At 60.0% G+C, this 56,681-nt stretch carries 54 protein-coding genes (2 of these 54 cut by a window edge); 24 read left to right on the forward strand and 30 right to left on the reverse strand.

Going from position 1 to position 56,681, the window contains the following annotated elements; all coding sequences use genetic code 11:
• The 4 genes from JTP94_RS20270 to JTP94_RS20285 all read left to right on the forward strand — a co-directional run.
• On the forward strand, nt 1-207 hold the 3' portion of the coding sequence (locus JTP94_RS20270; protein ID WP_204852235.1) for a glycosyltransferase family 1 protein. The gene continues 1,119 nt to the left of window position 1, outside the view; only the last 207 of its 1,326 coding nucleotides appear in the window; the start codon falls outside the window, past its left edge; its stop codon occupies nt 205-207.
• Nucleotides 208-225: 18 nt separating this feature from the next.
• Nucleotides 226-1,281, forward strand: a complete 1,056-nt coding sequence (locus JTP94_RS20275) for a hypothetical protein (protein WP_204852236.1) — start codon at nt 226-228, stop codon at nt 1,279-1,281.
• Nucleotides 1,282-1,551: 270 nt separating this feature from the next.
• Nucleotides 1,552-2,283, forward strand: coding sequence for a response regulator (locus tag JTP94_RS20280; protein WP_204852354.1), 732 nt, complete (start codon nt 1,552-1,554; stop codon nt 2,281-2,283).
• Nucleotides 2,280-3,545 carry an ATP-binding protein gene (locus JTP94_RS20285; RefSeq protein ID WP_204852237.1) on the forward strand — a complete coding sequence of 422 codons (1,266 nt, stop codon included), beginning with the start codon at nt 2,280-2,282 and terminating at the stop codon, nt 3,543-3,545. The genes JTP94_RS20280 and JTP94_RS20285 overlap by 4 nt, the downstream gene beginning before the upstream one ends.
• A 398-nt stretch (nt 3,546-3,943) precedes the next feature.
• On the opposite strand, the gene JTP94_RS20290 is transcribed toward JTP94_RS20285, so the two are convergent.
• From JTP94_RS20290 to JTP94_RS20325, 8 genes are all read right to left on the reverse strand, one after another.
• Complete coding sequence (locus JTP94_RS20290; protein WP_204852238.1) at nt 3,944-5,899, reverse strand: MacB family efflux pump subunit; 1,956 nt, start codon at nt 5,897-5,899, stop codon at nt 3,944-3,946.
• Nucleotides 5,900-5,902: 3 nt separating this feature from the next.
• Entirely contained in the window at nt 5,903-7,219 is a 1,317-nt protein-coding gene (locus JTP94_RS20295; RefSeq protein WP_246755057.1) for an efflux RND transporter periplasmic adaptor subunit, read from the reverse strand.
• Nucleotides 7,220-7,223: 4 nt separating this feature from the next.
• The gene (locus JTP94_RS20300) at nt 7,224-8,684 is read right to left on the reverse strand and encodes an efflux transporter outer membrane subunit (protein ID WP_246755059.1); all 1,461 of its coding nucleotides are present in this window, start codon (nt 8,682-8,684) and stop codon (nt 7,224-7,226) included.
• A gap of 327 nt (nt 8,685-9,011) precedes the next feature.
• On the reverse strand, nt 9,012-9,641 hold the full coding sequence (locus tag JTP94_RS20305) for a hypothetical protein (protein ID WP_204852239.1): 630 nt from the start codon (nt 9,639-9,641) through the stop codon (nt 9,012-9,014).
• Nucleotides 9,642-9,949: 308 nt separating this feature from the next.
• Nucleotides 9,950-10,111 (reverse strand): hypothetical protein, encoded by a 162-nt coding sequence (locus tag JTP94_RS20310; protein WP_204852240.1) that lies wholly within the window; start codon nt 10,109-10,111, stop codon nt 9,950-9,952.
• A gap of 82 nt (nt 10,112-10,193) precedes the next feature.
• On the reverse strand, nt 10,194-11,045 hold the full coding sequence (locus JTP94_RS20315; RefSeq protein WP_204852241.1) for an AraC family transcriptional regulator: 852 nt from the start codon (nt 11,043-11,045) through the stop codon (nt 10,194-10,196).
• Between the two features lie 64 nt (nt 11,046-11,109).
• Nucleotides 11,110-11,337: a DUF1127 domain-containing protein gene (locus JTP94_RS20320; RefSeq protein WP_204852242.1), complete on the reverse strand. Its 228-nt coding sequence runs from the start codon at nt 11,335-11,337 to the stop codon at nt 11,110-11,112.
• 154 nt (nt 11,338-11,491) lie between these two features.
• The gene (locus JTP94_RS20325; RefSeq protein WP_204852243.1) at nt 11,492-12,403 is read right to left on the reverse strand and encodes a dihydrodipicolinate synthase family protein; all 912 of its coding nucleotides are present in this window, start codon (nt 12,401-12,403) and stop codon (nt 11,492-11,494) included.
• Between the two features lie 150 nt (nt 12,404-12,553).
• On the opposite strand from JTP94_RS20325, the gene JTP94_RS20330 reads away from it, so the two are divergent.
• Complete coding sequence (locus JTP94_RS20330; RefSeq protein ID WP_204852244.1) at nt 12,554-13,258, forward strand: GntR family transcriptional regulator; 705 nt, start codon at nt 12,554-12,556, stop codon at nt 13,256-13,258.
• 135 nt (nt 13,259-13,393) lie between these two features.
• Nucleotides 13,394-14,536 (forward strand): Xaa-Pro peptidase family protein, encoded by a 1,143-nt coding sequence (locus tag JTP94_RS20335; protein ID WP_204852245.1) that lies wholly within the window; start codon nt 13,394-13,396, stop codon nt 14,534-14,536.
• Between the two features lie 70 nt (nt 14,537-14,606).
• Here JTP94_RS20335 and JTP94_RS20340 read toward each other — a convergent pair whose 3' ends face one another.
• The 7 genes from JTP94_RS20340 to JTP94_RS20370 all read right to left on the reverse strand — a co-directional run bounded on the left by JTP94_RS20340 (nt 14,607) and on the right by JTP94_RS20370 (nt 21,881).
• A complete protein-coding gene (locus JTP94_RS20340) occupies nt 14,607-15,656 on the reverse strand; it encodes a DUF2278 family protein (RefSeq protein WP_204852246.1) in 1,050 nt (349 codons plus the stop codon).
• A gap of 140 nt (nt 15,657-15,796) precedes the next feature.
• Entirely contained in the window at nt 15,797-16,855 is a 1,059-nt protein-coding gene (locus JTP94_RS20345; RefSeq protein ID WP_204852247.1) for an ABC transporter ATP-binding protein, read from the reverse strand.
• A 4-nt stretch (nt 16,856-16,859) separates the two neighbouring features.
• Nucleotides 16,860-17,690 carry a carbohydrate ABC transporter permease gene (locus JTP94_RS20350; RefSeq protein WP_034510592.1) on the reverse strand — a complete coding sequence of 277 codons (831 nt, stop codon included), beginning with the start codon at nt 17,688-17,690 and terminating at the stop codon, nt 16,860-16,862.
• A gap of 3 nt (nt 17,691-17,693) precedes the next feature.
• The gene (locus tag JTP94_RS20355; protein WP_204852248.1) at nt 17,694-18,629 is read right to left on the reverse strand and encodes a carbohydrate ABC transporter permease; all 936 of its coding nucleotides are present in this window, start codon (nt 18,627-18,629) and stop codon (nt 17,694-17,696) included.
• Nucleotides 18,630-18,719: 90 nt separating this feature from the next.
• Nucleotides 18,720-19,979, reverse strand: a complete 1,260-nt coding sequence (locus JTP94_RS20360) for a sugar ABC transporter substrate-binding protein (protein ID WP_204852249.1) — start codon at nt 19,977-19,979, stop codon at nt 18,720-18,722.
• A 43-nt stretch (nt 19,980-20,022) separates the two neighbouring features.
• Nucleotides 20,023-21,189: a PLP-dependent transferase gene (locus tag JTP94_RS20365; RefSeq protein ID WP_204852250.1), complete on the reverse strand. Its 1,167-nt coding sequence runs from the start codon at nt 21,187-21,189 to the stop codon at nt 20,023-20,025.
• On the reverse strand, nt 21,186-21,881 hold the full coding sequence (locus JTP94_RS20370) for a FadR/GntR family transcriptional regulator (protein WP_204852251.1): 696 nt from the start codon (nt 21,879-21,881) through the stop codon (nt 21,186-21,188). Before JTP94_RS20370 ends, JTP94_RS20365 begins: the two co-directional genes overlap by 4 nt.
• Nucleotides 21,882-22,082: 201 nt before the next feature.
• On the opposite strand from JTP94_RS20370, the gene JTP94_RS20375 reads away from it, so the two are divergent.
• Together JTP94_RS20375 and JTP94_RS20380 are read left to right on the forward strand one after the other, a co-directional pair.
• Nucleotides 22,083-22,337 (forward strand): hypothetical protein, encoded by a 255-nt coding sequence (locus JTP94_RS20375; protein ID WP_204852252.1) that lies wholly within the window; start codon nt 22,083-22,085, stop codon nt 22,335-22,337.
• Between the two features lie 414 nt (nt 22,338-22,751).
• Complete coding sequence (locus JTP94_RS20380; RefSeq protein WP_204852253.1) at nt 22,752-22,892, forward strand: hypothetical protein; 141 nt, start codon at nt 22,752-22,754, stop codon at nt 22,890-22,892.
• Between the two features lie 21 nt (nt 22,893-22,913).
• Here the strand turns inward: JTP94_RS20380 and JTP94_RS20385 are convergent, their stop codons facing one another.
• The 3 genes from JTP94_RS20385 to JTP94_RS20395 form a co-directional block, all read right to left on the reverse strand.
• A complete protein-coding gene (locus JTP94_RS20385) occupies nt 22,914-24,140 on the reverse strand; it encodes an amidohydrolase family protein (RefSeq protein WP_204852254.1) in 1,227 nt (408 codons plus the stop codon).
• 39 nt (nt 24,141-24,179) lie between these two features.
• Nucleotides 24,180-25,382, reverse strand: a complete 1,203-nt coding sequence (locus JTP94_RS20390) for an amidohydrolase family protein (protein WP_204852255.1) — start codon at nt 25,380-25,382, stop codon at nt 24,180-24,182.
• A 61-nt stretch (nt 25,383-25,443) separates the two neighbouring features.
• A complete protein-coding gene (locus JTP94_RS20395) occupies nt 25,444-26,157 on the reverse strand; it encodes a GntR family transcriptional regulator (RefSeq protein ID WP_204852256.1) in 714 nt (237 codons plus the stop codon).
• A 268-nt stretch (nt 26,158-26,425) separates the two neighbouring features.
• Here JTP94_RS20395 and JTP94_RS20400 point away from each other — a divergent pair, with 268 nt between their 5' ends.
• From JTP94_RS20400 to JTP94_RS20420, 5 genes are all read left to right on the forward strand, one after another.
• Complete coding sequence (locus tag JTP94_RS20400; protein ID WP_204852257.1) at nt 26,426-27,514, forward strand: ABC transporter ATP-binding protein; 1,089 nt, start codon at nt 26,426-26,428, stop codon at nt 27,512-27,514.
• Between the two features lie 29 nt (nt 27,515-27,543).
• Nucleotides 27,544-28,842, forward strand: coding sequence for a PotD/PotF family extracellular solute-binding protein (locus tag JTP94_RS20405; protein WP_204852258.1), 1,299 nt, complete (start codon nt 27,544-27,546; stop codon nt 28,840-28,842).
• A gap of 67 nt (nt 28,843-28,909) precedes the next feature.
• The gene (locus JTP94_RS20410) at nt 28,910-29,821 is read left to right on the forward strand and encodes an ABC transporter permease (RefSeq protein ID WP_204852259.1); all 912 of its coding nucleotides are present in this window, start codon (nt 28,910-28,912) and stop codon (nt 29,819-29,821) included.
• Between the two features lies 1 nt (nt 29,822).
• A complete protein-coding gene (locus JTP94_RS20415) occupies nt 29,823-30,644 on the forward strand; it encodes an ABC transporter permease (RefSeq protein ID WP_204852260.1) in 822 nt (273 codons plus the stop codon).
• Between the two features lie 4 nt (nt 30,645-30,648).
• A complete protein-coding gene (locus tag JTP94_RS20420; RefSeq protein WP_204852261.1) occupies nt 30,649-31,392 on the forward strand; it encodes an aspartate/glutamate racemase family protein in 744 nt (247 codons plus the stop codon).
• 39 nt (nt 31,393-31,431) lie between these two features.
• Here the strand turns inward: JTP94_RS20420 and JTP94_RS20425 are convergent, their stop codons facing one another.
• Nucleotides 31,432-32,106 (reverse strand): transcriptional regulator, encoded by a 675-nt coding sequence (locus tag JTP94_RS20425; RefSeq protein ID WP_246755060.1) that lies wholly within the window; start codon nt 32,104-32,106, stop codon nt 31,432-31,434.
• A gap of 132 nt (nt 32,107-32,238) precedes the next feature.
• Between JTP94_RS20425 and JTP94_RS20430 the strand changes: the two genes are divergently transcribed.
• Complete coding sequence (locus JTP94_RS20430) at nt 32,239-33,375, forward strand: aminotransferase class I/II-fold pyridoxal phosphate-dependent enzyme (protein ID WP_204852262.1); 1,137 nt, start codon at nt 32,239-32,241, stop codon at nt 33,373-33,375.
• 123 nt (nt 33,376-33,498) lie between these two features.
• Here the strand turns inward: JTP94_RS20430 and JTP94_RS20435 are convergent, their stop codons facing one another.
• Nucleotides 33,499-34,200, reverse strand: a complete 702-nt coding sequence (locus JTP94_RS20435; RefSeq protein ID WP_281434813.1) for a FadR/GntR family transcriptional regulator — start codon at nt 34,198-34,200, stop codon at nt 33,499-33,501.
• 236 nt (nt 34,201-34,436) lie between these two features.
• Here JTP94_RS20435 and JTP94_RS20440 point away from each other — a divergent pair, with 236 nt between their 5' ends.
• Entirely contained in the window at nt 34,437-35,732 is a 1,296-nt protein-coding gene (locus tag JTP94_RS20440; RefSeq protein WP_409456620.1) for a DUF763 domain-containing protein, read from the forward strand.
• 51 nt (nt 35,733-35,783) lie between these two features.
• On the opposite strand, the gene JTP94_RS20445 is transcribed toward JTP94_RS20440, so the two are convergent.
• Entirely contained in the window at nt 35,784-38,120 is a 2,337-nt protein-coding gene (locus JTP94_RS20445) for a glucose/quinate/shikimate family membrane-bound PQQ-dependent dehydrogenase (protein WP_204852265.1), read from the reverse strand.
• Between the two features lie 358 nt (nt 38,121-38,478).
• Here JTP94_RS20445 and JTP94_RS20450 point away from each other — a divergent pair, with 358 nt between their 5' ends.
• Nucleotides 38,479-38,667: a hypothetical protein gene (locus tag JTP94_RS20450; RefSeq protein WP_204852266.1), complete on the forward strand. Its 189-nt coding sequence runs from the start codon at nt 38,479-38,481 to the stop codon at nt 38,665-38,667.
• Nucleotides 38,668-38,707: 40 nt separating this feature from the next.
• Here JTP94_RS20450 and JTP94_RS20455 read toward each other — a convergent pair whose 3' ends face one another.
• The 3 genes from JTP94_RS20455 to JTP94_RS20465 form a co-directional block, all read right to left on the reverse strand.
• The gene (locus JTP94_RS20455) at nt 38,708-39,436 is read right to left on the reverse strand and encodes an esterase family protein (RefSeq protein ID WP_204852267.1); all 729 of its coding nucleotides are present in this window, start codon (nt 39,434-39,436) and stop codon (nt 38,708-38,710) included.
• Nucleotides 39,433-40,392 (reverse strand): acetylxylan esterase, encoded by a 960-nt coding sequence (locus tag JTP94_RS20460; RefSeq protein WP_204852268.1) that lies wholly within the window; start codon nt 40,390-40,392, stop codon nt 39,433-39,435. Before JTP94_RS20460 ends, JTP94_RS20455 begins: the two co-directional genes overlap by 4 nt.
• A 99-nt stretch (nt 40,393-40,491) precedes the next feature.
• A complete protein-coding gene (locus JTP94_RS20465) occupies nt 40,492-41,697 on the reverse strand; it encodes an ROK family protein (RefSeq protein ID WP_204852269.1) in 1,206 nt (401 codons plus the stop codon).
• 269 nt (nt 41,698-41,966) lie between these two features.
• On the opposite strand from JTP94_RS20465, the gene JTP94_RS20470 reads away from it, so the two are divergent.
• From JTP94_RS20470 to JTP94_RS20490, 5 genes are all read left to right on the forward strand, one after another.
• Nucleotides 41,967-43,238: an ABC transporter substrate-binding protein gene (locus JTP94_RS20470; protein WP_204852270.1), complete on the forward strand. Its 1,272-nt coding sequence runs from the start codon at nt 41,967-41,969 to the stop codon at nt 43,236-43,238.
• A gap of 64 nt (nt 43,239-43,302) precedes the next feature.
• The gene (locus tag JTP94_RS20475; RefSeq protein WP_037197516.1) at nt 43,303-44,187 is read left to right on the forward strand and encodes a carbohydrate ABC transporter permease; all 885 of its coding nucleotides are present in this window, start codon (nt 43,303-43,305) and stop codon (nt 44,185-44,187) included.
• A complete protein-coding gene (locus JTP94_RS20480; protein ID WP_204852271.1) occupies nt 44,187-45,038 on the forward strand; it encodes a carbohydrate ABC transporter permease in 852 nt (283 codons plus the stop codon). Before JTP94_RS20475 ends, JTP94_RS20480 begins: the two co-directional genes overlap by 1 nt.
• Before the next feature lie 64 nt (nt 45,039-45,102).
• The gene (locus tag JTP94_RS20485; RefSeq protein ID WP_204852272.1) at nt 45,103-46,248 is read left to right on the forward strand and encodes an ABC transporter ATP-binding protein; all 1,146 of its coding nucleotides are present in this window, start codon (nt 45,103-45,105) and stop codon (nt 46,246-46,248) included.
• 20 nt (nt 46,249-46,268) lie between these two features.
• Complete coding sequence (locus tag JTP94_RS20490) at nt 46,269-48,410, forward strand: beta-galactosidase (RefSeq protein WP_204852273.1); 2,142 nt, start codon at nt 46,269-46,271, stop codon at nt 48,408-48,410.
• A 40-nt stretch (nt 48,411-48,450) separates the two neighbouring features.
• Here JTP94_RS20490 and JTP94_RS20495 read toward each other — a convergent pair whose 3' ends face one another.
• A complete protein-coding gene (locus tag JTP94_RS20495) occupies nt 48,451-48,612 on the reverse strand; it encodes a hypothetical protein (RefSeq protein WP_204852359.1) in 162 nt (53 codons plus the stop codon).
• A 180-nt stretch (nt 48,613-48,792) separates the two neighbouring features.
• Between JTP94_RS20495 and JTP94_RS20500 the strand changes: the two genes are divergently transcribed.
• From JTP94_RS20500 to JTP94_RS20510, 3 genes are all read left to right on the forward strand, one after another.
• The gene (locus JTP94_RS20500; protein WP_204852274.1) at nt 48,793-49,098 is read left to right on the forward strand and encodes a hypothetical protein; all 306 of its coding nucleotides are present in this window, start codon (nt 48,793-48,795) and stop codon (nt 49,096-49,098) included.
• Between the two features lie 145 nt (nt 49,099-49,243).
• Nucleotides 49,244-49,543, forward strand: coding sequence for a putative quinol monooxygenase (locus tag JTP94_RS20505; protein WP_204852275.1), 300 nt, complete (start codon nt 49,244-49,246; stop codon nt 49,541-49,543).
• Between the two features lie 365 nt (nt 49,544-49,908).
• Entirely contained in the window at nt 49,909-51,708 is a 1,800-nt protein-coding gene (locus JTP94_RS20510; protein ID WP_204852276.1) for a GGDEF domain-containing protein, read from the forward strand.
• Between the two features lie 38 nt (nt 51,709-51,746).
• Here JTP94_RS20510 and JTP94_RS20515 read toward each other — a convergent pair whose 3' ends face one another.
• From JTP94_RS20515 to JTP94_RS20535, 5 genes are all read right to left on the reverse strand, one after another.
• Complete coding sequence (locus JTP94_RS20515; protein ID WP_204852277.1) at nt 51,747-52,709, reverse strand: spore coat protein U domain-containing protein; 963 nt, start codon at nt 52,707-52,709, stop codon at nt 51,747-51,749.
• 15 nt (nt 52,710-52,724) lie between these two features.
• Nucleotides 52,725-55,139 (reverse strand): fimbria/pilus outer membrane usher protein, encoded by a 2,415-nt coding sequence (locus JTP94_RS20520; protein ID WP_204852278.1) that lies wholly within the window; start codon nt 55,137-55,139, stop codon nt 52,725-52,727.
• Nucleotides 55,111-55,830 (reverse strand): molecular chaperone, encoded by a 720-nt coding sequence (locus tag JTP94_RS20525; protein ID WP_204852279.1) that lies wholly within the window; start codon nt 55,828-55,830, stop codon nt 55,111-55,113. The genes JTP94_RS20520 and JTP94_RS20525 overlap by 29 nt, the downstream gene beginning before the upstream one ends.
• Before the next feature lie 27 nt (nt 55,831-55,857).
• Entirely contained in the window at nt 55,858-56,355 is a 498-nt protein-coding gene (locus JTP94_RS20530; protein WP_034510654.1) for a spore coat U domain-containing protein, read from the reverse strand.
• Between the two features lie 325 nt (nt 56,356-56,680).
• Nucleotide 56,681 carries a 1-nt sliver of a hypothetical protein gene (locus JTP94_RS20535; RefSeq protein ID WP_246755062.1) on the reverse strand. It continues 905 nt past the right edge of the window, so just 1 of its 906 coding nucleotides falls inside the window; its start codon lies beyond the right edge, outside the window; the stop codon is cut by the window's right edge — 1 of its three bases falls inside, at nt 56,681.

Below are 56,681 nucleotides of genomic sequence, written 5' to 3' on the forward strand. Positions count from 1 at the left end.
TCGATCCCGGAGATTGCCGGGAAGGCGGCTCTGCTTGTCGATCCCTACAGCACCGACGATATGCGCAAGGCCATCTTCAAGCTGGATCAGGACGACGGGCTATGTTCGTCTTTGGCAGAGGCAGGCCCAAGACAGGCTGCGCGCTTTTCGACGGACCGATACAATCAGAAGGTGAGCGCTCTGTATGACACTCTGTTCAATGGATAATAATGGGAGGGTTATGCGATGACGATCCTCTTCGCTTTCGGCATGCCGGGGGTCATGTCCTCCTGGGGAGTGGCCGCCGTTCATGCTTTGGCGCGCGAGGCATTCGGCGAATACACGATCATTGCCACGGATGCGATCGAGGACCTCAAGCAGCATGTCCAGGGCCGCTCAAGCCTCCATGCGGTACTCGTCTCGCAGTTCCCCGAGCCCAAGTTGTCGGAGCTGATCATGAGGGTGAACGCTCCCTTCCTGCTGTTCCTTGAAGATCCCATAGACGCGATCTCTTATCTCGCACGTGCCAGCGAGCAGCGAGATCTTGGCTTGATCAGGGCCGTTTCGGCTAGCCTTGCCTGTCTGGAGCCGCTCACGAATGCATCTGCAGCGCTAGTCATGCGCCGTAACGATGTTGGCCAAGGAAGCAGCATCGATCTATTGCTGAAGAAAATGGACCAGCATTTAAGCACCGAGCTTACACTGGAGCAGATCGCAAACGCCCTGAGGCATGTCGGCATGGCGCATCTCGAGGTTTCGCCGACCGCCGGAATGCCGAAACTGGAGGAGGCGGCGGCAGCGGTGATTGCGGGATATATGCAACCGAGGGAGGACGTGCCTGAGCTCAGTGAGGCGCTGCGTGAAACGGCAAAGAAAGTTCTTTACCCGTTGGAACTCGGTCACGCCGACGTTTCCGGCCCTGTCATCTCTTGGCCACGGGAGACGTTCCTGTCGGGTGACAGATTGGGGCAGGGCCTGGATGATAGCCTGGATCTGACCGGAGGCGCGCGTTGCCTGATCTATGGCCCCTATCTTCATCTGCCGACTGGCCGCTGGAACGCCAAATTCTTCTTCGATGTCGATGAGGATTGCCACGGCCAGATTTTCACCGTGGAAATCCATGCTGCGGAATTGCTTGGCAAGCTGCGCGTCTGCCCGCAGGGTACCGGTTCTTTCGAAGCTGCAGTGCCCGTCGAAGTCACCAATCCGCGAGCCCCTATCGAAATTCGGGTCATGATGGACAGCGGCGCCATCGAAGGGCGGCTTTCGGCCTGGAGTGTCGAATGGCTGCGCGCAGCGTGATGCCTTGAGCCCAGGATCTCGCCGATCCAGCGGCGCATTGCCGTGGCTATCGGCCGATCGTACTTTTCCGAACCGTGATATGCTGTGCGGGTGATCTCACCGGAGGTGTTTTCCCCCGTCATGAATGCGATTTTGTTGCTAAACATTTCTATTGTCGGGAATTTTGTAAACCAACATTTCCGACGCAAGAAATTCCGTATTGGCGCCGCAAAACCCGTCTTTTCATGGAGTTGATAGTTCGTATAAGAGTTGAGAAACGGAATGAAGCCTATGACTGTTACCGCCGCACCGGATATTTTAATCGTCGATGACGACCATGAGATTCGCTCGCTGCTGAGCCGGTATCTCGAGGAGCAGGGTTTTCGCGTGTCGACGGCAAGCGACCTTCGCGGCTGCAATGATTCCCTCAATCGGCGCTCCCCCGATCTGCTTGTTCTGGATGTCATGCTGCCGGACGGATCAGGTCTCGATCTCTGCCGCGACCTGCGCAACAGGCGCCCGCGCGTCCCAGTTATTCTGCTGACGGCCTTAAAGGAGGATATAGACCGGATTCTTGGCCTCGAGATCGGCGCTGACGATTATCTCGGCAAGCCGTTCAATCCGCGTGAGCTGGCCGCCCGTATTCGTGCCGTTCTGCGTCGTACGAACGAGGACATGTCTTCCGAGCCTGAACAAAGGCGGTATCTTTTCGCTGATATGACCCTTGATCCGCAGCTCCGCCGGGTGACCAGGGACAATGGCGAGGTGATCCCGCTGACCGGCGCCGAATTCGATCTGCTCAAGACCTTCCTCGAGCGGGCGGGGCGGCTCTTGTCTCGTGATCAGCTGCTCGACCTGACGCAGGGGCGTGATCGCGATCCTGCCGACCGTTCGATCGATGTCCTGATGAGCCGGCTGCGCCGGAAGCTCGGCGAAACCGCTGAGGAGCCGGTCTTCCGAACGATCCGCAATGGCGGCTATCAGCTCGTCGTACCGGTGACGGCAGTCAAGGGCGATCCATGAAATCCCTCGGTGCGCGTCTGGCGCTGCTCCTGCTGACGGCAATCGTTCTGGTCGTCATTTCATCGTCCTTCGTGGCAAGCCTTGTCATGCGGGGACCACGGCCGGACATGATGATCGAGCCAGAGGCACGGCAACTCGTCGTTCTGGCCGCCTTCGCGGAGAAGGACCGGGCCACAGCCGCCGCGGCGGGGTTGATTGTCGCTCCCACCCCTGCCGACGGTCCGCGCGATGAAGAATTGTCCCGCTTTCTCGTGGAGGCGCTGCTTCGGATTTCCAGCATGCGCGAGGCGATCATATCGCGCCAATCGACCGGCGAGATGATTGCGTCACTGAAGCTCTCCGACGGCACCTGGCTCGTCACGCCGATGCCGCAACACGGTCCACCTCCAGGAGGCTGGAAGATTCTTGTCGGGTGGCTTGGCCTGATCATCATCGGAAGCGTGCTGGTTTCCATCTTCGCGGCTTCGAAGATCATGAAACCGCTTCGCCTGCTGGAGCGGGCCGTGGCCGAAGTCAACCCGGATGGCACGCTCCCACATATACCGGAAACCGGTCCGGGCGAAATTCGGGTCACCGCACAGGCGCTCAATGGTCTGTCGGCCCGAGTGAAGGCCTCCACGGAAAGCCGGATGCGGCTCGTGGCGGCTGCCGGGCATGATCTGAGGACGCCGATGACGCGGATGCGTCTGCGGGCAGAGTTCATCCAGGACGATGAAGAGCGGCGCAAATGGCTCGCCGATCTCGAGGAGCTCGACAGGATCGCTGACAGTGCGATTGGACTGGTGAGGGAAGAGATTTCCAAGGACAGCCTGGAGCGCGTCAGGCTCGATACAGCCGTAGAGGAGATCGTCGAGGAGCTTCAGGCGATCAACATGAATGTCAAAAGCGGCGAGCTGGAGCCTGCGCTGATCTCTGCGGGGCCGCTGGCAGTTACCAGGGCATTGCGGAATCTGCTCATCAATGCCGCCACGCACGGCCAATCGGCAACGGTCACTGTAACGCATCTCGGCAACAGGGCGGTGGTCAGAATTATCGATACCGGTCCCGGCATCCCCGAGGAGCGGCTCAATCAGGTGTTCGAGCCCTTCTTCCGCATCGACATAGCAAGGCAAAGATCCTTCCCCGGCGCCGGTCTCGGCATGGCCATCGCCCACGAGATCGTTACCCGCTTCGACGGCGAGATCACCGTGCGAAACCGGCACCCCACCGGGCTTGAGCAGGTCGTGTCGTTTAAGAGCGCCGAGGCTAAATCTGCGAATTGAGCCATGTCGGTTCGCCCAAATTTTCGTGGTGGGCGCAAACTCGGTCGCATTTTCGAAGCGAATGCCGGATTCCGACTGGCGCTTCGGTCAAAAACAAGATTTACTTGCGTAAGACTTTCGAAAATTTCAATGGACGATAGTATTATAATAAGGTTACAGAACTTACCAAATAAAGCCGGTCCATTAGCAAAGCCGAGACACTAAATTTCTCGAAAATGCCTCCTTTCAGCAACATTCAGAAATGTTCGGGCCGCGGACTGATGTAGTATCACAGTCGATCACAAGCTTGGCTCGAGCAGGCTTTGATCGCCCCGCATACCGGCTTCGCCATGACGCCCCCAACACGAATGGCGAAGCCGGATTATCTCCGGCGGCACCCCTACCATTTCCCTTAATAATCAGTCTCTTGAAAGCGCTGCGACCGGATCGAGCCGCGAGGCGTTGCGTGCCGGCAGATAACCGAAGGTTAGGCCGATGGCGCACGAACACGTGAAGGCGAGGATGATCGAACTCGCCGAAAAGACCAGCGTGAAATTGGATCCGAAATGATTGAAGGCGGCGCCGAAGCCGAGCGCTGTGGCAATGCCGAAAGCACCGCCGAGCAGGCAGACCAGCACCGCCTCGATCAGGAACTGCTGCAGGATGTCCTGGCGCCTTGCGCCCACGGCCATGCGCACGCCGATCTCCGCGATACGCTCGGATACCGAGACGAGCATGATGTTCATGACGCCGATGCCGCCGACAAGCAGCGAGATGACGGCGATCGCCGAGACGAGGAGGGTCATCGTCCTGGTCGTGCTGGTGATCGTCTGGCGGATATCGTCGGTATTGAGGATGAAGAAATCCTTGGTGCCGTGGCGGCGCTCCAGGAACTGCGTCACGGCCGCTTCCGCCGTGGAGCTTTCCGTGTCATCCGCGACGCGTACGGTGACGCTGCGCAGCGACATGTCGCCGAGGAAGCGCGCCTGCACGCCGGTATAGGGCAGATAGACGGAAAGATTGTCGCTGGAGCCGAAGCCGCCTTGTTGTGACGCGATGACGCCGATGACGCGGACCGGCACCTTACCCACGAAGATCGTCTGTCCGATCGGGTTGATACCTTTGTCGGTAAACAGCGTCGTTGCGGTGTTCTGATCGATCACAGCGTCCTGCGCCATGCGCCTGATACCGTCAGCATCAAACAGACGGCCGGCGACCAGTTTTGATCCCTTCACTGAAAAATAGGCGTCGCCAACCCCGTTGATCAGCGCATTTGCTTCCGTTGAGTCGAACCGCACGGTGCTGCTCGTCGAGACAGTCGGTGTGACGGCTGCGACATAAGTGAGCTCCGCCAGCGCGTCGGCGTCCGCAACGACCAGGGTCTTTATGCGCCCCGACCGCATATCGCCAAAGCTCTTGCCGGGGAAAACTTCCAGCGTGTTGGTACCGAGGCTGTTGATATTAGCCAGGACCTTGCGCTGCGATCCCTCGCCAAGCGCGATGACGCTGACGACCGAGGCGATGCCGATGATGATGCCGAGCATCGTGAGGAAGGTGCGCAGCCGGTGGGCCTTAAGCGCAAGCATCGCCATGAGAAAGGCTTCAGCCAGTCGGCCAGCCATTTCGCGCCACCTGGATCTGCCAAAACCGGCTTTGGCGGCCACGCTGCGAAGCCGGGGAATTTCCTCCCGCGTGCGCCGATCGGCAACGATCCGGCCATCGGAGATCTCGATGATGCGATCGGCGCGGGCAGCCACATTCATGTCGTGGGTGACGATGACGACCGTATGACCCTCGGCATGCAGCTCGCCAAGGATGCGCAGTACCTCTTCGCCGCTTTGTCGGTCCAGCGCCCCGGTCGGCTCGTCGGCGAGAATGACATTGCCGTTGTTCATCAGCGCGCGCGCTATCGAGACGCGCTGCTGCTGGCCACCGGAAAGCTGGCCGGGCCGATGTCCTGCCCTTTCGGCCATGCCCAGGCGCTCGAGAAGTGCAGCGGCGCGCGCGCGTCTCGTCTCGCCCGGTTGCCCGGCATAGATTGCCGGCACTTCGATATTGCCGATCGCAGTCAACTCGGGGAGCAGATGGTAGCGCTGGAAGATGAAGCCGAAATGCTCCCGCCGCAGCCTGGAGAGCGCGTCGCTGTCGAGACGATGTGTCTGCGCGCCGGCGATCGCATAGGTGCCGCCGGTCGGGCGATCGAGCAGGCCGATGATGTTCATCAATGTCGATTTGCCGGAACCGGAAGGGCCGACAATGGCCACCATCTCACCTTCCTCGATGGAGAGATCGATGTCCTGCAACACGGCGATGGTGCGCTCGCCCGACTGGTATTCCCGTCGCACGCCCTGCAATTCTATGATCGGGAAAGCCATGGCTCAGAATCCCATCGGCGGCGGCGGCCCACCACTATTGCTGCTTTTCGTCGTCGCGGCGATGGCCTCGCCGATCACGACACTCTCGCCCTCCGACAGGCCGGACTGGATCTCGGCCGTGACATTGTTGTTGAGGCCGACCGTGACTTTTCTGGAATTTTGTTTGCCATTTTGATCGACGACCTGAACGCTGTAGGAACCGCCGGCCAGCCTGGTGCCGAGCGCGGAGGAGGGAATGGTCAGCACGCTCCTGGCCTGGCCGAGGACGATGTGCACTTCGGCGGACATATAGGTGCGGAAATGATTGTCATGGTTCGGTACGGCGAAGACCCCGTTGTAGTAGATCGCCGAGGACGACGAGGATGACGTCGTGCTGCTGCTAGACGATGTCGTGGTGGAAGAGGAGGTGACGCTGCTGTCGCTGGTGATCGATTCCGGCGCCGGTTCGATCGATTGCAGCACGGCGTCGTAGCGGGTGCCGGGATCGCCGAGGATGGTGAAATAGACCGGCTGCCCCACCTTGACCTTGACGACATCCGCTTCCGATATCTCTGTGCGAACGATCATCGTATCGAGTTGCCCGAGAATGACGATGGTCGGCGCCGATTGCGCCGCATTCACCGTCTGGCCCTGCTGATTGACGATCGCAAGCACGGTGCCGTCCATCGGCGCGGTGATGCGCGTATAGGAGAGGTTGGCCTGCGCCGTTTCCACCGCCACCTCCGCCGAGGTAATCTGCGCATCGAGAGCGGCGATCTGCGCTGTGATCTTTCTAACGCTGGCTTCCGCGCTGTCGAGATCGGCCTTGGAGCCGGCCTGGTTGCGGAAGACGGTCTGCTGGCGGATGAGGGTCAGTTCCGCATTGGCAAGGTCGGCCTCGCTCTCCTGGCGCTGCGCCCGGACGTTGGCAAGCGAGGCCTGCGCGGTCCTGAGGTCGTTGCTCTGCGTCGTCGAGTCGATCTCGGCGATCAATGTGTCCTTCTTCACGGCATCGCCGAGCTTCACATCGAGCGCGGTGATCCGCCCCGAGACCTGCGCGCCGACCGCGACCAGCTTGACGGGCTTGAACGTGCCGGAGGCAAGCACGGCTTCCTCGACATCGCCGCGTGTCACCGGCGCTGTAATGGCGGATGATGTCTGCCGGTCGAAAAAGCCGTACCAGAAGAGGATGAGGCCGGCGGCGGCGAGCAGGAGCAAAGTCGCAAATGCCAGCCGCATCGGTTTGAAGCCCCGGCGTGGCAGGGATTTCGCGGGTACTGCTTCTGCGGCGCGTTTCGGATTGATGGTCGCCGGTGCTTCGCGATCTAGGGTGTTCAACATATGATTATTTGGCCATGGTCAAATGTGGACCGGTGTCGGTATCGACCACCGCGGGTTTGGAGACGTCGACATCACCGTCCCAGCCACCGCCGAGCGCCTTGTTGAGCGAGATATAGTCGGTGGCGATCGATGCGCGGCTCTGAATGACGGCTTCCTCGGCGCTGTAGAGCGAGCGTTCGGCGTCGAGCACGTCGAGAAAGTCCGTGACGCCGGCCTTATTGAGTGTGCGCGACAAATCCGAAGCACGGTTGTAGGAGCTGCTGGAGGAGACGAGCTTGCCGTATTTCAATCGTTCCTGGGTGAGCGATATCACGGCATTTTCGACGTCTTCCATGGCCGAAAGCACGGCTGATTGATAGGCGATGAAATATTGATCGCGCTCGGCCTCGGCGACGTCGACCGCCGCCTTGAGCTGGCCACCCTGGAAGATCGGCACAGTCAGCGACGGCCCGAGCGACCATCCGATGGAGGATTTCTTGGCGAGGTCGCCGATGCTGGCGGCGGACGAGGAGATGTCGCCCGTCAGCGAGATGGATGGATAGCGATTGGCCTCGGCCTGGCCGATCTTGGCGGTATATTGCGCAAGCTGCCGTTCGGCCAGCCGGACGTCCGGTCGTGAGACGAGGATATCGGCGGGAATGCCCGTCGAGACGCTCATCTTGGGGCTGGGAATGGGAGCGCTGGCCTTGAGCCTCTCCTCAAGTGCCGCCGGCGGCTTGCCCAGCAGTACGCCGAGACGATGAACAGCTTCGGCGTAGGAGATTTCGTAGGCCGGAATATCGGCCTCGGTGCTGCTCGCCAGGGCGTCTGCCTTCGCGGTATCGACGCCAGTGGCGCTGCCCGCCAGATATTCGGCATGGGTGAGGGCAGCACTCTTGCGCTGCGAGACGGCGGTGCGCTTGGCCAGATCGCGCAGCGCCTGGTATTCGCGTGCCTGGACATAATAGGAAGCGACATCGCCGATCAGGGTCAGCATTGTGTCGCGCAACTCCTCGTCGGCTGCATCGACGCCATATTTTGCCGCTTCGGCTGCGCGCTTGTTGCCACCGAAGAGATCGAGCTCCCAACTGGCGTCGAAACCTCCCTCATATAGTGTGGAAAAGGTCGCATCGGTCGTGCCACCTGCCGCGGCTGATGTGCGCGTGCGGTTTGCCGATGCGGTTCCCTCGGCTGTCGGCAGCAAAGCGCCTCTCTGCTCGCGGTAGGTGGCGCGCGCTTCGCGGATCTTCGCCTTGGCCGTTGCGACGTCGAGATTGCCGGCGATCGCCTCCTCGATCAGCGCATCAAGCGTTGGGTCCTTGAGCTGCTTCCACCATTGGGACAATTGCGGGGCCTTCGCAGGCTTGGTCACGGCCTTGCTACCCCAATGTGACGGCATGGCAAGGCCAGGTGTGCGGTAGTCCGGGCCGACGACGCAGCTTGTCAACGTCACGGCAAGTGCGGCGGCAACGGCAATATTCGACAACCCTTTGTTTGAAGGCGAACATATCGGCAAGATTTCTATCCCTGTTTATGGATCATGTGCGCCGGCCTTGGTTGTGGCTCGGACAGGAGGCGGAGCTTTTGAGGAGGCAATCGGCTTTCCTTCTGCGGGAAGGGACGATGAAGCTCACGCGTCATTGGTCCGGGAACGCCGGGCGGGGCGTTCCCGGACCATTCGGCCCTTTGATGGGCCGCTCCTTCCAATCGACGAGGGCGTCCGGGGGGAATCTCGATCGGTTGGAGGCGGAGAGGAAATGGTCTGTTGTGACTATGCAGTCGGATGTTCCCTGGTCGAATCCTCGATCGTTGATCAGCGGAATGCGTGAGGGCCTGGAACGAGGGATCGTTCCGCATCCTCAAGCTTTGCAAGTTGATCGGCGGTCAGGATGTTGCGCAGGGCGACGGCCTTGTCCTTGAGGACGGTCGCCTTGGCGGCGCGATCCAGCGCGTGATCGGCGACGAGTTCGCCAAAGAGCTCCTTCTGCTTGTCGGCATCGTGATCGGGCTGTGACGCGGCAGCGTCATCCGGGAGCGGCGGGCCGGGTGGCCGATGCTTCGGAAAAGCCAGAAAATCCGACAGCGCGCTGGTGTAGTCCCGCCAGGCATCGAGCTGGGCGCTGCGAATGCCGATCAGCGTTTCCATGGCCGACAGCTTGCCAGCAAGCTCAAGAGCCGGATCCGGCCCATGATGGAAGCCGCCAGGCGGCTCGTGCGGCGGCATGGGCATGCCATCGCCAAAGCCCATCATCGGCCCTTCGGGATGCGGGCCTGGGTAGGGCCAACCGCCCGGCTGCATGCGGCCCGGCATGGGTTGTGCCGCCTCGATGCCGGCGGGCTTCTGCGCGTCGGGCGTGGCGGCCGGCTCGGCGGCGAGCGCCGAAACGGCAATGCCGCCGATGGCTGTTATCAACAAAGTTGCGACTATATGTCGTTGCCTCATGATCAGTGCCTTCATTACGATTTACTGATGCTGAGGCTAGCGAGGCCGTATGAATGCAATACGTCCCGATATTTCCGAATGTTTCTTGGCGAAGGAATGTTGCGAACGAAGTTTGCTAGGAGCCCCGTGGCAACAATTCTTTACAACTTTCCTGCGGAGGACACGCAATGGGCGAAATCTGCGGTCCCTCGCACCCTGGCGCCTATATTTTCCTCCAATTCATCATGGAAAGAGCCGCACCTTGGGCGCGGCTCTTTCCATGATAATGGCTTGATGAAAGCGCGGTTCGAGGCGCTTCGGTCGTGTCTCTATTCCTTGCTGCTCGACGCTGACGATGTCGATTGATCGGCCTCCCTCAGCGCGGTAGCGCACTCCTCGCAGCAGACCTCGACCGACTTGCCGCCGAGGTTGACCGTGATGGTCTCCGCACCCAGTTCGCAGTCGCAGGCGGCGCATGTGGTTCTCTTCATGTCATAACCCTTTCCTGAATGATCCCCCGATCGGGGCAGAGTCATGAGAGCACCGTTGGCCGCATCGGCGCTGTCGGAATCTTTAGCGACTGACGTAGCGCTTCGGTTTCAATTGCGCCGAGCGCTGGAATTCGGCCGGTGTCAGGCCATAGGTCTGCTTGAAGGCGGCGCTGAAATGGCTGTGGCTGGAGAAACCGAGATCGAGGCCGAGCATGGTCAGGTCGTCGTACTGGCCAAGAAGATCGAGCGCGCGGGCCAGCCGCAGCTGCAATTGATAGCGATAGAGCGGCATGGCTTCGACCTGCTGGAAGACCTGCGTCAGGTAGACCGGCGAGACTCCCACCTCCTTGGCGATTTCGGCGAGCGTCCATCGACGGGCAAGATCGGAGGACAGGACGAGCTTCGCCCGATCGACAAGCTTCTGCCGGCCGAAGCTCGCGCCGGCCGCATGCGACGTGCGCTCGCCGAGCGAGCGGCGCACCAGCGTCAGTGCCAAGGTCTCGCCCTCCAGGCTTTCAGCTATGTTACGGCTCAGCCCGTGGCGAAGAAGGGCGACGAGCGCCTGCGCGCGCGGGTCGACGCGACGGCGCTGCCGACGGAAGACGACGCCTTCGCCGGCCTGCACCTGTTCCTTCGGCGCAAGCTCCTGGAGTACAGCCTCGTCGATCGCCAGATCGAGACAGGAATCGCCACCCTCGACCGGGTGACTGATCCTGTAGTCCTGTCCGCCGTTGAAGAAGATGACCTGATTGGCCTCGGCGACAACGTCATTCTGGCCGACATGCCGCTTGAAGACGCCGCGATAGGGGTAGACGAGGCTTGTCTTGTGAGCGCATTCCTCGTCGCTCTTGTGGCGGCATTCGCCATCGCAGATGACATCGCGGATCATGACGGTTTTCGTCTTCAGCAGCAGAGCTGTCAAAATTTGTGACATGCCGCAATCCCCATCGAGCCGTGCGGCTCCGCTGCCCGACCCTAGCACATCTCGCGCCGGCTTTTTAGTAGCGGCTGTAAACATGAACGTCGCTTCCCGCTTGGCCGCGTGAAAGCCCGATATCTTTCAGCTGGTCGTCCGAAAGCTCCAGAAGTGCGTTTCGATTGCGCCGTTCAGCCATCTTGTGCATCAGCAACCGCGCGACGGCTGCGATAACGGAAAGGGGCCCGCGCCGAGGCTTGAGGCCTACGCGAATTCGCGCGGATGAAATTGTGATGCTGAGGCTTTGCATGGTGATCCTCCACCGTTGGTTTCGATGGAGGCAGTCAACCACTCCCGCGGCGTCCGCGCTGTCAGATAATTTAGCGATCGAACAGGGCCGATCATTTCACCGCAGGGAGGGAAGGCAGCCGGCAACCGCTGTCGCGGGTCGCCGGCGTTCACAATCAGGCGGCGGCGCGAACCTTCGACGGCCGGGTGGCTGCTGCCTTTTCGACCATCGCGGTAACCTCGGCGCGACGGGCTCCGGAAAGCGGCAGGCGCGGCATGCGGACGCGCTCCGAACCACGGCCCATGATCTGTTCGGCAAGCTTGATGGACTGCACGAGATCATGCTCGGCATCGAGATGCAGGAGCGGCATGAACCAGCGATAGATCTTGCGCGCTTCCTCCCAATCGCCACGCTCGGCGGCGGCAACCAGCTGCACCGATTCCTGCGGGAAGGCGCTTGTCAGGCCGGAGACCCAACCCTTGGCGCCGAGCATCAGGCCCTCAAGGGCAACATCGTCCAAACCTGCAAATATATCAAAGCGATCGCCGAAAGCATTAATGAGATCTGTGAAGCGCCGCGGATCCGGCGCGCTTTCCTTGACCGCCTTGATGTTCGGCACGTCGGCAAGCGCCTGCAGCACATCGGCACCGATATTGACGCGGTAGGCGGGCGGATTGTTGTAGAGCATGATCGGCAGCGAGGTCGCTTGTGCGACGGCGCGGAAATGCGCGATCAGCTCTTCAGGCTTCGGCACATAGACCATAGCCGGCAGCACCATCAGGCCGTCGGCGCCGAGCTTTTCGGCATCGCGGGCATAGGCGACGGCGCGGCGGGTATCGAGTTCGGAGACGCCCGTGACCACAGGCACGCGGCCGTTGACCACCTCGACAGCGGCCTTGAGGATGGTGCGCTTTTCTTCCGGGTCGAGCGAGTTGTTTTCGCCGCATGTCCCCATGACGATCAAGCCGTTGACGCCGTCATTGACGAGCGCGTCCTGAACGCGCTGCGTGTCCGGGATATCAACGGAAAGATCTTCCTTGAACTGCGTCGTTACGGCGGGAAATACGCCCTTCCATCCTGTCGTCATCGTTCGATCCTCATTGGAGATGAAATGCGTTATATACAAACTGTCGACAAAGCTCAAGAAGCATGGCATCAAAGTTCCATGAATGATGCTCGGCCTTGCCGAGGCATGTGAAAAGGCAATATTGGAGCCTTGGCTGCAAGGGGTATCCGAATGCAAAGCGATGCGGAAAATGTGCGAGTGCGGGGATCCGGCACGCAGAGCGTCTATGTGACGCTGCGGCGGGAGATATTGTCCATGGCTCTCGAACCAGGCAGTCCACTCGATGAGGTGCGGCTTTCGGAGCGTTTCGGCATGTCGAGGACGCCGGTGCGCGAGGCGCTGCTTCGCCTTGCCGCCGACGGACTGGTAACGACGCTTCCGAACAGGAATACCATCGTTGCCACGATCGATTTCGCCGGCCTTCCCACCTATTTCGAGGCGCTCACGCTGATGTATCGGGTGACGACGCGTGGCGCGGCTGAGAGACGGGATGCGGCCATAATGCGGACCATCCGCGCCCATCAGAAGGATTTCGCCGACGCCGTGCTCGCGCGCGATGCCTTTGCGATGATCGAGGCGAACCGTGAGTTTCACGTCGCCATCGCCGAGCTCGCCGGCAACCCCTACTACACGACATTCTTCGCGCGGTTGCTCGACGAGGGGCGACGCATCCTGCGGCTCTATTATTCCACCTTCGACGACCGCCTGCCGCGTCAATATGTCGATGAGCATGAAGAGATGATCGCCGCGATCGAGACTGGCGATGTCGAGCAGGCCGATAGGCTCGCAATCGATCACGCCGCCCAAATCGTCCGTCAGATCCAGGATTATGTCGCCCGTGACATGGATAGGCCGGTGGCTGTCAAACTGGGCTGAAAGCTGGCCACGCAAGCGGCCGGCAATGACTGCATTTTTTCTGTCGACATTTTGCCTACAGGGTCGCTAGTGTCGATGCTATTTCGTATGGCGCCAAAACGCATTCGCCTGGGATCATTGAGGAGAGTTGAAGACATGTCGTGGCAGCATCCCGTACCCCGGATCACCCAGGAGGAAAGGCAGGAGCGCCTTTCAAGGCTTCGCCAGCGGCTCGATGCGGAAGGCCTGGCCGGCATGCTGATTGGGCCGAGCGAGAGCCTGCGCTATTTCACCGGGCTCGTTTGGCATGCGAGCGAACGGTTCCTCGGAGCGCTGGTCACGCCGACCGAGCTTTATTACATCGTTCCCGGCTTCGAGCGCAGTCGCGTCGAAACCCTGCCGCGCCTGCCTGCCGAAATTCTCGAATGGCAGGAGGAGGAAAGCAGTGCTGGGCTGATCGCAAGCCTGCTCGGCGATGCCGGTGTTCTGGCGCTCGATGACAGCATGCCGCTCTTTTTCTATCATGCATTGGCGGCCAAGCTCGGAACTGAAAGGCTGACGAACGGCGGGCCGATCATCAACGGCCTTCGCCGGATCAAATCGCCTGCGGAGATCGCGCTCATTCACTATGCGATGAACCTGACGCTCGATGTCCACCGGCAGGCGCATGCCTTGCTCAAGCCGGGAATCCGCGCGTCCGAAGTGGTGGAATTCATCGACCGGCGGCATCGGGAGGCAGGCGCGCATGGCGGATCGACCTTCTGCATCGTATCCTTCGGCGAAACGACGTCGCTCCCGCATGGCGCCAATGGCGACCAGACGCTCGGCGAAGACGATGTCATTCTCGTGGACACCGGCTGCCGCATCGATGGCTATCACTCCGACCTGACGCGAACCTACAAGCTGAAGACAGGCGACAGCGCCTTCGAACAGGCCTGGGCGATCGAGCGCGAAGCGCAGCAGGCCGTCTTCGACGCGGCAAAGCTGGGCGCCGCTTGCTCAAGTCTGGATGATGCGGCTCGTGCCGTTCTTGCGAAACATTCCCTGGGTCCGGACTATAGGCTGCCAGGACTGCCGCACCGCGCCGGCCACGGCCTCGGGCTGGAGATCCATGAGGAGCCCTATATCGTGCGCGGCAATGCGACACCGCTTGCCGCCGGCATGTGCTTCTCGAACGAGCCGATGATCGTTTTTCCGCAGAAATTTGGTATCCGGCTCGAGGACCATATCCACATGACGGCGGATGGTCCGCGTTGGTTCACCCAGCCGTCGAAGGGGCCGACCGAACCATTTTCCTGATGACAGACATCCCCCGGCGCTCCGCAGGGAAATAGCGCCGGGAAATGCCTGAGGAACGGATCAGCCGGGCTCACGCCTGGAACGGAATAGTGCGTCCCGGCTGCTTTGCCTGATCCTTGGTGTAGGAGACGCCGTGGACCTTGATGCCCTGCGCATTAAGCAGGGTGATAATCCCGCCCTTGTTGGAAAGGGCAACGGGAGAGTGGATCTCGACAACCTGCGTCGCGCCGGCAGCAATCGAACCTGCGAGCGGCATTGCGTTCTTCTGCTTGTCCTTGATTTGCCAGCCGGTGAGATCGACAGGCACATCGGCGGTATTCAGCAGCGTGACGGTTTCGCGTTCGGGCGTCTTAACGTCGTTGACATAGGCGGCGATGATGCGCACCAGCCCGTCCGGTACATCGAAGGTCGGAATGGCGTCACGATCGACCGGCGCATGCGGCAGGTTCGGATGATCCTGGCTCGGCGCGACGATGACGGATCCGTCCGTGTCGTCCGAATGCCATGCCTGCGTCTGGAACTTCATGAAGATCGCGACCCATTGCTGCTCGCGAGGAAACTCCAGTATCAGGCCGCCATCCTGCCAGGGACCGTTCTGAGAGGCATATTTTCCGCCCGGATTGCCCTGATTGAAATGGATGTCATGAATGCCGCGGCCGGGCTTGAAGCCGAAATATTGATCCGCCTTGTTGTTCTCCGGTCCCCAGGTCTCGCCAAAGGCATAGATCATCGCCTGTTCGTCCGACACGGCGCGCTGAATGTAGCTATCGATCTTTTCGTTGAGATCGTTGTCTGGACCCGCCGCCGAAATCGGAAGCGGTTTCAGTTCCCAGGGCTGCATGAGATTGCCGCGGATGAAATCGAGCGCGACGCCACCGGGCTGGCTGGGCGTCGGGTGCAATCCTTCCGGCAGCTCCGCCAGCTGTGCCGTGATCGGATGTTCGAAGCGATCCCGGACGAGAAATTCGACCTCGCTTCCATCCTGCGAACGCACATTGATCGCGATGCGATACAGCGTCCCATTTTCCGAAACGAGCACTTGATAATGCGGACTCGAGCCGGTCGCCAGGCGATTGTTGATGGGTCTGCCTTTGAGCACGGCGTAATTGTTAAGCGGCATGACATCCTCCCTGGTCTATTTAAGGAAGAGCATAGTGTCGTACTTGAATGAAACTTCTGCGACATTAGAAGATAGCCGCGCGCGCGTCAAAGTTCTATCGGTTTGCGCGATTTGGCTCCAGCCAGGAAAAAAGTCGTCGCTTAGGTCGCCCTTTTTCCCTCTTCGTCGAAGACGTGCAGATGCTGCGGTGGAAAGGCGACATTCACCTGGGCGCCGGCGCTCAACGCACTGCGATCCAGCGTGAACACCTTGAACGGCAGGCCATGCAGCGAAAGATGTAGGATGATGCCGAAGCCGGTGGGCTCGAGAAGCTCGACATTGGCGGCCATATTGGACTGATCCGAGGAGAGGACGACATGCTCTGGGCGAATGCCGAGGGTTGCCTTGGTGCCCGACGGCAGTTGCAGCGGCGCCGGCAGCGGCACGATGGTGCCGTCCTTCAGCTTCATGCCGCCGGTTTCATAGGTCGCATCGAGGAAATTCATGCCGGGTGAGCCGATAAAGCCGGCAACGAAGAGGTTGGCGGGGCGGTCGTAGAGCTCGAGGGGGCTCCCGACCTGCTGGACCACCCCGCCATGCATGGCGACGATCCGGTCCGCCAGCGTCATCGCCTCGATCTGGTCGTGGGTGACATAGATCGATGTCGCTTTCAGGTCGCCATGCAATTTCTTGATTTCGGCCCGCATCTGTTCGCGCAGACGGGCGTCGAGATTCGACAGCGGCTCGTCGAAGAGAAAGGCTTTGGGCTGACGCACGATGGCGCGTCCCATCGCGACGCGCTGGCGCTGGCCGCCGGAAAGCGCCTTCGGCCGACGTTCGAGCAGGGGATCGAGGCCGAGCTTTGCGGCAGCCGACGCGACCGCTTTCGCGATACTATCCTTCGCCATCTTCCGAAGCCGCAGGCTGTAGCTCATGTTGCCGGCGACGTTCATATGCGGATAGAGCGCGTAGGACTGGAAGACCATGGCGATGTCGCGGTCCTTCGGATGCAATTCGTTGACGCGCTTATCGGCGATCCGGATTTCGCCGCCGCTGATGTCTTCCAGGCCGGCGATCATCCTGAGCAGGGTCGACTTGCCGCATCCCGACGGGCCGACGAGGACGACGAACTCGCCATCCTTGATCCGGAGATCGATGTCGTGCAGCACCTGCACATGGCCGTAGGCCTTTTTGACGTTCTGGATATCGATCGATGCCATGTGACTAACCCTTGACCGCGCCGGCCGTCAGGCCCTGCACGAGATAGCGTTGGATGAGCAGGAAGAAGAGTGCTGCCGGAATGAGCGCCATGACGCCGGCGGCCATCATCTGCCCGAAATCCACCGAGAATTTCGAGACGAAGGTGAGCAGCCCGACCGGGAATGTCGCAGCCTGGTTGCCATTGATCAGCATGAGCGCGAAAAGCAGCTCGCTCCAGGCGGCCGTGAAGACGAAGCCGAGCGTCGCGGCGATGCCGGGCAGCGTCAGCGGCAGAATGATCTGTCGGAACGCGATAAATTGGGTCGCTCCGTCGATCATGGCAGCCTCTTCCAGATCCTTCGGAATGCCGTCGAAGAAGGACTGCATCAGGAAGGTGGCGAACGGCACGTTGAAGGCCGTGTAGACGACGACGAGGCCGGTGAGACTATTTGTCAGATGCAGCGGCGTCAGGATCTTGAAGATCGGCGCCACAAGCATGACCAGCGGAAACATCTGGGTGAGCAGCATCAGCGCCACGATCCAGTACTTGGCGCGGAAGTTGAAGCGCGAGAGCGCATAGCCGGACAGCGAAGCGCAGATGGTGACCGCAATCGCCGTCGAGCCGGAGACGATCAAGCTGTTCTTGAAGAATGTCGGGAAGTCGCTGTGCTGCAGCACGAAAGCATAGTGTTCCCATGTCGTGCGCGACGGCCACATGCGCACGCCTTCCGTATAGAGCAGGTCGTTCGGGGTGACCGAGACCTTCAGCAGCCAGAAGAGCGGGAAGAGCGCGAAGACTACGTAGCAGAGGATCGCCAGGCGGTGCGCGATGGTTGGGAGAACGGATCGTCTCATGGCTCAATCCTTGTTCAGCAGGGTCTGCCGCAGCAGGATGATCAGCATGGAATAGGCAAGCAGCAGGATCAGCAGCACCAGCGCGATGGCCGACGCATAGCCGAAGTCCAGCCGCCTGAAGGCCTGCGTGAAGATATAGCTGGCGACGATCTGCGTGCGGTCCGCCGGGCCGCCGCCCGTCATGACGACGATCAGGTCGGCGAAGTTGGAAACCCAGACCGTGCGCAGGAGCACGGTGATGGCGATGGTCGGCGCGAGGAACGGAAGCGTGATCGAACGGAAGCGCTCGAACCAGCCGGCGCCATCGATGGAGGCCGCTTCATAGAGATCGCGCGGGATCGCCTGAAGGGCTGCCAGCAGCGTGATCGCAAAGAAGGGAATGCCCCACCAGACATTGGCGATGATCGGCCCCCACATCGCATAGTGCGGATCGGAGAGAATGTTACCTGGCTCGCTCATCAACCCCATGGCGTAAAGCCAATGGGGGATCGGACCGATGACGGGATTGAAGAGCCATGACCAGTTGAGGCCGGCCAGGAACGAGGGAACCGCCCAGGGCAGGAACACCAGCGCCTGCACGATCGCCCTGCCGAAGAACGGCTTGTCGAGCAAAAGGGCGAGGATCAGTCCAAAGATGAATTGCAGCACAACAGATGCGCCGGTCCACCAGAGCGTATTTTTCAGCGCGCCGTAGAAGGCTACATCTTTGGAGAGGTCGCGGAAGTGCTGTAGGCCGATGAAGCCGCCCGAAAATGGATTGAGCAATTGGATATCGCGAAATGCGTAGGAAATGCCGATCGCCAGCGGCACCAACATGACGGCGATGATGAGGATGAGGGCAGGGGCGCTGTAAAGATAAGGCTCCGAGGCGTCGGCGAGGCGCTTCAGCCACGGCCTTTGGTCGTGACGCCTGTCGAGCGTGTCGGTGATCGAAGTCATCTGCAAGAGTTCCCGTTCGCGGCGTTCGGACGCCGTCTGTTTCAGGTGGGCAAGAATGGCGGCGGATCGCTCCGCCGCCGGATATGTGGATTATTTCTTGGCGAGGAACTTCTGCCGCGCCTTGGTCAGATAGTCTGCCCACTGGTCGGCAAGATCCTTCGCCGAGATATCGCCGAGCATCGCCTGCTGCGAGGTCTTGATGGCGAGAGAATCCTTGAAGAAGGCGAATTCCTCAAGATAGGTCGGCATCACTGTGGGAACGGTGTCCTTGTCTCCCAGCTCCTGGAACCAGCCCTTGAACTGATCGCCGGCATAGAAGGGATCCTTCTCAGCTGCGGTATAGGCCGGCAGGGCGCCGATCTTCTTGTTCCAGGTGAGGTTGCCTTCCGGTCCCTCGAGGGTCGCGATCAGCTTCCAGGAGAGGTCCTTGTTCTGGCTGGTGGAGAACATCGACCAGCCGCCATAGCCGATGGTCGGGAAGGATTTTCCGTCCGGTCCCTTCGGCAACGGCGCAACGCCGAAGTCATCCTTTTTCATGCGCTCGGCGACGGCGATCAGGGCGTCCGGATCCTGGTCGAGGAAGGCGCAGGTGCCGGAATAGAAGCCGGCAACGACTTCGTTGAAGCCCCAGTTGACGCTATCCTTCGGCGCCAGGCCCTTCTTGTAGAGATCGACCATCCATTCGATGCCCTTGGACCAGCCCGGGCTGTTCATCATCGACGTGCCGTCATCCTTGAAGTATTTGTTGTCGCCGGCCATGGAGGCGGCGAAGATCATCCAGCCGTTCAGGCCGCCCGGTCCGCCACGCATGCAGTAGCCATATTTGCCTGGCAGCTTCGAGACCGCCTCCGATGCCTTGACGAAATCGTCCATCGTCTTCGGCGGCTCGCTGACGCCGGCCTGCTCGAGGAGCTTCTTGTTGTAGAACATGGCGCGCAGGTAGAAGCCGTAAGGCAGCATATAGGCGGTGTTCTTCACGTCACGGCCGAGCTCGAGGGCGCGCGGCGTCAGTTCCTTCGTGTGCTCCCACTTCGCCAAATAGGGCTCGAGGCTTTCGAGCATGCCGTTGTTGCCGTAGAGCGAAAGCCAGGTGTCCGGCATTTCCATGACGTCGGGCGTGTCGCCGGCCGAGACCATGGTCGCGAACTTCTGGAAGGCCTCGTTCCAGGGCAGCGAGATGATATCGACCTTGGTGCCGGGATTGGCTGCCTCGAACTGAGCGACAATCGACTTCAGCGTCTCGGTACGCTCCGGGCTGGTGATCACTTCGACGAGCTTCAGCGTCGTATCGGCAAAGGCTGTGCCGGCCATCATGGCGGTGAATAGTGCTGCGGTTATCAGTCTTTTCATGCTTGGTTCCCCCTTTTTAGGTTTTCCTTTTGGGTTGATGACTTCACGAGGCGGCGGCGATCGCCTCCTCGAGTTCTCTCCACAGCGCCTCGGTTCCTTCGAGGCCGATATGGAGCCGCACGGAGCGTGGATTGATGCCGAAGGTGTGTGCGGAATTCGGCTGCGCCTTCTGCTGCAGCACGACTTCGCCCGGCACGATCAGGCTCTCATGTCCGCCCCAGCTCACGCCCAGTTTGAAGAGCCTGAGACGGTCGGCGAAGGTGCGGACATCCACGCCTTCGCGGAAGATGAAGGAAAACAGGCCGGACGTGCCGTTGAGGCCGGCTGGTAGGCGATTGGCAAGGCCCGGATGGCAGACCTGTTCGACGACGTCGAGTTCCTGCAGCCGCTTGGCAATCGTCATCGCAGCGGCCTCATGCGCCTTCATACGGATCGGCAGCGTGCGAAGGCCGCGGATCAGAAGCCAGGCATCGAAAGGCGAAAGCTTGCCGCCGAGATAGGGATAGGCTTCGGCTTTCAGCCGCGCGATCATCTCCTTAGAGCCGGCCACCACGCCCGCAACCACATCGCTGTGCCCGCCGAGATACTTGGAGGCGGAATGGATGACGAGATCGACACCGAGCTTCAGGGGTTGCTGGAAATAGGGCGTCGCCCAGCTGTTGTCGATCATCGAGACGACGCCATGGCGCTTGGCGAGCGCAGCGAGAGCGCCGACATCGTGCGCCTCCATGACCCAGCTCGTCGGGCTTTCCATATAGAAGATCTTGGCGCCGGGCAGTGCCTTGGCGACGGCTTCCTCGTCGCGGCCGTCGACATAGGTCACCTCGACCTTCATCCGTTTCAGGACTGTGCCGAAAAGGCGGAAGGCATCGGGATAGACATGCTTGACAGCGACGATCCGGTCGCCCGGCTCGACGAAGCTCAGCACGGCGGACGAGATCGCCGCCATGCCGCTGGCGAATCCGAGCGCATCCTCGCCGCCTTCGAGCTTTGCCAGCATTTCCTCGAACATGCGCACGGTCGGGTTGAGGCCGCGCGTATAGATCGGCCGCACCTTTTCGCCGCGATAGGAGGCGATCATCTCGTCATAGCTGGAGAAGGTGAACAGCGACGTCTGGAAGATCGGCGGCACCACGGCCTCGGCGAAATTGCCTTCGTCATGGGCTGTTATGAGAGATGCAAGATCGAACGGCTCTAGCCCTTCAGTCATTTGGACATTTCCTTGATGTCTTCCTCGACAACGTCGAGAATTTTCAGTGTTTCGGTCCGCGCTGCCTCGGGATCCTGGTCGACGATCGCGTTGAACAGCGTGCGGTGATAGGGAAAGGACCGGCGGGCAAAGTCCTGCCGGTCGAAGGGATGGGACCAGAAGCGCTCGAAGGTTTCGCGCATCTGCTCGAGCAATTGTTTGAACAGCGGATTGTGCGTGGCGTCGTAGACCGCGAGGTGAAAGGCGAGATCCTCGGGTCCGGACGTGCCCTTGGCCATGTGGACACGTTCCATCTCGTTGAGCTTCTGCTCGATGATGACGATGTCTTCGTCGGTGCGCTTCCTCGCCGCCACCATACCGGCCTCGCATTCTATGCCGCGACGAACCTCCAGCGTCTGCAGCAGTGCATCGCGCAGGTGCGGCGGGTCGAGCGACAAGGGCATGTGGATGGTGCCCTTGGAAACGGGCTTCAGCAGAAAGGTGCCGCTGCCCTTGCGGGTCTCCATGACACCCAAGGCCTGGAAATAGGTTAGCACCTCGCGGATGGTCGAGCGCCCAACGGAAAGCGCTACCATCAGCTCCCGCTCCGTCGGCAGCCGGTCGCCAGCCTGGAGCTTGGACGACTCGATGAAGGTCGACAGCGCGTCGATGACTTGCTGAGTCCGGTCGATGGAGGGAAGGGGTGTGAGCATGGCCTTGATCATGGATGATAAATTGGTCTGACATCTGCCATCAGGTCAATCTCTTTTTCCGGCGAGCCGCATTTTTCTGTGTTCGGCATCAAGATTGACGGATCGATGGGAAGAAGGCGGGACAGCGAGATCGCGCGGTCTTCAAGAGTGCTGACAGCGCTGATAGAAAGGGCCTAATGTGAGTCCCCGAGTTGGAAGAGAATGGCAGCGCGAGATCGATATTCACGGAAGCTGGAATGTGCGAGATGCGGGCACGTCGGTTTTGCCGAGGTTTCCGAGACCGACAACCGTCGGGCACCCAGCCGCGATTTCAAGATCGACGAGATGCCCCGCGGCTTCTCCACCGAACGGCCATCGACCGACCCGCGCAAGCATATGATGCGTTGCCGCTGCGGCTCTATCTTCCGTTTCGAGCAGGACACGGTCTATGCACCGGGCGGCGAGCCGCGCCGCTAGCAACTTCTGCCCAAAAGAAAAAGGCCTCGCAAAGGCGAGGCCAAGCTTGTGCCGCTCCGGGGAAATCGGAAGCGACGCAGCGTTGTTTAGCGGTGGTCATTCTGCTCGGCTAGGTCAGATTGGGCGATAGCGGTACGCTCGCATAAAAAAGCTTTTCATCCCTGAACCATGTCGCTGATGCCGGCTGCTTGAGCCTTCCCGTTAGCATAGGTTGTAGTTTATCGGGTCTCCTTTTGGATGCGAAGTTCAAGAGGAAAACTATCTAACCGTGTAAATGTGTTCAGCTACCGTTCATTTACGCACGGGCAAATAGCTAATTGCCGCAACGCCTTGCGGTCGCCGAGGCCCGACTTCCGATCGGCTTTCGAGCCTGGTTGTCGGGCCTCGCAGATACTGAAAGACTTGGATAGACGTATGCGGCTGCTTCTCGCGTTCATCGACTGGATTAAGCGTCGCCGTCAGCGGCGGCTGGAGCGCGAGACGATTCAGTATTCCGCCGATGACCCATGGGTCTTGCAGCAGATCGAAAAATTCGAGCGCGAGTTGAAACGGTAGACGGTCGAGTACCTATTCGCCCTAGCTTGCGGGAGCCAACAGGCGCGGCTGCGACCGTATGAACGTCTGCTTGCCGTTCTTCCAGCCGGCGATGGGCTGTCGGATTTCACGGACCATCGATAGCGGATCGGCCGCGTCCGCCACGACGATATCTGCGGGTGCGCCCGGTTCGAGACCATAGTTGCGTCGCATCAGGCGGGCGGCATTGACCGTAACCATGTCGAATGCCCTGCCAATGTCTTCATCCCGCGAGAGCTGCGCCACATTGGCGAAGAGATTGGCCATGCGGCCGAGCGAGGCGTCGCCGTAAGGAGTGAAGGGATTGAGAACATTGTTTGTCGCGGCCGTCACGGTGACGCCACTGGCCGTCAGCAGCATCGCCGGAGCAAGACCTCGCGGGACGAGATGATCCCTGTCACGGCCGAGCAGGAAGAGATCTGTCGCTGGTAGCACCGTCACGGCTATCCCAGCATCGGCAAGACGGGCGGCAAGTTCGCCGGCTGCCTGTGTCGACATGGCCGAAAGCTTGGTGGCATGGCCGATGGAAACACGACCGCCATAGCCCCGCCGCTTGGTTTCCGCCACGACCGCCGGGATCGCGGAGCCTGACGGATTGAGATCGAAATCGAGATGGAAATCGACGTCGACACCATGGCGCTCGGCCAGATCGAAAATCCCAGTGATATGAGCCTGGGGATCGGGATCGGTGTAGGGACAGCCGCCGATGAGATCTGCCTCGTCGGTGAGCGCGCGATCCAGCATGGCCGTCGTTTCAGGCTCGTTGGTAAGGCCCTCCTGGGCGAAGGCGCAGATCTGGATATCGATCGCCCAGGCATAGGAGCGCCTGATCTGCCTGATTGCGTCCAGCGAACGAAAGCCGGCACGAGGATCGACCTCCACGAAGGTCCGCATCGCTGTCGTACCGTTCAGGATGGCATTCTCGACGACACGGGCCGCGCGTGCGTAGACGTCCTCGGTTGTGAAGCCGGCTTTTGCTTTGGCGGTCTCGCGGACAGCTTCCTCCAGCGTTCCCTCGCATATCAGGCAGCGGTCGAGAATGCAGGCTTTGTCAAGATGGATATGGCTATCGACGAAGCCCCCAAAGGCGAGGCAGCCGCACATGTCCTGGCGTGGTGCATCAGCATCCAAAGCATGTTCGATTGCGGCAATCCTGCCGTCCCTGATGCCGATATCGAAGCAGCCCTCGCGGTTGGCGATGCGGACATTAGAAATCACCAGGTCAAGCATCGGACACCTTATTTTCGTAAGCTTAATGCCGGTGCTTTATCAGTTCCGCAGGACGGCACCGTCTCTGGCGACGAGCTTGCCGGCCTTGTAGACAGAGCGTCCCTTCGGAACCGCGACGACCGCCTCTGGCACATGCTCGGCGTTCAACGTTACAAAATCGGCTTTCGCGCCGACGCGCAAGCCATAGTCTTTAAGGCGGAGCGCCCTGGCGCCACTTTCCGTGACGACGTCGAAGGCGGCCCTCAACTCGTCATCCGTGTAGAAGCCGGAGCGATAGCCGATCATCATCGTGCGTCCGAGCATGTCGCCATCACCATAGGGCCACCAGGAGTCGCGGATATTGTCGCTGCCGCTGAAGACGGTGACACCGGCGGAGCGAAGCAGCGCGACCGGCGGGAAGGGGTGATTGCCGGGCGCATTGGTCATGATGGAAACGCCACTGTCGGCAAGGAGGGCAGCGGCGCGCTTTGCCGCATCAATCGAAAGATCGCCGAGCCCATAGGCGTGGCTGACCGTGACATGTCCGCCCATGGAGAGGGCGCGCGTGCGGGCGCAGATCTGCTCGATGGTGAACAGGCCGAGTGTGCCGCCATCATGGAGGTGAATGTCGACACCGACGCCATGCTTTTCGGCGACACCGAAAACGACGTCAAGATGCTTCTCGACATCGCGATCGAAGCTTGCCGGATCAAGGCCGCCGACGAGATCGGCACCCATCGCGATCGCTTCATCCATCAGCTGCGGCGTGCCGGGGCTCTTCAGAATGCCGCTTTGCGGAAAGGCAACGAGCTGGATATCGATCAGTCCGCGATATTCCTGGCGCACGGCGAGCACGGTTTCGAGCGATTTCAGCCCGACGGAGCCGTCGACCATGACATGGCTGCGCATATGCGTGCTGCCATTGGCGATGCAGAGGTCGAGCTGCTTCCTCGCCCGCACGTCCATGGGTGCTGCCTGCGCCATGTTCTCAGCCTGAAACGCGACGCGCTCGTGGACATCGAAGCCATTGGTGCATGGCTTGTGCGGTATCCAGGCGTCGCCATAAAAACTGGTGTCGAGATGGATATGGCCCTCGACAAAACCGGGAACGACCAATGCATCTTCGAGCTCGATGATCGCGCCCGCTGCGACTATCGATCCTGTCGGCTCGATCGAAACGATGCGTCCGTCAGCAACGCCGATATCCTTTATCGAGCCGTCGGCGAGCTTGGCTCGGGTAAAAAGCGTCTCGATCGCGCTCAAATCTTTCTCCTTCACTGCTGGAACTCGTTCGTTCGGGTGCCGCTCCGATATGGGCGACCCCTTAGCGCTCGAAGGCTTCCTTCAGGCCGAAGCTCTTGCGCTCGCGCAGATCGAGGTCTGCTTCGATGTGCGCGATATGATGAAGCATCAGATGGCAGGCCGTATCGATATCCTTGCGCTCGAGCGCGGTGATGATGTCGCCATGTTCAGCATGACCACAGCTCGAGGCGCTCGATTGGCCATAGAGTGCGATCACAAGTGAGGAGCGCGCGACCAGTTCTTCCATGAAGCGCTGCATGATGAGGTTGCCGGAAATCGAGGCCAGCATCAGGTGGAAATCGCCGGATGCCTTGATCTCGGCGCGACGAGCGGACTGGCCGCGCTCGCTCATCAGCCGCCCTTCTTCTATGAGGAGCTGCCTCAGGTGCTTGAGTTGAGCCGGTGTGATGCGTTCGGCTGCGGATCTAAGAATGCCGGGTTCGACCAGACGGCGGGCCGCGAAGATCTGCCTGGCCTCATCGAGGGAAGGGTAGGCGACGAACGCGCCCCTGTTCTTCTCGACGCTGACGAGACCCTCATAGGAAAGAGCCTGCAGGGCGGCGCGCGCGAGTGTGCGGCTGACATTGAACAGACTGCCGACATCGCTCTCGGATAGTTTCGTACCGGGCGAAAGCCTGCGCTCGACGATTGCCTCGCGAAGGGCATCGCGAATCTGTTGTGCACCGTTTTCCGTGGAGTCGCCGGGCGCCTGCAGCGCGTCTGCTTGGGAATTCATGAAGTCGCATACCTGATGATCAGAGAAATGATATCCCGGTTTGCTGCAAAAGTTAAACGGAATTTGATGCATAAATAAAGTCAGATCGTATACAATTCTCTGCATTTATCGAGGACAATAGCCTATTTCATGTGCAGACAGCCGATTGCCTTGTAGAGGGCATTTATTTTAGATCCCTATAAAAATACAAGGATCGCAAATAGTTAGTGCGGCGCAGCAAAACTGGCACGATTGATGCAACGTCTCTCCCAGACAAAAGGGGAAGATGATGTCGAAAGCGGCAGAGATAGATATAGCGTCCGTTTCGAAGGTCTACGGCACAACGACGGCCGTGCATGCGATCAGCCTCAAAATACCGGCAGGATCCTATTGTTGCTTTCTTGGCCCTTCCGGCTGCGGCAAGACGTCGACCCTGCGCATGATCGCCGGGCATGAAAGCATTTCGTCGGGCGATGTCCGGCTGGGAAATATCGTCGTCACCGATTTCCCGCCCGCCAAGCGCGGCACGGCGATGATGTTCCAGTCCTACGCGCTGTTTCCGCATCTCGATCTCATCGACAACGTCGCCTTCAGCCTGAAGATGAAAGGTGTCGCCAAGGAGGAGCGTCGCGCCAAGGCGCTCGAAATGCTGAAACTCATGCAGATGGAAGCCTATGCGACCCGTCGTCCGGCGCAGCTTTCGGGCGGCCAGCAGCAGCGCGTGGCACTCGCTCGCGCCCTGATCACCGATCCTGAGGCGCTGCTGTTGGACGAGCCGCTGTCGGCGCTCGATCCGTTCCTGAAGATCCGCATGCGCGCCGAGCTGAAAAAGCTGCAGAAGACCCTGGGCATCACCTTCGTCCATGTTACGCACAGCCAGGAAGAGGCGATGGCGCTCGCTGATATCATGGTCATCATGAATGATGGCCGCATCGAGCAGGCGGCTTCGCCGCGCGAGGTTTTCGAACGTCCCGCGACGGCCTTCGTCGCGCGCTTCATGGGCGACCACAATGTGCTGTCGGGGCGGGTGACGTCGAACGAGGATGGCATCATCACCATGACCGCGCCGGAGGGACAAAGCTTTTCCGTGCGGGGCGCCGGTCGCGAAGTCGGAGAGCCGGTCGACTTCGGTATCCGCACCGATCGCGTCCGCCTTTCGCAATCCGCCGAAAAGGGTCTCGGCTTCAATGGCGTCGTCTCCAACATCGAATACCGCGGCGCAACGGTGAAGATCACCGTCATCGGTGCCGGCAGCGATGATTTCACCGTTATCGCAAGCAACGACGATAGCGCCGCCAAATTCCTATCGGTCGGCGATGCCGTCTCTCTGAGTTGGGGCCTGGAGGACGCCATCCTCCTCGGCCGCATTTCCGCATGAATCCTAAACATCACAAAAGGGGAACTGACATGACGAATGAGACGAAGACTACCAAGGTGGCAAAGGGCATTTCCCGCCGTTCGCTGCTAAAGACCGGCGCTGCCGCCGCCGGCGCCATCGCGGGCTCCGGCCTCATCACCGGCTTTCCGACCATCTGGGCGCAATCGAACATCACGCTGCGCCAGTTCGGCACCGGCGTTTCGAACATCAATGCCATCGCCGAGAAGTGCAAGGCCGACCTCGGCATCACGCTGGAGATGACCGCGACCGATTCCGACGCTGCCGCCCAGCGCGCCGTCACCCAGCCGAACAGCTACGATATCGCCGACATCGAATACTGGATCGCCAAGAAGGTATTCCCGGGCGGCGTGCTGCAGCCGATGGATGTCAAGAAGCTGAAATATTACGACAAGATCGTACCGCTGTTCATCAACGGCAAGCTGAAGCCGGATAGCGTCATCGCTCAGGGTACGGCGCCGCACACGGTCGGCTTCGTCGAAGCGCAAGGCTCCAAGAAATTCGCCAAGGAGCCGACGCAGTGGATGACGATGGTTCCGACCATCTACAATGCCGACACGCTCGGCATTCGTCCCGATCTGACAGGCCGTCCGATCACCAGCTGGGCCGACATTCTCGATCCGGCCTTCAAGGGCAAGACCGCCATCCTCAACATCCCGTCGATCGGCATCATGGATGCCGCAATGATCATGGAAGCCGCCGGCAAGATCAAATATGCCAACAAGGGCAACATGACGAAGGCGGAAATCGACAAGACGATCGATTTCCTGATCAAGACCAAGGGCGAGGGCCAGTTCCGCGCCTTCTGGAAGTCCTTCGACGAAAGCGTCAACCTGATGGCATCGGGCGAAGTCGTCATCCAGTCGATGTGGTCGCCGGCCGTTGCCGCCGTCCGCTCGAAAGGTATCGCCTGCACCTTCCAGCCGCTCAAGGAAGGCTATCGCGCCTGGGGCGGCGGTCTCGGCCTCGCTTCGCATCTCAAGGGTGCGCAGCTCGATGCCGCCTATGAATACATCAACTGGTACACGTCCGGTTGGGTCGGCGGCTACCTCAACCGCCAGGGCTACTATTCCGCCTGCATGGAAACCGCCAAGGGCTTCATGTCGGCCGACGAATGGGGCTACTGGATCGAAGGCAAGCCGGCGCAGGGCGATATCCTGTCTCCGGAAGGCAAAGTCATGGAGAAGGCCGGCGCCGTTCGCGACGGCGGTTCCTTCGAGGCCCGCATGGGTGCGGTTGCTTGCTGGAACTCGGTCATGGACGAAGACCGCTACATGGTCCGCCGCTGGAACGAGTTCATCGCCGCCTAAGCTGCATTTTCACCATTTCCTCTCCCCGTTCATGCGGGGGGAGGCCCATCAACGGAGAGGCCGGAACATGGCGACGATCGCTTCCTCGGACGCGGAGCAGGAAACACGAAAAGCCGGACGCGGATTTGGCGTGCCCGCCTGGACCGTCTCTTACCTGCAGGCCACGCCGCTCTTCCTGATCCTCGGCTTCTTCTTCCTATTGCCGATCGCGATGATCGGCGTCGTGAGTTTCTGGGACTATGACTTCGCCAGTCTCTATCCCGCCTTCCTGACCACGAATTATACCGATACGCTCGGTTCATGGGTTACTTGGAAAACCTATCTCAACACATTGAAATTCACTGTCATTGTCTGGTCGCTGACCCTGTTCATCGGCTTCTGGGTCGCCTATTTCCTCGCCTTCCATATCCGCCGTACCTCGACGCAGATGATCCTCTTCCTCGTCTGTACCGTGCCGTTCATGACATCCAACATCATCCGCATGATCTCGTGGATACCCGTGCTCGGGCGCAATGGCCTGGTCAATTCGACGTTGATCGAGATGGGCCTCATTCCAAAGCCGATCGAATGGCTGCTCTATTCGGATTTCGCCGTCGTGCTGGCCATGGTGCATCTCTATACGCTGTTCATGGTGACGCCGATCTTCAACACGCTGATGCGCATCGACCGCTCGCTGTTCGAGGCGGCCCGCGATGCCGGTGCCAGCGGATGGCAGGTGTTGTGGAACGTGGTGATCCCGCTCGCCAAGCCTGGCATGGCGATCGGCAGCATCTTTGTCGTCACCCTCGTCATGGCGGATTTTTCGACCGTGCAGGTGATGTCCGGCGGCCAGAGCGCCTCCATCGCCCTGATGATGAAGAACCAGATGTCGCTGCTGCAATATCCGGCCGCGGCGGCCAATGCCGTGGTGCTGCTCGTCGTCGTGCTGCTGATGGTCGCCGCCATCCTGCGCATCGTCGATATCCGCAAGGAGCTTTGAGATGAACCACGAAAAGCGCAGCCTGGAATTCTATGTTCTGGCGATCTTCTTCACCATTTTCGTACTGTTCCTTTACGGCCCGCTGTCGGCGATTGTCATCCTGTCCTTCCAGGGTCCCGATGGCGGCCTGACCTTTCCGTTGAACGGCGTGTCGCTGCATTGGTTCGCCAATCTCTTCGAGAAGCAGGCGGTCGGCGATTTCGGTGCCTCGTTCCAGCGATCGCTGATCCTCGGCGTGATGGTGATGATCGTGACCGTCGTCGTCTCGCTTTTGGCCGGCCTTGCCTTTCGCCGCCGTTTCCGCGGCTCGACGTTTCTGTTCTATGCCACGGTCGCGAGCCTCGTGGTGCCGTCGATCATCATCTCGCTGGGGATCGGCGTAGTCTTTCAGCAGGGCGGTCTTGCACCCGCCTGGTATTCTTCGGCCTTCGGCGCGCATCTGACCTGGACGCTGCCGTTCGGCGTCCTGATCATGTTTGCAGTCTTCAATCGCTTCTCACCGGCTTACGAGGAGGCCGCCCGGGACCTCGGGGCCACGTCGTGGCAAACCTTCCGCCATGTCGTGCTGCCGATGATCGCGCCGAGCCTGGTCGGCGTCGGCCTGTTCGGCTTCACGCTGTCCTATGACGAATTCGCCCGCAGCCTGATGACATCAGGCACCTACAACACCCTGCCCCTCGAAATCTATGGGATGACGACGAACGTCACGACGCCGGTGCTCTATGCACTCGGAACGGTGACCACGCTCTTCTCCTTCACCATCATTCTCCTGGCGCTCGCAATTATGACCATGCTTGGCCGCCGTCAGGCCAAGAAGAGCTGAGATCATGCGCCTATTGCTTATCAATCCGAATACCAGCGCCTCGATGACCGAAAAGGCGGCGGTTGCCGCGCGCGCGGTCGCTGCCTCCGGCACCGAGATCATCGCTGCCACCTCGCAGATGGGCCCTGCCTCTATCGAAGGCTATTATGACGGCGCTCTTGCCGTGCCCGGCTTGCTGCGCGAGCTAAAGGAGCGGCAGGCCGCAGGCTACGATGCCGCGATCATCTGCTGTTTCGACGATACCGGCCTCGAGGCGGCACGCATGTTTTGCGACGTTCCGGTTGTCGGGCTCTGCGAGTCGGCCGTCGCAACGGCTGGTTTTCTCGCTCAGCGGTTTAGCGTGGTGACGACGCTCGAGCGTTCGCGGATCCTGATCGATAATCTCGTCCAGCGTTATGGCATGGGTAGTCGCGCCAAGGTGCGCGCTTCCGATATCCCGGTTCTGGAGCTTGAGAATGCGTCTTCTGACGCGATCGGAAAATTACGGGCGGAAATCGAACGGGCGCTTGCCGAAGATGGTGCGGAGGCGATCGTGCTCGGCTGTGCCGGCATGACGGATCTTGCCCGGGAGCTGCAGGAGATCTACGGCGTCCCGGTGGTGGACGGTGTGGCGGCGGCGGTCAAACAGGCCGAAGCGCTCGTTTCTCTCGGCCTCTCCACCAGCAAACGCAGCTCCTATGCCTCGCCCCTCCCGAAGTCCTTTTCCGGCGCGATGAGCGATTTTGCTCCGATCTCCGCATCGGCCTGAGTTCGCCGTTAGCTTGTGGTCGCCGGTCTGCAGGGAATATCAGGCGTTGGTCGTCTGTAGCTTCTTCTGCCGAGCCTCGCGCAGATGCTTGTAGACGGTTGCCCGCGAAATGCCGAGCAATCGGGCGAGATAAGGGACCAGATTGCGGATGGAGAAATAGCCCTCCTGTTCCAGCATCTCGACGAGGGCGGCGTGGTCCTCCTTCGCGAGTGCGGAGGCCGCCAGCCCCCGCTCGCCGAGAAAATCCGCGATAGCGGCATTGACCGTTTCCTGCCAATCGGCGCGGAAGAGTGCGGATGGCTGCGCGCCGGCACCCTGAAAGGCCGCCAGAAGGTTCAGCGCGTCCCGCGCCGCTTCGATCGGCGCGATATCGAAATTGATGCATAGCAATCCGAACGGCTCGCCGACCTTGTTTCGCAGCACTGCGGTGATCGACTTGAGCTGGCGCCCGTCGAAATTGGTTTTCCGATAGGGGCCGATGACATCTGCGCCAAGCGATCCGATGTCCTTCAACTCGGCAAGCGACGAGCCGCCGACCTCGCGCCGCGACAGATTGTTGGCGATATAGCCGATCGTCTGGGTTCTCAGATCGTGGATGACGACTTCCGCATGCGGCTTGAGCAAGGCCGCCACCGCCTCGGCAATGGGTGCGAAGACCATAATGTCCTCGTTTCCAGTCGATCCATCCATGTTCGAGGTTGTCTTTCCTGGCATCGCTGCACTCCGGGTAGGTGAATTGACAAAAACTCCGTATTTGACAATTTGTCAACACGCTTCTACCTTCGACATCAGCAATAGGGTTGGTGCCAAGTCGTACCGCTCGCCATTGAAGCTGGGAAATTCACCATGCCGCTCCTGCCTGATTTCAAGCTAGAAACCTACTTTTCGAAGTGGGAATTCAGCGCGCGCTATCACATGACCGCCTCCGACGCGCAGAGTATGACGATGGCCGAGCTGCTTGATATGGCGACGCCGGAGCAGCGGCAAGCTCATGAGACCCTATGGCTTGGCTATACGGAGACCTTCGGTGATCCGGCACTGCGCGACATCATCGCCGGCCTGTATCTGCAGAAGAAAAGGGCGGATATCCTTTGCTTCGCCGGAGCGGAAGAGGGCATTTACATCGCCATGCATGCGCTTCTCGAAAAGGGCGACCATGCGATCGTCGTGACACCCAATTATCAATCGTCCGAAACGATACCGCTGAGTATCTGTGACGTCTCGGCCGTGGCGCTTGATCCGGAGGATGGCTGGTCGCTCGATATCGACGCGGTCAGTGCGGCAATCCGGCCGAATACCAAGCTGATCTCGATCAATTTCCCGCACAATCCCACAGGCAAAGTCCTCGAACGGGAAAGGTTTGATGCGCTGGTGGATCTCTGCCGCCGGCATGGCATCTGGCTCTTCAGCGACGAAGTCTATCGCGGCCTGACCGTCGAAGGCAGACCGGTATTGCCGGCGGCGGCCGACGCCTATGAGCGGGGCCTCTCGCTGGGCGTGATGTCGAAGGCCTATGGACTGCCGGGTCTGCGCATTGGCTGGATCGCCTGCCGCGATCACGACCTGATTTCGAAAATGGAGCGGATGAAACACTATCTCTCCATCTGCAACTCAGGCCCGAGCGAAAGCCTGGCGAAGATCGCCTTGCTCAATGCCGACAGGATCCTCGATCGCAACAACCGGCTGATCGCCTCCAATCTGGCAAAGTTGAAGGCGCTGTTTGCCGAGTTCGAGGATCTGTTCGATTGGTACACGCCCGATGGCGGCTGCGTCTGCTATCCGCGCTACAAGGGGGCGGACGGAGTGGAGAGTTTCGCGCATGATCTGGTGGAACGGGCCGGCGTGCTGCTGTTGCCCGCCAGCCTTTACCGCTCGGATCTCAACTCGACGCCGAACAATCGATTCCGCATAGGTTTCGGCCGCGCCAATATCGATGAAGGCATTGCGGCAATGCGCTCCTATCTGCTGCGCAATCGCTCTTGAGCCGCGATCTACTCGGCGCAGCACGTGACGGCGCTTGTCTCAGCCATAAATCCCATCTTGGGCCGCGACCTTGACCAGAAGTTGATTGCGAAGATCGAAGCATACTGGCCAGCGCATGCCGTTCTATCTGTTTGCCCATTCATCGGGATCGGGAAAACGGACATGCGCACGCACCATTCTTCCAGCACCCTCAGATCCGCGAGCGATCATCGCCATGGCGATATAACGTGCCTCTTCAGCGCGGCCACCCTCGATCGCCAAGGCCAATGCAAGATGGATCGTCGGATTGGGGTCGTAGGTGAGATCGGCTTCGTTCAGCTCCAGATCGGCCTGGAAGAGGGTGCGCAGGATCACGTCGAGCGATTGGCGCAGGCCGATCACCAGGCTGTTGTGCGTTGCCTCGAGAATGGCGAGATGAAAGGCGATATCCGCTTCAATCACCGGCACAGACGGGACATCGTCAAGCCGGCGGGCGAGTTCCACGATCGTGACCCGCTCGGCATCCGTTGCCTGGTTTGCAGCCATGGCCGCCGCGCCCGGCTCTATCAGCTCGCGAAGCTGCGCGACTTCACGACGAAAGACAGCGTGTGAGGAGCGGTCATGCAAGCGCCAGCGAATGACATCCGGATCGAGGAAATTCCAATATTGCTCTTCGGCAACGCGCGAGCCGAACCGGCGGGCTGTTTGAATAAGACCCTTGCCGACCAGAACCTTCACCGCCTCGCGCAACGCATTGCGGCCAACACCGAACTGAGCGGCCAGCTCTCCTTCCAAAGGAAGCTGCATGCCAGGCTCCCACCCATGTTGAACGATCAATCGTCCCATTGAGTGAACGGTATCCGCGATAACACCTTTTGGTAGCAACAAAAGCCTCCCTGGAAGACCTCCATGTTTTTAAATCCCTTCTATGGTTGACTGTCAATAATCAGGGGAAGATCCTGCCAGCGATTGACGCTCGTTGGTCAAGGCAGTCCCGGATCCGGTGGCGCTTGATAAAAAGCGGTGCGGATGGCGCAAATCGGCTGTTCGCACTACATTCAGATCTCCGAAGATCGTGGATGATGAACTTGGCGCACAGAACCGGCAAAGCTGACCTTCCCTTGCATGGCGGCCGCGTGCCGCGCTGGCTGGGAGACCGGATGACGCGCCTGGGCGCCGTGATCACCGAGGCGATCGTGCAGCATTACGGACGCGACGAGTTGCTGCGTCGCCTGGCCAATCCTTTCTGGTTCCAGTCCTTCGGTGCTGTCATGGGCATGGACTGGCATTCCTCCGGCATCACGACCAGCGTCCTCGGCGCATTGAAACGCGGTCTGACGCCGCTTTCCGGCGAGCTCGGCATCCATGTCTGCGGCGGCCGCGGCTCGCATTCGCGCAAGACGCCGGATGAATTGGTCGATATCGGCGATCGCGTCGGCATCGACGGCACGTCGCTTGCCACCACCAGCCGGCTGATTGCGAAGGTCGACAGTGCGGCCGTGCAGGATGGTTTTGATCTCTATCTGCACGGGTTCATCGTGGCGGATGACGGCAAATGGGTCGTCGTCCAGCAGGGAATGAATGGTGATCGGCGGCAGGCGCGCCGGTATCACTGGCTGTCCGAGGGGCTGACGAGTTTTCTGGATTCTCCCCATGCCGCAATCGAGGGAAGGGAACAGGGTGAGATCATCAACCTTGCCGATCGGCGTGCAGAGCGCTCTCGCAATAATCAGCTGGATCTCCTCGCTTCTCTGGGTCCTGATAAAATTATCCGTGAATTCAGTGCGCTGGAAGGACAAGCTCCAGTAAGTAGAAAACACGAAGCGCAACCGATGTTGCCGCACCTGATCATGCCCGCCCATCACGACGTACGGGAAGCAGACGTGAACATGCGACGCCTGCACGGAAATCTGGCCGCCGCCGCAGATCGCGGCCCTGTTGATTTCGAGGAGCTGCTTTTGACGCCCGGAGTCGGCGCAAGAACGGTCAAGGCGTTGGCCATGGTCGCCGAAGTCGTTCACGGTGCACCCTGCCGCTTTTCCGATCCGGCGCGTTTCTCGCTCGCCCATGGCGGTAAGGATCGGCATCCCTTTCCGGTGCCGTTGAAGGTTTACGACGAGACCATCAGCGTGATGAAATCTGCTGTCAGGAAGGGTCGCCTTGGCCTCGACGAGGAACTGGCGGCGCTGAAGCGACTGGACGATCAGTCGAGAATTCTGGAGCGATACGTCAGAGGCCCCGATCTCAAGGAGATCGTCGCCGGCGAATTCGACAGATCTTCGTCCTATGGCGGTCGCAGCGTCTTCGGCTGGGAGGAGCCTCCTGCAAATTCGGAGGGTGACAGCACGGTAGACCACTTCCGCCCTTCGAGGAGCTGACCGCAAGCTTCGGGTGGGAGGGGCGAGCAAGCCGCCCGTTCCAACGCTAGATCATGGCAGGCTGTAGCCGATGACATAGTCGCCCGGCTTGGTGCCGACGGAGCCATGACCACCGGCCACCATGACGACATATTGCTTGTTGTCGCTGGCGGTGTACGTCATCGGCGTTGCCTGGCCGCCCGCCGGCAGGCGTGCCTGCCAGAGCTGCTTGCCGGTCGTGACGTCATAGGCCCGCAGATAATCGTCTACCGCCGCTCCCAGGAAGGCGACGCCGCCCTTGGTGATGATCGGCCCGCCGATGCCGGGAACGCCGACCTTGATGGGCAGCGGCAGCGGCGTCATGTCGTAGATGGTGCCGTTCTTGTGCTTATAGGCAATCTTGCCGGTCTTCAGGTCGACGCCGGCGACATAGCCCCAGGGCGGCGCCTGGCAGGGAATGCCGAGCGGCCCGAGAAACGGGCCCATATAGACGCCGTAAGGGGAGCCTTCATTGCGGTTCAGACCCTGCTCGCTGCCCTTTTCGCCCTCTCCCTTCGGTGCGATCTCGGCGCGAGGCACGAGCCGTGAGGTGAAAGCCAGGTAAGTCGGCATGCCGAACATGATCTGGCGTTCCGGATCAACGGCGACGCTGCCCCAGTTGAAGGTGCCGAAATTGCCGGGATAGATGATCGAACCGCGCAGCGACGGTGGCGTGTATCGACCTTCATATTGATGCCGATGGAAGGAAATGCGGCAGGCAAGCTGATCGAACAGCGAGACACCCCACATATCCTTTTCCTGCAGCGGCGGCGGCGAAAAGGTCAGATCCGAGATCGGCTGCGTTGGAGAAGCGTGATCCTCCGGAATGGTGCCGCCCGGCGCGGGGATTTCCTTAAAGGGAATGATCGCAGCGCCTGTCCGACGGTCGAGCACGTACAGATCGCCCTGCTTGGTCGAGGCGACCAGCGCGGGGACCACGGAGCCATCTGCCTTCGTCAGGTCGAGGAGCACGGGCTGCGCCGGTACGTCCATGTCCCAGAGATCGTGATGGACGAATTGCTGAACCCATTTGAGCTGGCCCGTGTTGATGTCCAGCGCGACCACCGAGGAGGAGAAGCGCTCGACATTCGCGCTGCGTCCCATGCCCAGCTGATCGGGCGTCTGATTGCCAAGCGGGATATAGACCATTCCAAGCGCCTCGTCGGCACTGGAGACCGACCAGCTGTTCGGCGAGTTGGTGGTATAGGTCTGCCCGGCAGGCAGGGGTGCCGTCTGGTCGGGGTTGCCCGAATCCCAGTTCCAGAGCAGTGCGCCGGTCCTGGCATCGAAGGCGCGAATGACGCCGGATTGCTCCTGCGTCGAATAGTTGTCGTTGACCGCGCCGCCGATGATGATCTTGTCCGCGACGATGACGGGCGGCGATGTGGAATAGTAGTAACCGGCCGGATTGTATTTCATGCCGGTTTCGAGATGCAGCGTGCCCTGATCGGCAAAGCTCGTGCAGACCTTGCCATCGGCGACGTCGAGCGCGATCAGCCGGGCGTCGGAGGTCGGCAGGTAGACGCGGTCGGCGCAAGGCGCTCCGGCAGCGACGGTCTTGTCGTGATAGTAGGAGACGCCGCGGCAGGTCTGATGCTGACGATTGGGGTTCATCCCGGCATTGGCATCGTAACGCCATTTCTCCTTGCCGTCCTTGGCATCGATTGCAATCGCCAGGCTATGCGGCGTGCACAGGAACAGCGTGTCGCCGACCTTGAGCGGCGTGACCTGATAGGTGGTCTCGCCGATATCATCGGGACGTTTCACGTCGCCGGTCTGGTAACGCCACACTTCCTTGAGGTTGGCGACATTCTGGGCGTTGATCTGGTCGAGCGGCGAATAGCGCTGGCCGAAAGATGTGCGGCCATATTGATGCCATTCGCCGTTCGGCACATCACCTCCCATGGGAGCGTTCGCCGCCACCGTCGTCGGCAGGTCGCCTGAGAGATCGTGAGGGTCGGTCGTCATGGAATAAACTGCAATGAGAACGGCGATGATCAGGGGTATCGCGAGTGGCCAGGGATTGGCTCCATAGTGGACACCATCAAGGCTGCGAAATCCGAGTGGGCGCCGGATCCATGGTGTCAGCAGCCATAGCCCGATCAGGATGATCAGTCCGCCGCGCGGACCGAGCTGCCACCAGTCGAACCCCACCTCCCATATGGCCCAGCCAAGCGCGGCGACTACGAAAATCGCATAGAGCCAGAGCGCGGCCACCTTGCGCATGGAGAGCAAAATCGCCGTCGCAAGAAAGGCGAGGCCGGCAAGAAGGTAGAAGAAGCTGCCGTCGAGCAGCACAAGCCAAAGCCCGCCGCCGCCGAGCGCAAGCCCGATAAGCGCCAGAATGATCGATGTTATGAGAATGGCCATGATCTGTTCCAGTCTATCCGCCGATTTGACAGTGATTGATCGAAGGCATGTGAAGGCTCAGCCGGAATCCCTAAGGGGATCCAGCACCGAAGGAAGTCGAAATCGATGAGAATTGCATTGGCGGCGGCAACCGGCGCCGTGTCCGGGGCGATTTGGATCGATACATTAAGCCCTCCAATCCAGTTGGAGATTGAACGCCAGGATTGCAACAATGTTCCAATCCGGCAAGCCGTTCAAGTTCGATACCGCAAGCGCCCGAATTGATTAACGGACGTAGTTAATTTTTTAACAATTGTGCGGATACTAATGGAACAAATCATGGAATCAAGGGTTTCCGTGCCAAGCCGGAGGACTAGAGATGAATTTGAAGATCGTCACTGCGCAGTCGGAGGTAGAGACCGACGACACCGGAACCTATCCGGATGGCATGGTGGAGCGCATTCTTATCGACTTCTCCGCAAGCCACGAGCAACAGCACCGCAAATCGCACGAGCGTGACTATGGCGCTCGCAAGGTGATCAGACCCATTCCGGTTGGTCTGGTCTAGATTGCTTCGCAGCGGCTGCTGATCAAGCTTTGAGCCTTGCTCAAATGTAGAGCGGTGCCATCCGGCGCCATGCGCCGGCACGGTGCGCGCGGCCACCCCAGACATGCAATCGATGGCTGATCTGCTTGTCGGCGAGAAGCCGGCTCAAATGGCGGTTGTTGTCCAAGAAGGGGTCGGCATCGCCGATCGTCAGCACGATATCGACCTGCCGCAGTTTTTCCAGCCGCCAATCAGAATCCAGTCCCGGCAGGAAATGCGTCGGCATATGAAAATAGATGTCGTCGTCATAGTAACCGTCGAACAGATCGCCGAAGGATTCGACTTGCATCGTCAGGTCATAACGACCTGAAAAAGCGACGAGCTTGTGGAAGAGGTGAGGGTGGCGGAAGACCAGGCTGGCAGCCTGGAAGGCGCCGAGGCTGCAGCCGTGGACAATGGTGCACTCATGCGGGTTCTTCTGCGCCATAAGCGGCAGGACTTCGTTCAGTATATAATCCTCGTAAGCCCCATGCCGGCGGATGCGCTCGGCCGGATGCCGGTGGGAGCCATAGAAGGTTTCCATGGCGAGCCCCTCGATGCAGTAGAGCTGAAGATGTCCGGCGTTCAATTTTTCCGCAAGGCTGGCAACGATCCCGATCTGCTCATACTGCCAGAAACGTCCATCCCTTGTGGGAAACATCAGCACTTTGGCGCCGGCGTGGCCGAAGACCAGCAGCTCCATGTCTCGATCCAGCCGTGGGCTGTACCAGCGCAGATATTCCCGGTTCATGACACCTTGAAAAGTCGCCCCACCTTGTCACGCAGACGTGCATTCTGCTCGTCCATGCCAGCATAATCGAAATGGCCGGCATCCAGAATGAAGATTTCGTTAAATTTCTGCAGTGCATTTGCGACGGCGAACTGGCAGGGTGGCGCCACGGCGGGATCGAAAAGGGCAGGGGCAACGAGCATCGGCACTTTGATGCGGCTTGCAGCGATTGCAGCATCGAAGAAACGCAAAGTCTCGAACACGCTTCCATGCCTCTCCTGATAGGCCTGGACGGACTGGGCACTGCCGACCGTTGGCAGCGTCAGCCAAAGCTGCCGGTGCCCGAAGGTCGGGACGACCAGATGGCCGCTGTCGATGCGCGCATCGAAGGGAATTGCCAGAGCCCCGATGCCGCCGCCGAAGCTGATGCCGCTATAGCCGATTTGACCGGCAATCCAGGGATAGAGTGTCTCAAGTGTCGATACGGCGAGCCAGAGATCTTCCACGCAGCCGCCGATGACATAGGTATCGCGATTTTCGATACCGCTGAGGACGTGTTCGGCAGCATCCGGTGGAAGTTGCGGGCAGGCACTGAGGGACAGGCCGCGGAAGCAGGGGAACAGCACCGCTGTCTCCTCCAGCGGCAGATCAAGATCAGGCTGGTTTCTCCCGCCATAGCCGTGTCCGACGACAAGGCCGCGCCGCACCTGGCCTTGGCGGGGAATGAGAAGCCAGCCGTTGATTTGAAACGAGCCTATCGATGCGTAGCTGATGTTGAAGACGTGCCAGTTGTCGTGGCGCAGTTTACTGCGGCGAAGCTTCGGTTGCGGATCGACGGCAATCGCGGCGCTGTAGCGCTTCCGCCAGAAATCGTCGAAACCAACAGGCGCCTCCGGCGGCTTGATGGCCAGCAACTGCTTCAGCTGCATGCAGTAGGTGGGGTCGAAGGCGAAGGGATGGACTGTAGGAACGCTCATCTGGCGTTTGTCGCGTGAAAGGGTTGGCGATGCAAGACCGAACCGTTGGGGGCGTGCTTGCTTCCTGCCGCCAACGGGCATGGCGGCGATCGCTGCTCTCTATGCCGCCGACGTGGTCGTGTGAGCGTCACTGCTCCCCATCGTCCCGCCTGATGTCTCGAAGTCGAAGAATTTCTGGGTGACGAGGGCGGCTGCGCCGCGTGCCCAGGAATTGTCTTCCCAATCGGGCAGCAGAGGCGGTGAGGCAAAAAAAGTGCGGGCAGCCATGCTTGATTTCAGAGGGCCGAAAAGAGCATCGCCGAATGAAACCGCCTCGCCTCCAACGACGATCACCTCGGGGTCGGTGATGTTGACGAGGTTGGCAAGCGCCTTGCCGATCCCGGCACCTGCCTCGCTCAGGATCTTGCCGACCTCCGCATCGCCGGCTCTTGCGGCCTCCAGCATATTGAAGAGGTTATGACTGTCATCACGCTTGGTCACCTCGCGCCAGGTTTGCAGCATGGCAGGCTCCGAATAATAGGCCATCAGGCAGCCGCGCTTGCCGCATTCGCAAAGCCGGCCATTCTCATCGTGCAAGGTATGACCGAACTTGCCAGCCGCGCCATGCGCACCCCGGTAGAGCTTTCCGTCGACAATGAGGGCGCAGCTGATGCCGACGCCGATGGCGAGGACGGCCATATCGCGATACTGCCGTCCAAGCCCGAAAAGCTGTTGGGCGATGGCGTAGGCATTCGTATCGTCCTCAAGCCAGACAGGCACTTTGACCCTCTGCGCCACCATCGATGCGAAAGGCACGTTGTTCCATTTGAAACGAAAGCTGCGCACGCATACGGCCTGGCCGTTGTCGATGACCCCTGGCACGGAAATACCGACCCCAGCCAATCGTGCATGCGGGCGCCCGGCAGCCTCGACCAGCATGGGGACCGCTTCGGCCAAAGCCTTCGCGACATTTTCCGGCTCGTTGTCGATAAGGGTCAGCCGACAGGACGCAAGGGGGTTGGTTGCCAGATCGGTGACGACGCATTCCACGGAGCCGACCATCAGCTTGAAGCCGATCGCCAATCCATTGGAGTAATTGATCTCGACAGGTATGGGGCGTCGGCCTGAAAACCCGGCCACGGCCTTGCCTTCGGTGACATGCCCTTCCTCGATCAGATCGGCGATGACGAAGGTGACGGCAGCCGGGCTGAGGCCGGTGATCGTCGCTATTTCGGCACGGCTTTTCGGCCCCTCCTGTCTCAGGATATTGAGGATGAGCCGCCGGTTCATGGCTCGCGACGTGCTCTGGTCGCCTTTCAGTTTCACGATTTCTCTTTCTTAATTTTGTAAATTAATTATTGCGTCCGTTTCAGACTTATGCATAACTTCACTCGTCGATCAACATCCGGCTCGTGCGCAAGCACAAAGAAGTCAGCAATAGGACAAGGTTTCTCGAACCGAAAGTTCCGGGCTGTGCAAATGCACTGCCGCGGCAGGTTTGTTGCGACCGTGTGTAGGAGGGCAGGAGGGGCGCCCGCCGCGCGTCCAGCTGGCTGGGCAGGGTGAGGGTAGACGTCACAACGGGAGGAATTCAAATGACTTTCAATTTGCTTGGAAGGCCGGCAAGCCGGCGTGTCTTTCTGAAGGGTGCGGGTGCGGCTTCCGTCGCAGCACTCACAGGTTTTCCGATGCCCGCGATTGCGCAGGCACAGGACGTCAACATCATTTCCGACGAAAACAACGCCGACGCATTGGCGATCCTGCGCAAGATCGCTGACGATTTCGGCAAGCAGGCCGGCGTCAAGGTCGTGGTCAACAACATGGACCATGAAGCGCACAAAACAGCGATCCGCAACTATCTGGTCGCGGGCGCGCCCGACATCTGCTTCTGGTTTTCGGGAAACCGCATGCGCGCCTTCGTCAAGCGCGGCCTGTTCGACGACATCTCCGATCTCTTCGAGAAGGAGAAATACAAGGACGTGCTCGGCGCGGCCGCAGGCTCCGTCACCGTCGCCGGTAAGCAGTATGGACTACCAACCGGCGGCACGCTCTGGGGCATGTTCTATCGCAGGGATATCTTCAGCCAGCTCGGCACGACGGTTCCGGCAAGCTGGGACGATTTCCTCGCCTTCGGCGCCAAGTGCAAGAGCGCGGACCTGACGCCGATCGCCATGGGCACAAAGGAATTGTGGCCGGCGGCCGGCTGGTTCGACCAGATGAACCTGCGCATCAACGGCCTCGACAAGCACATGGCGCTGATGAACGGCGAGATGAGCTATCTCGATCCGGCGCTCAAGCCCGTTTTCGACATGTGGGAAACCCTGATCAAGCAGGATTTCTTCACGGCGAACAACACCTCGTTCGGCTGGCAGGAAGCGGGCGCTCTCCTGTCGCAGAAGAAGGCCGGCATGATGAATCTCGGCGCCTTCGTCCGCTCCACCTTCCCGAAGGAGGAGCTCGATCAGCTCGCCTTCGCGCCCTTCCCGACGATCGATGCGAAGGTCGGCCGTTTCGAGGAATTTTCGCTGAATTCGGTGCATATTCCGGCCAATGCCAAGAACAAGCAGGGCGCACGCGAGTTCCTCGCCTATTTCTATCGCCCCGAAAATCTCGGCCCCTATCTGGTGCCCGGCGGCAACGTGCCGCCGCGCAACGACCTGCCGCCGAGCCAGGATCCGCTCGTCAATGCCGCCGTCGAGGCGCTGAAGACGGTGCAGGGCACCTCGCAATATTACGACCGCGACAGCGATCCCGACATGGCCCAGGCCGGTCTCGTCGGCTTCCAGGAATTCATGGCAAAGCCCGAACGGCGTGATGCAATCCTGAAGCGGCTCGAGGGTACGCGCAAGCGCATCTACAAGATCTAATCTTCCTCCCAGCGACCGGGAGGCGGGGCCGCTGCTCCGCCTCCCCATACCGAAAGAGGACAAAATGATGACATTTTGGCGCCGCCATCGCTGGTGGCTCACCCCGACCTTGCTGATTTTGCCCGCGGCCGTTCTCTTTTCCGTCGTGATCCTGTGGTCGGCGGTGGAAAGCCTTTGGATCAGCCTGCATGATTGGGACGGCTTCAGCCCGATGGTCTGGATCGGCTTCGGCAACTATGTCGAGCTGTTCAACGACCCGCAATTCTATGTCTCGCTGAAGAACAATGTGATCTGGCTCGTCATGTTCATGGCAGCGCCGCCCATCGGGCTGGCGATCGCATTGTTGGTCAATCAGAAGATCCGCGGCATGCGGCTGATGAAGTCGCTCTTCTTCATTCCGCTGGTGCTGGCCTCGGTCGCCGTCGGCGTGGTCTTTACCTGGGTCTATACGCCGCAACTCGGATTGCTCGCCCTGATCTTCGGCTTTTTCGGCGCCGCCGCGCCGGCTGTCCTTTCCGATGAGCACTTCGTCACTTTTGCGATCGTCATCGCAGCGCTCTGGCCACAGATCGCCTTTTGCATGGTCCTCTATCTCGCCGGCCTCAACAGTCTCAGCGAGGAACTGATCGGCGCAGGGCGGGTCGATGGCGCAAGAGGCTGGAACATGCTGCGCCACATCGTGCTGCCGCAGCTGACGCAGGTCACCTTCATTGCCATTGCGGTTACCGTCGTCGGCGCGCTCCGATCCTTCGACATGGTCTCGGTGATGACGCAGGGCGGTCCATTCGGCTCCTCCGAAGTGCTGGCCTACCAGATGTTCGAACAGTCGATCTTTTCCTATCGCTTCGGCTATGGCGCGGCGATTGCCTCGGTCCTGTTCGTGATCATGGCGGTGTTCATCGTCTGGTATCTCACGCGCATCATTCGCATCGAAGAAAGAGGGGCCTGATGTATCCGCGCCCGATCCCCGAAGATGCCATCTGGCGTCGCCGCTTCTATTTCATCGCTGTGCTTGCCATCCTGATCCTTTGGCTATGCCCGCTCTTCGCCATCATCCTGACGTCGTTCCGCTCGACGCAAGATGTGATGGGCGGCAACCTCTGGGGCTGGCCGACGCAATTCGGCCTGGTGGACAACTACACCTCCGTCTTCACGCAGACGCCGATGGCGCGCTATTTCCTCAACAGCCTGACGATCACAATACCCGCTGTCATCGGCGTGCTGATCCTGAGCACGCTCGCCGGATTCGTGCTGGCGCGCTATCGCTTCCCCGGCAACATGCTGGTCTTCGCCCTGTTTGTCGGCGGCAATTTCCTGCCCTATCAGATCATGATGATCCCCGTGCGCGATCTGATGGTGCGTATCGGCCTTTACGACACAACGGCAGCGCTGGTCATTTTCCACATCGCCTTCCAGACGGGCTTTGCGACGCTGTTCATGCGCAACTTCATCGCCGCCTTGCCGGACGAACTGTTCCAGGCGGCAAGAGCGGAGGGCGCGACGCCGTTCCAGACGTTGATTCATGTGGTCGTGCCTCTGGTGCGCCCGGCATTGGCCGCACTCGCCATTCTGATCTTCACCTTCGTCTGGAACGACTATTTCTGGGCTGTGGTGTTGACGGTGAGCGATACGGTGAAGCCGGTCACGGCCGGGCTTGCCAATCTGCGCGGCGAATGGGTTTCCGTCTGGAACCTGATTTCGGCCGGCACGATCGTCGTCGCCGTCCCTCCGGTCGTCATGTTCTTCCTCATGCAACGGCATTTCATCGCCGGTCTCACCATGGGCGCGGTGAAGGGATGAGCGATCCGTCCGCCATCTCCACCGCCGCCCTTCGTGCAAATCCTTTCCTTGAGAGCCTTGAAGCATGACCAGTCTCGAACTTCGTCACGTCAACAAGAATTACGGCGCCTATCATGCGCTGCGCGGCATCGATCTCTCGGTCGAGCAGGGCGAATTCATCGTCATGGTCGGACCGTCCGGCTGCGGCAAGTCCACGCTGCTGAAATCGATCGCCGGACTGGAGACGATCTCCTCCGGCCAGATCCTGATCAACGACCGCGATGTCAGCACCGCCGAGCCCGGCGATCGCGGCATCGCCATGGTGTTCCAGTCCTACGCGCTCTATCCGCACATGACGGTTGCCGAGAACATGGGTTTCGGGCTGCGCATGGCAAAAAGGCCGAAGGCGGAAATCGATGCGGCCGTGGCACGCGCCGCCAAGATCCTCAGGATCACTGACCAGCTCGACAAGCGACCGAAGCAGCTTTCCGGCGGCCAGCGCCAGCGCGTCGCAATCGGCCGCGCCATCACCCGCTCGCCTGAAGTCTTCCTGTTCGACGAGCCGCTGTCCAATCTCGATGCAGCGCTTCGCACGCAGATGCGCGTCGAACTGAGCGGCCTGCACGCCGAGCTCGGCGCGACCATGGTCTACGTGACGCACGATCAGGTGGAGGCCATGACGATGGCGAGCCGCATCGTCGTTCTCAATCGCGGTATCATCGAACAGATCGGCTCGCCGCTGGAACTCTACCGCAATCCGACCAATCTCTTCGTCGCCGGCTTCCTTGGCGCGCCGCGGATGAACTTCTTCCCCATCACGGTCGATCAGGTCTCCGGAAACTCCGTCACGGTTTCCGCCCCGGGTCTGGCGCCCGTTGCCGTCGAACTTGCGGCCGGCTCGTCGGTCGAGAAGGGCGCGAAGCTGACACTCGGCATCCGGCCGGAGAATATCGCGGTCGCGGATGCTCCGTCGGCCGGTGCGGCGATTGCCGGTCGTGTCCGTCTTGTCGAGCATCTCGGTCGCGAGACCATTCTCTATGTCGATACCGGCGCGCTGCAATGCGTCAGCTCCGAAAGTGGCACCGGCAACATCACCGTGCAGGTCGGCCATGTCGCCGGCATCAACGCCAATGCGCCGGTCAGCCTCAGCATCGACCCGCGAGAGATCTACCTGTTTTCCACCCAGGACGAGCGAACCATCACCGTCCGCAAGCCAATACTCGACAAATAACAGTTCAGGAGCCTGATATCGTGTCAGTGAAGAGCAGTAAGAACGACCTTTCCGTATGGCGGACCATCAAGACCGACAGGTTTCTCGTGGGCGCACCGCATTATCCGGAACATGTCGACGAGAGCTATTGGGAGCGCGACGCCAAGCGCATGGCAGAGGCCGGCTTCAATGTCGCGCGTCTCGGTGAGTTCGCATGGCATCTCTTCGAGCCGAAGCTCGGCGCGTTCGATTTCGATCTCTTCGACCGCGCCATCGACATGCTGGCGCGCCACGGCATCGACACCATCATGTGTACGCCGACGGCAACGCCGCCGCGCTGGCTGACTGCCGCCCATCCCGAAATCCTTCGCGTCGACGGCAACGGCCGGAAGATGAGCCACGGCTCGCGCCAGCATGCCGATACCGCAAGCCCGGTGTTCCGCGAGCACAGCAAGCGCATCACCAAGGCCATGGCCGAGCATTATCGGAACAATCCGCATGTCATCGGTTGGCAGACCGACAATGAGCTGAACACCAGCATGCCGGAATCCTTCTCAGCTGCGACGCTTTCGGAATTCCAAGCCTTTCTTGCCGATAAATACAGGACGATCGACGAGCTCAATTTCGCCTGGGGCGGCGATTTCTGGGCGACGGCCTATGATGATTTTGGCCAGGTCGTGCTTCCCATCGAGTTCGGGCCGACCTTCCCAAGCCCAGGACACGTTCAGGACTATCACCGCTTTCTCGCCTTCGCGACGGCACGTTTCCAGCACGATCAGGTGGAAATCCTGCGCGCTAGCAAGGCTGAATGGTTCATCTTCCACAATCTCGGCGGCCTTCGCGATATCGACTTCCGCGGCCAGTTCTCCACCGATCTCGATTTCGTCGGCTATGACATCTATCCGATGCTCTATGACGAGTTTCAGCGCATCGGCAACCACGCCAAGGTGCAGGCGCTCCACCTCGATATTTGCCGCGGATTCTCCGGCAATTATATCGTTCCCGAACAGCAATCCGGCTTCGGCAGCCAGCCCGGTTTCTGCACGCTGACGCCGGAGCCCGGCGAAATGCGGCGCATGGCCATGTCCTCGGTCGCGCGAGGCGCCGATGGCCTGCTGTTCTTCCGTTGGCGGCCGGCGCATTTCGGCGCGGAAATCTACTGGATGGGCCTCATCGATCACGATGATGTGCCGCGCCATCGCTATGATGAGGCAAAGCAGTTTGCCACCGAGATGACGGCATTGAAGGACAAGATTCTCGGCACCCATGTGCGCATGGATGTCGGTATTGCCGGCTCGGATTTTGACAATCAGGAAGCGCACAAGACCTATTCGATCGGTCTGCCGAGCCCGCAGGACGATGCGATTCAGTTGCATCAATATTGCTATGACCGCGGCATCGCCTGTGGCTTCATCCATCTCGAAGACGATCTTTCGCGGCTGAAGCTGCTCTATGTGCCGCACTGGGTGATGTGGAAAGACGGTTGGACGGAACGGCTCGAAGCCTTTGCCCGAAGTGGCGGCACGGTAGTCATCGGCGCGCGCACCGGCACGCGTGACGAAAACAATCACGTCATCCGCGAAACAGCACCGGGTTCGTCGCTGACACGGCTGACGGGTGTCAAGGTGGAGGATTTCGGCCGGCTGGCAGCACCCGGCGCCAAGGGCCTTTTCGACGTCATGTCCCGGTCGGGCGGCCTGGTCATCCCGCCCAATCGCCCGGCGGAATCCCATCGGCGCGTTCGTCGCTTCACCTTCGGCAATCGCGAGATCGAAGCTGCACACTTCTATGAGAACCTGACGGTTGCGGATGATGCCGAAGTTGTCGCGACATGGTCGAACCGCTATGCCGAAGGTGCGCCGATGGCAAGCTTGCGTCGGGTCGGCAAGGGCAGGGTATTCTATCTCGGTACCTATCTGACGCCGGAGCTGACCGATGCCCTGGCCGACAGGACCTTTGCGGAAGCCGGCATCGGGCCGCTCGTCGGCGATCTGCCCGATGGTGTCGAGGTGACGATGCGCCAGAACGACGACCGGCGGCTGCTCTTCCTGCAGAACTACCTCGATCAGCGCGCAGAGCTGAGTGAGGTCCCGGCCGGGATCAATCTTCTCGATGACGGCAAAGCAATATCCGGCGCTCTGTCGCTCGAGGCTTATGGCTGCGCCATCATCGAACTTCGCTAAACCCAGTCTTTTGGCGCCCGCTTTGCGCAGCGGGTGCCGATCAGGGGCTCAAGCTGACAGGCCGATCGATGCGATAGAGCACATGCGGCCGCACGATATGTCCCTCCGGCACGGTGATATCGTCAAAATCCGCATCTCCATCCGTGAATTTACCGAGAAAGTCCATTGCTTCGTGTGGCCCCGGCAGAGCTCTGATACCCATCCCTCACGGCCTGGTCACATACGGCTGAAAGATGACCTCGACAGGCTTGCTTTCTTGCGCACCGATGTCGCTTCCATGGCCCTGTTGCAGTATACTGTGCCCATGATCAGGATCTCAGCAGTCGTCGTCGGAATCTCGATTGCAGGTTCAGCCGCAAGCGGCAAAGGGACCGCGTGAAAAATGGGCGATGTCATCCAGTTCAGGCCCACGACGAGATATGGCAAGCAAATCGATGCGCAGGCTCGTATCGAGAGGGAATTGATGCTTCCCTTCACGACGGCGGAAACATCTGCGAGACAACGTTTTCGCGCGAATGTCCCAGATATCCCGCCCTGCGCGACGTCGAAGAAGAACCTACCTATAAACGGCATTGCCATCGTCATCGGTTCGATTCTGGTCTACGCGTTGGTGATATCGCATGTTGTCGGCCAGCCGCATTATTCGGCCCGCGCAAATCTTATGCCGGCGGCATTCGTGCAGAACTAGTTTTATCTCAGCGATATCGGTTTCGGTCACCTCCGGTTTGAAGAGGTGATCGCTTTCTGGTCTGCCATGATCGGGAACAGTTCCTATCGCCCGGCGTTGGTTGACGTTATCCAAGGCATCATCCGCACATGAAAGGTGGTGGGTCATGAGCAAACTTGCACTGTATGTTCCGTTGAAGGCCAAGCCCGGCAAGGAGGCCGAGGTGGCCGATTTTCTGCGATCGGCATTGCCTTTGGTCCTCGCGGAGCCTGGTACGGCAAGCTGGTATGCGATCGAAGAAGGACCCGGACAGTTCGCCATTTTCGACACGTTCGATAATGAAGCGGGCCGGCAGGCCCATCTTGACGGCAAAGTAGCGGCCGCTCTGATGGAAAAAGTGCAGGCGGGAGATCTCTTTGTCGAGCCGCCGCAGATCTACAAGCTGAACGTGCTCGCCAGCAAATAAGCATTTGAGCCGCCGACCCAGTTCTGGGGCGATAGTTGACGTCCATAGGCGGGTGAAGTCCCTTCGATGGGAGAGATGCCTAGGCAAACTCACGTCGTGCAAAGCAGCTGCTACGCGCACGCTTTGCACGATCGCCCGCATGGCGCCTTGTCAGTGATGACCACTATTCCTGGCTGTTATTCGCCGCGCCAATGGCGCCGAAAACCTCTCTTTGTTGTGCATAAACAGAGGGCTATCGCGACTGGCTGACAATTTGCGCAACCTCGTCATCAGCTCGTGAGAAATATTCATTTCTGTGCCTTAAACGAAGATTCTACCAGTTGCAGTTTATTCTCGATCAAACAGTTCTCAGTGGAGTGCACTTATTGTCGCGGCTTAGAATTCAACAGCTACAGTGGAACGGCGCCATAGCCGTTATCATGGTTTGCTTGATGATGGCCGGCTCGACGATTGCCTTTAGCTTGTCGGATTACATCAACTACAAGCGCGGCGTGACCGAATTCAATCGCTTCCATGCCGCTTTGCATGCGGCTGCCACGATATCGAAGGAGCGGGGGCCGGCGAACAGTCTTATGGGCGCCTCCGAAGAACAGCAGCCGCAATTCGCCGCCGCGTTGAAAACGAGCCGTGGCGAGACTGACGCTGATATCGCCAAGATCGAGACAATCTTTCGGACGGAGATCAATGCGTCGCCGGAAATGCATAGCGCGTTCATGGCCGTCAAGGCGCAATTGGAAGCGGGCCGGCAAGCTGTCGATGCGGTCGCGGCCATTCCGCGCGACGAGCGCAGCGGGACGCAAATAGCCGAGGCGATACAGACTATGTTCCGGGCGGCGGACCGGGCACAGGATTATCGTGACGTTGCGGGGCGATCGATTATCGCTCTCGCGCCGCAGACCGGTGCCGAAGTCATGCTGACGTCGATGGCCGGAACGCTCAGGGAGCGCGCCGGGAGATTGGGGTCCTATGTGGTCATGATGCTCGCCTCGCAAGGGCAGGCCCGCTCGCATTACCGGGCGGCGTTCGACAATGAGTTGAACCGCCTTTTCGAAGTGAATGCGCTGTTGAAGACCTACGCTCCTTCAACGCTGCATTCCCAGGCTGTCGCGCAGCTGCTGGATCAAGTGACGGTCAATTACTTTGCCGGATCCTTGCCCTATGCGCAGCGGGTTGCTTTTGGGCTCAATGGAGGCAATCCGCCAACGGCGGGCGAGTTCACTCAAAAATATGTTCCGGGGATGAAATCGACGGAGACGTTGCGTGAACTCATCGAAGAGACTGCGCTGACGTCGTTGGAGGAATCACAGCAGAAGGCCTTGAGAGCCATGCTGGTATCGGCACTCCTGGCCGTAACGGCGATATCGGTGGTTGCCGGACTGGCCTATGCGCTCAGGCGATCCCTGTTCCAGCCGATGCTTGCCGCCATACAGCAGATCGACGATATCGCTGCCGGCGACCTATCGGAGCCCGAAGCGATGCCGCACGCCGGTCGAGAAGTGCGCGAGATGTTCCTGCGGCTGAACATTCTTCGGGGGCAGCAGCGTTTGAAGCGACATCTGGAGATGGAGCGCAAATCGATGACGGCGGAATTGAAGCGTCTCTCGCAGACGGATGCGCTGACCGGTCTGCTCAATCGCAGAGCGCTCAGTGAAGCGGTCGAGGAATTGCTCGCTGCTCCGCGACCCGGATTCCGTGGTTTCGGCATCGTCATGTTCGACATCGACCGTTTCAAGTCGATCAATGATCGGTATGGACATGCCGTCGGCGACATCGTGCTTCAAAGGATGGCTCAGATACTGAGCCCGTGTCCGCGCCCCGGCGATCTGTTTGCGCGTTATGGCGGCGAGGAGTTCATCATCATATTGGGCGACGTGACCGAGGCGGCCGCTCATGCAACTGCGGAGCGGCTGCGCGCGACCTTGGCCCATGCCGTCGTCAGCGAAGAGCATGGGTTGCGTGCCACCGCCAGCTTTGGCGTCGGCTGGCGAGCAAAATGTGGGTCAGAGGCTTGGGAGGAACTGGCGGCCGTGGCGGACAGGCGACTCTATCAAGCCAAGCGAAGCGGCCGCAATATGGTTTGTTCCTCCGATATGCCTGAAGAGAAGGCGGCCGCATCGACGGTAGGAACCAGGCAACGCAGCGCAGGCGGCGCAGATGCCGCGTGAGGAAGCCGCGAGGGTCCGTCGCCATGTCGGATTTCACATCAGTAGGTGAGTGTGACGACCACTGTGTCGGTATAGGTTCCCGGTGACGGCGTCGTCTGGGGCGGCACGCGACCATAGACCGTTAGAGCCTGAGCTGTTCCAGTTCCGGTTCCGGCCACGGTGCTGCCCGGCGTATTGGCGTCCCCCCAGGGCTGCAATCGGTTCGTATCCTTGTAGAGGCCGTAGGTCACCGTCTCAGCCCCTTTCGACATCTTTCGTGCCGTCGGTGCTCCGTTCGTGGTGCCGCCGTTCAGCGAGATCGTATAGGTCGTGCCTGGCGTGCAGGTCGCCGTCACCGATCCGGTGGCATCGACATTGGCGCGCAACACGCCTTGAGTACCGAAATCGATGTTCTGGACGCTGACCAGACAATTGGCGGCGACATTTGCATTGACGTTGAACGTCGCCGTTCCCACTGAACCCGTTGGGGAATCGCAAGTCGTCGCGCTGGTGTAGCGGTAGTAGAAAGCGGTATCGGCTGACGAAAACGATGAGATAAAAGGTCCTGTCACCGCGGTGGCTTGGTTGCTCAGAGCCGTGCCGTACACGGTGGCGGATCCGGATGCGGCACTAATCACGCCGCCAAGCAGGGTCATCGTCAATGAATAGACCGGCGCCCGCGCTGGGTACGGCCATGTGCTCGACCCCCAGATCACGCTCCGACCGGAATCCGAATAGAGTTGATAGTTCAGGGGCTGGGTTCCGTTCAGCATCTGACGCGCAGCAGCCGAGGATGCGCCGCCGCTGCCCGCGCCGATATTCGCGCAAATCAGGATGCGCTTGCCGCCATCCAGGAGCCCCCCAGTGCAGCTGATGCTTAATGTCGACGTCGAATTGACGGGGTTGCCGGACAGCGTATCGACCGCACCGAAATTCATGTCGGTGGCGGTGAAATTGCAGGTCTGCGCGAAGGAGAATGTGGGCATCAGCAGGATGAGCAGGAAGCCGATCAGACGTAGCATTCTTTCATCTCCGGCTTAGAAGCATTTGACGTTATCGATCACAACCTGTTTTCCCGGCTGGGGCTTGTAGGCAAATTCGGCATGACATTTACTTCCGTCTTCGAGAGATATCTCGATTGCGTTTTGAACCTTCAGGCCGCGGATGTAGGCTTGGCCGTCATAGCCGACGACAAACTCTTCGCCCGTGTCCTGCAATTTACCGCCGAGACCGGCATGTAGAGGCGCGCCGGTCTTGTCCTCGATCGTAACGAGAGCAGCTTGCGGTGCCTGCGCCACACCGAACTTGACGACGACTCCGCTGCGATCCGCCGGAACGATAATTTCCCTCGTCGCTGGTACATCCGCATCGACAGGAAGGTTCTTCGGATCGATGGATACGGTATTCGGCTCATATGAATTGAGATTCGGCACGAGAATCCGACCACTCTGGCTGGTCTTGCCGACGGGTCTGTTCTGCTGCTGGACTTCGACGTCAGGAGCGCCGACATCGACGACGGCAAAGGCATCGTCGATCCGGTTGGTTGCAAAGACGCCGCCGCCGGCTACGGCGATGGCGCCATCCATCCGTGCCGTGGCGCGCGTCTGTTGATCCTGCTGCTGAACGCCGGCCTCGAATTGCGCGAAAGGCGCCCGGTAGCCGATTGCCGCCTCCCGGTTCGGATCCTGCCCCTCGGATGTGCGCAGTCGCCAGCCGAAGCTGCCGTCCTCCTGTTGCAGCGACTTCGAAACATCGGCAACGACATTGAGGCCGTTCGGACCACTTTCAATGCCTGTGTTAGCCGAGATATTGCCGCCGAAAGGAATCGAAAGGCCGGCGAAAATTCCGAAATTGCTCCGCTCCTCGAGATCGGTGAAAGCGGTGGCGTAGACTGTCGCGCGCTTGAAGGTCTGGCTGTAGGAGAGGCCGGCGATCTTGCTCCTTGTGCCGTCGGCGCTTTCAAGTCTCGTGTAGGAAAGATTGAGGCTGGAAAGGTCCAGCGGCGCCGGCACGCTCAAGGTGACTTGATCGATGGCGCGCGGCACGCCGGCGCTGAATATCGTGAACTCTCCCGCGGTGCTGGCCGCTGGCCTCGCGGAAACGGATGCGATGTCGTCATAGTCGTCGAAGGCACGCTGCATGCGGGCATAAATTGCCCAACTGTCATAGCTCAGCTCCAGCGACGCATTCAGCAGCGCGCCGGAACGGGCACCACTTCTGCTTCCCGCGCCGGCAACCGATGCGACGCCCCATGCGCCGACGGGGAAGGCGACACCGGCGCCGCCATTGAGCAGATCCGTTCCACCCTCGAAATGTCCCTCCAATGTCAGCCAATCGGTCAATCCGTAACGCGCAGTGGCAACACCCATGACGTGGTTGTCATAGTCGTTTGAATCCGTTCCGAAGCTTCGACGCGGAACGCCGAGCTCGGCGGAAAAGTCCATCAAACCATGGCGCAGAAGCAGGTTGGAGGAGTAGAACGGCAAGGTCTGTGTCGTTTCCCGCCCAAGGCTGTCGCGCAACACGACGGTCGCCTGTCCGGCCCCGGAAAAGACCGGAAGGTTGGTGACCTCGAATGGCCCGGCCGGAACCTCGCTGGAATACGTCCTGACATTCTGCGTATAGATCTCGAGTGTGGAAGGGACTGCGGCGCTTCCGGCGAATGCGGGGAGGGGTTCGGTCACCAGATCGGAGCGCAGGGCGAAGTTGCGCTGGAACTGAATACCGCCGAAATAGACCGGCCGCGTCCACGACAGCCCGCCGGTCGTGATGTCGCCGGCGCGATAGGTGACCAGATTTTTCGGATCGGAATAGCTCCAGGTCGTGTTGAGGCGAGTCACGCCGTTGAGGCTGCCATCGGAATAGCCGGCTATGAACGATTGGCTGAGCGTGCCGTAGGGGCTGAAAATGCGGGCATCGAAAGAGCCCGAGATCCCCTGGAATATGCTGGAATCGTCCTTGAAAAGACTGTTGGAGCTTGCGTAGAGAGAATAATTGAGGACGGCGCCGTAGCCGGCTTGGGGCTCCGGAATTTTACTCTCCTGCTGCTGCCTGACATTGATGATGCGGGATGCACGACCTTTGTCCATCGTTTGCACGTAGAGCCGCTGGGTCTGTTCGTCGACCTGGTATGACAGACCGGGCAGATCGCCGAGTTCGACCTCTTTGTCATCGGCCACGCCGGCCGGGGGTTTTATGCCGACCTCGCGCAGTTCCTCGGCTGTCGCTGCAAGCGAACCGTTCGAGCGCTGCTTGAAATTTCCGATCATCTTCATCGACGCATTGTTGATGAATACCTCAAAGTAGACGTCACGTGTCCCGGCGGGCAGCTCGGTGGTTACAGCTGCCGCCGGCAGATTTGGTACTTCCTGAGCGCGCGGTGCCGAAACCGAAAGCAGGGTGCAGACAAGGATCGTGCCTGCCCTAACGCTTCGTAACGGCGATATTTGCATCGAACGGCCCAAGATCGCTCTGGCCTTGCAAAGTGACTGTGCCGCCGGACAGGGATTTCGCAGTCGTGATCGGCCATTGCATGGTCGCGCCGCCAAGGACATATCCGACCAGACCGCTGCGGCTGCCGATCTTCGCAGGCCCCTGTTTCAGCGTCACGTTCGAGAGGCGAAAGCGGCTGGCGCCATTGTTCGTCCCGGTCAGAAAGAGGCTGCTGCCCTGACGGCTGATATTCCAGGAAACATCTGCTGCCTTGACGTCGGCATTCTTGAAAAAGACGGGAATGGAATGACGCATGATCAGCGTCACCGTACCGGCGCGCGCGCGCGCCGGATCCGGCAATTCATCGACGATGACGCGATAGGTCTCCTCCGATTTCACAAGGGCCTTGCTCGTGCGAACCACTCTGACCACGTATTGGCCATTCGGGGCCATCTTGGCCGATGGCGGGCTGGCGACGACGTCTCTCGTGGGCTCGAGCCGCTCGATGCCGCCCATCTGGCTCCATTTGAAGACGCGCACCTGCACATTGATCGGATGATCGTCGTCATTGGCCAAGTTGAGAACGCCGGTGCTGGCCGGCGCAATGAGCTCCAGATTGGTGGGTGCCACTCGCAGGGAGGTGGCGTTCACGCAATAGGCGCTTAGAAGCAAAGGCATAGTCACGGCAATGCATGGCAACATGCGTCGCATAGCAGCCTCCTTGGGCGTAGGTTTCTCTCAGTAGGTGACGGTAATCGCCACTGTGTCGGTGTAGACGCCGGCAGCCGGCGTGGCTTGCGGTGGTACCCGGCCAAAAACTGTGAGGTTCTGGACGTTACCGTTGCCCGTGCCTGGCACGGTATCGGTGCCGATCGTTACGCCCCACGTCTGCGCGCGTCCGCTATCGCGGTAGAGACCGTAGTTGATCGTCGCCGATGCCGGTCCGGTCATGAGACGAATGGCTGTTGTCGCGCCGGTGCCTGCACCCGCGCTCAAACCGACATTGTAGGTTTGTCCCGATGTGCATTGAACACCGATCGTGCTCGTCTGGTCGATATTGCTGGTGATGACGCCGTTCGTGCCAAAATCAAGATCACTGGCTGTCTGGATCAGGCACTGTGCCTGAATGGTGATGCGAACCGTCATATTACCGGTCGCGGTGGCAGCCATGGCGGACGGTTCCGCTATGGTTAGAGCGGCACCAATAAGTATGGCACCGCGCAGCATTTTCAGCATTCGCACTCCCCCAAAACTGCAAGTTATGAAAACATATCATAATATAATATATTAATCATATATAAGTCCCGCTGGCAATGAGGCTGAAAATGGCCGCCTGCCATGCAGCAATATCGAGGGATGTTTTCCGGAAGTATAAGCGAGCTCTATTTAGTATATATTTGGATATGTAAGTTTCTTTTGATTAGTATGGTTAATCGTCTATGAACCCATTCGATCAAAAAGGGAGAGCTGGGAAGAGGTGAGCGAGTGATCTGTGGAGAATCACCGTCACAACCTCTGTTGAGGCGGGTCGATGATTCGCAATATCGACACTGGCGGCCTGT

The organism is Martinezella lusitana, from assembly GCF_016901135.1.
Taxonomy (GTDB): Bacteria; Pseudomonadota; Alphaproteobacteria; order Rhizobiales; family Rhizobiaceae; genus Rhizobium; species Rhizobium lusitanum_D.

What these genes read in the sequence shown, in the direction of transcription:
- JTP94_RS20275 (WP_204852236.1), top strand. Translation starts at nt 226, where the DNA reads ATGACGATCCTCTTCGCTTTCGGCATGCCGGGGGTCATGTCCTCCTGG.
- JTP94_RS20280 (WP_204852354.1), top strand. Translation starts at nt 1,552, where the DNA reads ATGACTGTTACCGCCGCACCGGATATTTTAATCGTCGATGACGACCAT.
- JTP94_RS20285 (WP_204852237.1), top strand. Translation starts at nt 2,280, where the DNA reads ATGAAATCCCTCGGTGCGCGTCTGGCGCTGCTCCTGCTGACGGCAATC.
- JTP94_RS20290 (WP_204852238.1), bottom strand. Translation starts at nt 5,899, where the DNA reads ATGGCTTTCCCGATCATAGAATTGCAGGGCGTGCGACGGGAATACCAG.
- JTP94_RS20295 (WP_246755057.1), bottom strand. Translation starts at nt 7,219, where the DNA reads ATGTTGAACACCCTAGATCGCGAAGCACCGGCGACCATCAATCCGAAA.
- JTP94_RS20305 (WP_204852239.1), bottom strand. Translation starts at nt 9,641, where the DNA reads ATGAGGCAACGACATATAGTCGCAACTTTGTTGATAACAGCCATCGGC.
- JTP94_RS20310 (WP_204852240.1), bottom strand. Translation starts at nt 10,111, where the DNA reads ATGAAGAGAACCACATGCGCCGCCTGCGACTGCGAACTGGGTGCGGAG.
- JTP94_RS20315 (WP_204852241.1), bottom strand. Translation starts at nt 11,045, where the DNA reads ATGTCACAAATTTTGACAGCTCTGCTGCTGAAGACGAAAACCGTCATG.
- JTP94_RS20320 (WP_204852242.1), bottom strand. Translation starts at nt 11,337, where the DNA reads ATGCAAAGCCTCAGCATCACAATTTCATCCGCGCGAATTCGCGTAGGC.
- JTP94_RS20325 (WP_204852243.1), bottom strand. Translation starts at nt 12,403, where the DNA reads ATGACGACAGGATGGAAGGGCGTATTTCCCGCCGTAACGACGCAGTTC.
- JTP94_RS20330 (WP_204852244.1), top strand. Translation starts at nt 12,554, where the DNA reads ATGCAAAGCGATGCGGAAAATGTGCGAGTGCGGGGATCCGGCACGCAG.
- JTP94_RS20335 (WP_204852245.1), top strand. Translation starts at nt 13,394, where the DNA reads ATGTCGTGGCAGCATCCCGTACCCCGGATCACCCAGGAGGAAAGGCAG.
- JTP94_RS20340 (WP_204852246.1), bottom strand. Translation starts at nt 15,656, where the DNA reads ATGCCGCTTAACAATTACGCCGTGCTCAAAGGCAGACCCATCAACAAT.
- JTP94_RS20345 (WP_204852247.1), bottom strand. Translation starts at nt 16,855, where the DNA reads ATGGCATCGATCGATATCCAGAACGTCAAAAAGGCCTACGGCCATGTG.
- JTP94_RS20350 (WP_034510592.1), bottom strand. Translation starts at nt 17,690, where the DNA reads ATGAGACGATCCGTTCTCCCAACCATCGCGCACCGCCTGGCGATCCTC.
- JTP94_RS20355 (WP_204852248.1), bottom strand. Translation starts at nt 18,629, where the DNA reads ATGACTTCGATCACCGACACGCTCGACAGGCGTCACGACCAAAGGCCG.
- JTP94_RS20360 (WP_204852249.1), bottom strand. Translation starts at nt 19,979, where the DNA reads ATGAAAAGACTGATAACCGCAGCACTATTCACCGCCATGATGGCCGGC.
- JTP94_RS20365 (WP_204852250.1), bottom strand. Translation starts at nt 21,189, where the DNA reads ATGACTGAAGGGCTAGAGCCGTTCGATCTTGCATCTCTCATAACAGCC.
- JTP94_RS20370 (WP_204852251.1), bottom strand. Translation starts at nt 21,881, where the DNA reads ATGCTCACACCCCTTCCCTCCATCGACCGGACTCAGCAAGTCATCGAC.
- JTP94_RS20375 (WP_204852252.1), top strand. Translation starts at nt 22,083, where the DNA reads ATGGCAGCGCGAGATCGATATTCACGGAAGCTGGAATGTGCGAGATGC.
- JTP94_RS20380 (WP_204852253.1), top strand. Translation starts at nt 22,752, where the DNA reads ATGCGGCTGCTTCTCGCGTTCATCGACTGGATTAAGCGTCGCCGTCAG.
- JTP94_RS20385 (WP_204852254.1), bottom strand. Translation starts at nt 24,140, where the DNA reads ATGCTTGACCTGGTGATTTCTAATGTCCGCATCGCCAACCGCGAGGGC.
- JTP94_RS20395 (WP_204852256.1), bottom strand. Translation starts at nt 26,157, where the DNA reads ATGAATTCCCAAGCAGACGCGCTGCAGGCGCCCGGCGACTCCACGGAA.
- JTP94_RS20400 (WP_204852257.1), top strand. Translation starts at nt 26,426, where the DNA reads ATGTCGAAAGCGGCAGAGATAGATATAGCGTCCGTTTCGAAGGTCTAC.
- JTP94_RS20405 (WP_204852258.1), top strand. Translation starts at nt 27,544, where the DNA reads ATGACGAATGAGACGAAGACTACCAAGGTGGCAAAGGGCATTTCCCGC.
- JTP94_RS20410 (WP_204852259.1), top strand. Translation starts at nt 28,910, where the DNA reads ATGGCGACGATCGCTTCCTCGGACGCGGAGCAGGAAACACGAAAAGCC.
- JTP94_RS20415 (WP_204852260.1), top strand. Translation starts at nt 29,823, where the DNA reads ATGAACCACGAAAAGCGCAGCCTGGAATTCTATGTTCTGGCGATCTTC.
- JTP94_RS20420 (WP_204852261.1), top strand. Translation starts at nt 30,649, where the DNA reads ATGCGCCTATTGCTTATCAATCCGAATACCAGCGCCTCGATGACCGAA.
- JTP94_RS20425 (WP_246755060.1), bottom strand. Translation starts at nt 32,106, where the DNA reads ATGCCAGGAAAGACAACCTCGAACATGGATGGATCGACTGGAAACGAG.
- JTP94_RS20430 (WP_204852262.1), top strand. Translation starts at nt 32,239, where the DNA reads ATGCCGCTCCTGCCTGATTTCAAGCTAGAAACCTACTTTTCGAAGTGG.
- JTP94_RS20435 (WP_281434813.1), bottom strand. Translation starts at nt 34,200, where the DNA reads ATGGGACGATTGATCGTTCAACATGGGTGGGAGCCTGGCATGCAGCTT.
- JTP94_RS20440 (WP_409456620.1), top strand. Translation starts at nt 34,437, where the DNA reads ATGAACTTGGCGCACAGAACCGGCAAAGCTGACCTTCCCTTGCATGGC.
- JTP94_RS20445 (WP_204852265.1), bottom strand. Translation starts at nt 38,120, where the DNA reads ATGGCCATTCTCATAACATCGATCATTCTGGCGCTTATCGGGCTTGCG.
- JTP94_RS20450 (WP_204852266.1), top strand. Translation starts at nt 38,479, where the DNA reads ATGAATTTGAAGATCGTCACTGCGCAGTCGGAGGTAGAGACCGACGAC.
- JTP94_RS20455 (WP_204852267.1), bottom strand. Translation starts at nt 39,436, where the DNA reads ATGAACCGGGAATATCTGCGCTGGTACAGCCCACGGCTGGATCGAGAC.
- JTP94_RS20460 (WP_204852268.1), bottom strand. Translation starts at nt 40,392, where the DNA reads ATGAGCGTTCCTACAGTCCATCCCTTCGCCTTCGACCCCACCTACTGC.
- JTP94_RS20470 (WP_204852270.1), top strand. Translation starts at nt 41,967, where the DNA reads ATGACTTTCAATTTGCTTGGAAGGCCGGCAAGCCGGCGTGTCTTTCTG.
- JTP94_RS20475 (WP_037197516.1), top strand. Translation starts at nt 43,303, where the DNA reads ATGATGACATTTTGGCGCCGCCATCGCTGGTGGCTCACCCCGACCTTG.
- JTP94_RS20480 (WP_204852271.1), top strand. Translation starts at nt 44,187, where the DNA reads ATGTATCCGCGCCCGATCCCCGAAGATGCCATCTGGCGTCGCCGCTTC.
- JTP94_RS20485 (WP_204852272.1), top strand. Translation starts at nt 45,103, where the DNA reads ATGACCAGTCTCGAACTTCGTCACGTCAACAAGAATTACGGCGCCTAT.
- JTP94_RS20495 (WP_204852359.1), bottom strand. Translation starts at nt 48,612, where the DNA reads ATGGGTATCAGAGCTCTGCCGGGGCCACACGAAGCAATGGACTTTCTC.
- JTP94_RS20500 (WP_204852274.1), top strand. Translation starts at nt 48,793, where the DNA reads ATGGGCGATGTCATCCAGTTCAGGCCCACGACGAGATATGGCAAGCAA.
- JTP94_RS20505 (WP_204852275.1), top strand. Translation starts at nt 49,244, where the DNA reads ATGAGCAAACTTGCACTGTATGTTCCGTTGAAGGCCAAGCCCGGCAAG.
- JTP94_RS20515 (WP_204852277.1), bottom strand. Translation starts at nt 52,709, where the DNA reads ATGCTACGTCTGATCGGCTTCCTGCTCATCCTGCTGATGCCCACATTC.
- JTP94_RS20520 (WP_204852278.1), bottom strand. Translation starts at nt 55,139, where the DNA reads ATGCAAATATCGCCGTTACGAAGCGTTAGGGCAGGCACGATCCTTGTC.
- JTP94_RS20525 (WP_204852279.1), bottom strand. Translation starts at nt 55,830, where the DNA reads ATGCGACGCATGTTGCCATGCATTGCCGTGACTATGCCTTTGCTTCTA.
- JTP94_RS20530 (WP_034510654.1), bottom strand. Translation starts at nt 56,355, where the DNA reads ATGCTGAAAATGCTGCGCGGTGCCATACTTATTGGTGCCGCTCTAACC.